The following is a 56,053-nucleotide window of genomic DNA, read 5'->3' on the forward strand; positions in this document are numbered from 1 at the left end:
ATCGCATCCCCTTGAATGCCCTGGCCGAGCCGGTGCAGATCACCACCGGGCGGCGCCTGCGCGAGCGCGGCTGGCCGGGCGACGCCGCCAGCCTGGCGGTGATGCTGGACGCCGGCGGCGCCTTCCAGACGCTGGCCCCGAAGGGCCTGCATATCTGGTGGGGCGCCTATCTCGGCATGGACAAGCAGTGCCTGATCGACGGCCCGCTGGCCGAGGTCGGCCCCGCCATCGTCGAGCGCCGTGCCGCGCTACGTGAGCGCCATGGCTGGATCATGGACGTCTATCTGCTGGCGCGTCAGCCGCTGCTCGAATGATGGATACCGGGGACAAGCCTGCGCGGAGACGCGATAAATACATCCTTGTAGCTCCCGACGCCATCCCTGGCGTAGGAGCTCCGCTGCGACTTGTCCCCGGTATGGCATGAGAACCACCACGCTATTCCCTCGATCGCTGGAGATCCCGATGAAGCACGTCGACCCCGAGCGCCATGCGGTGCGCATGGCCCACAAGCAGAAGATCATGAACGAGCGGATCGCCGCCGCCGACAAGGAGCAGGGCGTGCTGCTGGTGCTCACCGGCCCCGGCAAGGGCAAGAGCAGCTCCGGCTTTGGCATGGTCGCACGCGCTCTGGGCCACGGCATGAAGGTCGGCGTGGTGCAGTTCATCAAGGGCAAGTTCCAGACCGGCGAGGAGGCTTTCTACCGCTCTCTGCCCGGCGTGGACTACCACGTCATGGGCGAGGGCTATACCTGGGATACCCAGGATCGCGAGCGCGACGTGCGTGCCGCCGAGGCGGCCTGGGCCGAGGCCAGTCGCATGCTGGCCGACCCGGACTATGCCCTGGTGCTGTTCGACGAGCTCAATATCGCCCTGCGCCACGGCTACCTGGAGCTCGACCGGGTGCTCGACGACCTCCAGGGCCGCCCGGCCATGCAGCATGCGGTGGTCACCGGCCGCCACGCCCCCGAGGCGCTGATCGAGTTGGCCGACACCGTGACCGAGATGAAGGTGGTCAAGCACGCCTTCAAGGACCAGGGGATCAAGGCCCAGAAGGGGGTGGAACTCTAAGAAGGGCGTTCGAGGTGCTGGTGAAGACGATGAGCTTCTCCGGCGCCAAGCCGCCGCGAGGGCGCTGTGAACCCATCCCTGGGCGCTAACTTTTGCCATCCCTGGCAAAAACCCCTCGCTTCGGCTTGTCCCCGGCGCTCATCGGCCAGTTCCGATCCTTGTTGAAATGCCATCCCAGACCCAGTTTCCAGGAGACCGTCGCATGGCAGACCCCACCGGGCGACCCGATCACGCCTTCCCCGAGGCGCAGCGCGAGGGCCTCTACCGGGCCATCTTCGAGCGTCGCGACGTGCGCGCCCAGTTCCGCCCGGACCCGATTCCGCCCGCGGTGCTGGCGCGGCTGCTCGAGGCCGCCCACCACGCGCCCTCGGTGGGTTTCATGCAGCCCTGGGACTTCCTGCTGATCGACGACCGCGCGGTGCGCGAACGCGTGCACGCCATCTTCGAGCGCGAGAACGCCAAGGCGGCCGAGGCCCACACCGGCGAGCGCGGTGCGCTGTATCGCCGGCTCAAGCTGGAGGGCATCCTCGAGAGCCCGCTCAACCTGTGCATCACCTGCGACCGCAGCCGCGGCGGTGAGCATGTGCTGGGCCGCCAGAGCATCGTCGAGATGGACCTGTTCAGCACCTGCCTGGCGGTCCAGAACCTGTGGCTGGCGGCCCGGGCCGAGGGCATCGGCGTAGGCTGGGTCAGTATCCTCGATCAGGACGAGCTGGCCGAGGTGCTGGGCCTGCCGGAGAACGTCTACCCGCTCGCCTACCTGTGCCTGGGCTACGTCGACGAGTTCCTCGACCGCCCCGAGCTGGCCCGCGCCGGCTGGCGCCAGCGCCTGCCGCTGGCCGAGCGGGTGCACGGTAACGGCTGGGGTGAGGTGGCCGATGCGCCGGCGCTGTTCGAGGCACTCTCGGCGCGGGAGAGCGAGCGATGAAGGCGCTGATGATTCAGGGCACCACCTCGGACGCCGGCAAGAGCACGGTGGTGGCGGGGCTGTGCCGTCTGCTGGCGCGGCGCGGGGTGTCGGTGGCGCCCTTCAAGCCCCAGAACATGGCGCTGAACAGCGCCGTGACGCCGGAGGGCGGCGAGATCGGCCGTTCCACGGCGCTGCAGGCGGTGGCTTGCGGGCTGGCGCCCCATGCCGACATGAATCCGGTGCTGCTCAAGCCTGAGACCGACCGCGGCGCCCAGGTGATCCTCGACGGTCGGGTCCACGGCCATATGGATGCCCTCGACTATCACGCCTTCAAGCGCCAGGCCCGAAGGACCGTGCTGGCGGCCTGGGAGCGGCTGACTTCACGTCATGATCTCGTCATTGCGGAGGGGGCGGGGAGTCCTGCTGAAATCAATCTTCGTGCCAATGATATCGCCAATATGGGCTTCGCCGAGGCGGTGGACTGCCCGGTATGGCTGGTGGCCGACATCGACCGCGGCGGCGTCTTCGCCCAGCTGGTGGGCACCCTGGAGCTGCTGAGCGCGTCCGAGCGCGCGCGCACCACCGGGCTCGTGATCAATCGCTTCCGTGGTGACATCGCGCTGCTCGAGCCGGGCCTCGACTGGCTTACCGAGCGCACCGGCAAGCCGGTGACCGGCGTGCTGCCGCACCTGAACGGCCTGCTGCTGGACGCCGAGGACGGCTTGGGCCTGACCGCGAGCGCCGCCGAAGCGCCGGGACTGCGCGTGGCGGTGCCGGCGCTGCCGCGGATCAGCAACCACACCGATCTCGATGCGCTGCGCCTGCATCCGCGGGTCGAGCTGACGCTGGTGGGGCCGGGGCAGGCCATGCCGCCCGCCGACGTCATCCTGCTGCCCGGCAGCAAGAGCACCGCCAGCGACCTGGGCTGGCTGCGCCGCGAGGGCTGGGAGCCGGCGATCCGCCGCCATCTGCGCTACGGCGGCCGGGTGCTCGGCATCTGCGGCGGCTTCCAGATGCTCGGCGAGGCCATCGACGACCCGGACGGCCTGGAGGGCGAGGCCGGCAGCGTGCAGGGGCTGGGGCTCCTGGCCATGCGCACTCGCATGGTGGCCGGCAAGCAGCTGCGTAACGTGCGCGGGACGCTCACTGCTTTTCATGCGGGCTCCCCGGCCGGCGAAGGCGTGGCGGTGAGCGGCTACGAGATCCACAACGGCGTCAGCGAGGGCCCGGCGCTGGCGCGGCCGCTGCTCGACCTGGACGGCCGCCCGGACGGCGCGGTGAGCGAGGACGGCCAGGTGATGGGCACCTACCTGCACGGCCTGTTCGACGAGGCGCCGGCGGCCGCCGCACTGCTGGCCATGCTGGGACTTGCTGGCGAGGGTGCGGCCGTGGATCTGGCCGCCCACCGCGAGCGTCAGCTCGACCGGCTGGCCGATACCCTGGAGGAACATCTCGATCCGGCCGCCATCGAGGCGCTGATCGGCGGCTGAGCGTCGCCGATGGTCTCGTCGTCTGACTCAGCGAAAACGCGTGGGGTCGTCGCTGATCACCGTATCGACGCCCCAGTCCCAGCGTGGGGCGAAGGCGGCCGGGTCGTTGGCGGTGTAGCAGATCAGCGCATGGCCGGCGGCCTTGATGGCGCGGGCCCGCTCCGCCTTCAACGGTTTCCAGTTGGCGTGCACGCTGACGGCCTGCAGCGCCTCGGCGCGCGACTGCCAGTCCCGGGGCACGCGGTCGAACAACGCCCCCAGGGCCAACCGTTCGGGGCCGGCCAGCGCGCGACTGACCCTCAGCGCCCGCTCGTCGAAGGACGACACCAGCCGCCGCTCGTAGGGCAGTGCCTCCATCAGCGCGGGCACCGCGGCTTCGGCCAGCGCCACCGGGTCGTGGCCGCGGTTGACCTTGAGCTCCAGATTCACGCCCATGCCGAGTTCGGCGAGCAGCGCGAGCATTGCGTCGAGGGTGGCCATCCGCTCGCCGGCGAAGGCGGGGGCGAACCAGGCACCCGTGTCCAGCCGTCGGGCCGCGGCCAGGTCCATGGCCGCCAGCCGGCCGCGGCCGTCCGAGCAGCGCGACACGTCGCGGTCGTGCCAGATCACCGGCGTGCCGTCGCCGAGCAGCTGCACGTCGAGCTCGACCCAGATGATGCCGGCCGCATGGGCCGCGCGCACCGCCGCCAGGGTGTTCTCGGGGGCGCGGGCGGAGAGGCCGCGATGGGCGATCAGGCGGGGGAGGTCGAGTGCTGGCATTCGGGCTCCAGGGGGTCCAGGCGCTGCCCTGTGTCGGGGGCGAAGAGATGCAGGCGGCCGGCATCCGGCCGCAGGGCCAGCCTATCGCCTTCGGCCACCGCGCGGATACCGTCGACGCGCGCCACCACCAGATCGTCCTGCCCTTCGAGCCGGGCATGGACGAGGGTGTCGGCGCCCAGCGGCTCGACCAGCTCGACCCGGGCGGACAGATCGCCGTCGATGACGTCGACTTCGGGCACCACGGTCAGGTGTTCCGGGCGGATGCCCAGGCAGACCGGGGCTTCGCCGGCGGTTGCCGATGCGGGCAAGGGTGCGGCCAGCCGGGTACCGCAGGGCAGCGTCAGGGTGTCGCCCGCGCGGCGGGCATCGAGACGGGCGTCGAGAAAGTTCATCGCCGGCGAGCCGATGAAGCCGGCTACGAAGCGGCTGGCGGGGCGCTCGTAGAGATGCATCGGGGTGCCGACCTGCTCGATGCGCCCGCCGTTCATCACCACCAGCCGGTCGGCCAGGGTCATGGCCTCGACCTGATCGTGGGTGACGTAGACCGCGGTGACGCCGAGGCGCTTCTGCAGGCGGCGGATCTCGAGGCGCATTTGCACGCGCAGCTTGGCGTCGAGGTTCGACAGCGGCTCGTCGAACAGGAACACCCGGGGCTCGCGGACGATGGCGCGGCCCATGGCCACCCGCTGGCGCTGGCCGCCGGAAAGCTGCTTGGGGCGCCGGTCGAGCAGGTCCTCGAGACCGATCAGGCGCGCCGTTTCCTCCACCTTGCGGCGGCGCTCGGCCTTGGGTACGCCGCGGTTCTTCAGCGCGTAGGCCATGTTGTCGGCCACGCTCATGTGCGGGTAGAGGGCGTAGTTCTGGAACACCATGGCGATGTCGCGCTGGGCGGGCTCCAGGTCGTTGACGCGGCGGCCGTCGATGGCGAGCTCGCCGTCGCTGATCGACTCGAGCCCGGCGAGCATCCGCAGCAGGGTGGACTTGCCGCAGCCCGAGGGGCCGACCACCACGATCAGCTCGCCGTCGGCGATCTCGAGGTCGGCGCCGTGCAGGGCCGTGACGCCGTTGGGGTAGGTCTTGCGCAGGGCGTTCAGGCGAAGCGTGGCCATAGGCGTCTCTCGTGTCCGTTGGAGTGTGTCATTTCTCGGCGTCGACCAGGCCCTTCACGAAGTAGCGCTGCATCAGCACGATCACCGCCACCGGCGGCAGCATGGCCAGCAGGGCGGTGGCCATGACCGTCTGCCAGGGCACCAGGTTGTCGGCCGAGGAGAGCAGGCGCTTGAGGCTGACCACGATGGTCATGTGATCGGATTCGGTGGTGATCAGCAGCGGCCAGAGATACTGGTTCCAGCCATAGAGGAACATGATCACGAACAGGGCGGCGATGTTGGTCGTCGACAGTGGCAGCAGGATGTCCTTGAGGAAGCGCCAGGGGCCGGCGCCGTCGACCCGGGCGGCCTCGAGCAGCTCCGGCGGCACGGTGAGGTAGAACTGCCGGAACAGGAAGGTCGCCGTGGCGCTGGCGATCAGCGGCAGGATCAGCCCCACGTAGGAGTTCAGCAGTCCCAGATCGGCCGCCACCTTGTAGGTGGGCATGATGCGCACCTCCACCGGCAGCATCAGGGTGATGAAGATCAGCCAGAAGCACAGCCGACGCAGCGGAAAGCGGAAGAACACGATGGCGTAGGCGGCCAGGATGGCGATGGCGATCTTGCCGAGGGCGATGCCCAGCGCCATGACCGTGGAATTGAGCAGCAGCCGAGTGACGTCGGTACCCAGCCGGCCGACCGGCTCGGTGAGCACGGCGCGGAAGTTGTCGAGGCCCTCGGAGCCGAACCACAGCGGCGCGGTGCCGGTATACAGCGAGGCCTGGTCGTGGGTGGCGGCGGTGATGGCCAGCCACACCGGCAGGCAGAAGGCGATCAGGGCCAGGATCAGCAGCGCGTGGCTGGCGATGTCCAGGCCGCGGCGGCGGTAGCGCATGGGCGTCTCTCCGGTGTCAGTACTGAACCCTGCGCTCGAGGTAGCGGAACTGCAGCAGGGTGAGCAGGCCCACCAGCCCCATCAGCAGCACCGACTGGGCGGCACTGGAGCCCAGGTCGTAGCCGATGAAGCCGTCCTCGAAGACCTTGTAGACCAGGGTGCGCGTAGCACCGCCGGGGCCGCCGGCGGTGGTGGCGTCGATGGTGCCGAAGGTCTCGAAGAAGGCGTAGACGCTGTTCATCACCAGCAGGAAGAAGCTGGTCGGCGACAGCAGCGGGAAGGTGATGGTCCAGAAGCGCCGCCAGGGGCCGGCGCCGTCGATGGCGGCGGCCTCCAGCAGGCTCCTGGGAATCGCCTGCAGGCCGGCCAGGAAGAACACGAAGTTGTAGCTCATCTGCTTCCAGATCGAGGCCATCACCACCAGCGCCATGGCCTGGCCGCCGTTGAGCTGGTGGTTCCAGTCGATGTCGAGCGCGCCGAGCCCGGCGCTGATCAGGCCGAGCTCCGGGTCGAGCATGAAGCCCCACAGCACGCCGGCCACCGCGGGCGCCACCGCATAGGGCCAGATCAGCAGCGCCTTGTAGGCGCCGGCCCCCTTGATCACCCGGTCGGCGAGCACCGCCAGCAGCAGCGCCAGCGCCATGGCGCCCAGCGCCACGCCGGCACTGAAGGTCACGGTGATGCCCAGCGCCCGGTAGTACTCCGCCGAGGCCAGCACCCGCGCGAAGTTCTCGAAGGCGACGAAGGTGCGGCCGAGGCCGAAGGGATCCTCGACGTAGAAGGCCTGAAGCATGGCCTGGGCGGCGGGCCAGAAGAAGAAGATCGCCACGACGGCCAGCTGCGGGGCGAGCAGCAGCCAGGGCGTGACGCGGTGTCGCTGGAAGGTCGCCATGGTCGTTTATCGCTGGAGAGGAAAAGGGCCGGCACGCCAGGGCGGCGTGCCGGCACGGGGCGGAGGCGGAGGGCGGATCAGCCGTTGGCCTGCTGGAAGCGCTCCAGCAGCGCGTTGCCGCGGCGCACGGCCTCGCTCAGGCCGTCCTGGGCGCTCACGTCGCCGTTGAAGATGCGCTCCAGCTGCTCCTCGATGACGTCGCGGATCTGCGGCATGTTGCCCAGGCGCAGGCCCTTGGAGTTGGCCGTGGGCGTGACGCCGGTCATCTGCTCGATGGCCACGGCGCTGCCCGGGTTCTGCTCGTAGAAGCCCTTCTGCTGGCCGAGCTCGTAGGCCGCCTGGGTGATCGGCAGATAGCCGGAGAACTGGTGCCAGTCGGCCTGGACCTCGGCGGAAGAGAGATAGTCGAAGAAGCGCGCCACGCCCTGATAGACCTCGTCGCTCTTGCCGGCCAGCACCCAAAGCGAGGCGCCGCCGATGATGCTGTTCTGCGGCGTGTCGACCAGGTCGCTGTCGTAGGGCAGCGGGGCGACGGAGAAGTCGAAGTCCTCGGCGTTGGCGCGCACGCCTGCCAGCGAGGCGGAGGACGCCATCAGCATGGCGCAGCGGCCGGTGTAGAAGGCCGGGGCGGCATCGTCGAAGCGGCCGCCGTAGTCGAAGCGGCCGTCCTGCTGCCAGTCGGCCAGGCGCTGGATGTGATCGACGGCGGCGGTGTCGTCGATGCTCAGGCGGGCCTCGAGCCCGCCGAAGCCGTTCTGCTCGGTGGCGAAGGGCAGGTCGTTGCGCGCCGAGAAGTTCTCGAGCTGGATCCAGGACGGCCAGGTGGTGGTCATGCCGCACTCGGCGGCGCCGGAGTCGACGATTCGGCCCAGGGTCTCGCCGAGCCCCTGCCAGGTGGTCGGCACCGCGTCCACGCCGGCCTCGTCGAGGATGTCGCGGTTGACGTAGACCACCGGCGTCGAGGAATTGAAGGGCATGGACAGCATGCGGCCGTCGGCGTCGGTGTAGTAGCCGGTCACGGCGGGCAGAAAGGCGTCGGGGTCGACGTCCTGGCCCGACTCGCTCATCAGCTCGTGGACCGGCACGATGGCGCCCTCGGCGTTCATCATGGTGGCGGTGCCGACCTCGTAGATCTGCACGATGGCCGGCGCCTCGCCGGCGCGGAAGGCGGCGATGGCGCCGGTCATGGTCTCCGAGTAGTTGCCACGGAAGGACGGCTCGACCACATAGTCGTCCTGGGAGGTGTTGAAGTCGGCGGCGATCTCGTCGACCTTGTTGCCCAGTTCGCCGCCCATGGCGTGCCACCAGGCGATCTCGGTGGCCCCGTGGGCGGACAGCGACAGGCCGGCGGCGGCCATTCCCAGGGTCAGTGCTCCGGCGTACAGGCGTGGCATCGGAATCTCCTTGTCCATCGAGTCTTGGCTGAGAGAAGGCCCGGGCCGTGCATGCGCCGACGGCCTGCGAGCGACAAATACATTAGGAAAACTCGATGACAGCCCCGTGACCGTTTGCCTGCCCGGTGCCGAGCGGGGCGAGAGCGAAGGGCGCGTCTATGCTAGGCTGCGCGCTTTCAGGCTCGGTCGGGCCGGGCATCGAAGGCAGCCATGAAGGAGAGCCGGAAGCGATGAAAGTGGTGCATATCAAGAACGCGGCCCAGCGTGAGGCCTGTCTGGCGCGGCTGTGCGCCGAGGCCTATGGCCAGGAGGCGGGCATCGCGCCGCTGGTGACGTTCGCCGGGGTGACGGGCGTGCTGTTTCCGCAGGAGGCCGCGCGTCTGCTGGCGCTGGCCGACGACCAGGGCAAGCCGCTGGCGCTGGCGCTGCTGGCGCTGGACGAATCCGGTGAGGGCATGACCGTCATGCAGCTGGCGGATCTCGACACCGAGACGGTGAAGGCGCCGTCGATGCGGCTGGTGGGCGAGCTGGCGATGCGCGCGCCGCTGCGCGTGGACGCCACCGACGAGACGCAGGAAGCCCGCTTCCGCGAGGCCGGCATCGAGCGCTGGTTCAGCGGCAAGTCGGGCGTACGCATCGGGCTGTCGAAGCGTCATCCGGCCACCGGGCTCGATGACCTTCCGCGCACGCTGACGGTGGACGAGCAGGGCGTGGTGCAGTCGTTCAAGCGCGACCGGGCGCAGTTCGACGACTACAAACAGCGCTTCGTGAAGGGGCTCGAGAGCTTTCCCGCCACCCTGTCGGCGCGTCACTGAGGCGAGAAGCGCGCCGCCGGGCGGCGGCGCGCGGCAGGATCACCCTTCGACGGAGAAGGTGCCCTTCATCAGGCTGGAATGGCCGGGGAAGGAGCAGAAGAAGGTCAGGTCGCGACCGGCCAGGCCCTCGGTAGAGAAGGTGACGCTGGTGCTTTCGCCGCCGCCGATGACGTCGGTGGCGGCCAGCACGCGGTCGTCGTCCGCCGGCAGATAGTCGCTCTCGAGGCCGGTGCCCATGCCGGCCTGGGCCACGCCCTGAACGTCGGACGTCTCGGTGAGCACCCAGTTGTGGCCCATCACGTTGGCCTGCATCTGGCCGGTGTGCTCCAGCGTCACGGTGACCTCGTCGCAGCTGGCCGGCACGCTCATGGCGTCCTGGTTGAACTGCATCTGGTCGTTGCCCTCGATGGTCAGCTGGCACTGTTCGCCGTCCTGGGCCATGGCGGGGGCGGCGGTCAGGGTCGCGGCCAGGGCGGTGGCGGCGAGCAACCAGGTAGCGTTGGTAGCTTTCATAGCGGCATCCTTTCTGTCGTCACTTTGGTGATGTTTCTGTATACACTTTTGCATTCTTCGCCGAGCCTTCCAGGGCTGTCAAGCCCTGTCGGTCGCGGGGACGCTTGACCGCACGGTAAGGTAGCGTTTGACTGACGGTTCCTTCATTAGCGGTTTAAGGGTATCCAACATGGCCAAGCGCATCCAGTTCGCCCGCACCGGCGGGCCCGAGGTCCTCGAGCTCGTCGATGTCACGCCCGCCGAGCCGGGCCCCGGCGAGGTGCGGGTCCGCCATCAGGCGGTGGGCCTGAACTTCATCGACATCTATTTCCGCACCGGGCTGTATCCGGCGCCGGCGTTGCCGTCGGGGCTCGGTACCGAGGGCGCGGGCGTCGTCGAGGCGGTGGGCGAAGGCGTCGAGCACCTGGCGGTGGGCGACCGCGTGGCCTATGCCCAGGGCCCGCTGGGCGCCTACGCCGAGAGCCACGTGCTGCCGGCGGAGAAGGTAGTGACGCTGCCCGACGGCATCGATGCCGAGACCGCGGCGGCGGCCATGCTCAAGGGCCTGACCGTGCAGTACCTGCTGCGCCAGACCTGTCCGCTCCAGGGGGGCGAGACGATTCTCTTCCACGCCGCGGCCGGCGGCGTCGGCTCCATTGCCTGCCAGTGGGCGAAGGCGCTGGGCGTGAAGCTGATCGGTACGGTGAGCTCGCCGGAGAAGGCGGCGCTGGCCGAGAAGAACGGCGCCTGGGCGACCATCGACACCACCCGCGAGGACGTGGTGGAGCGGGTTCGCGAGCTGACCGGGGGCGCCATGTGCGACGTGGTCTATGATTCGGTGGGCAAGGACACCTGGGAGACCTCGCTGGACTGCCTGAAGAAGCGTGGCCTGATGGTCAGCTTCGGCAATGCCTCGGGCCCGGTGGAGGGCGTCAACATCGGCATTCTCAACCAGAAGGGGTCGCTGTTCGTGACCCGCCCGAGCCTCAACGGCTATGCCGATACCCGCGAGCGACTGGAAGCGATGGCCGCCGACCTGTTCGCTCGGATCGAAAGCGGCGAGATCGTGATCGACATCGGTCAACGCTATCCGCTCGCCGAGGCCGCCGAGGCCCAGGAGGCGCTGGCAGGCCGCAAGACCACCGGCTCGACCGTGCTTATCCCGTAGGCGTCTGCGCTTCTGACGACGGCCCCGCGTCCGGAGAGACGCGGGGCCGTCGTCGTTCTGGGGAGAGCGTGCGGGGAGAGCGTCCGGGGCGCTACAGCGCGTCGCCGAGCTCGTCGATCATCCGCTCGCGGCGCTCGAGCGAGGCCAGCCCGTCTTCACCCAGCAGGCGTGCCGCCTCGCTCAGCAGCCCCTCGGCCAGCAGCATGAAGGCGCACATGGCGTTGCTGAAGAACAGGCTTTGATTGGGCACCGCGAAGCGCTCACTGGCGGCGCGGGCCAGCGGCGAGCCGGCGGTATCGGTCAGCGCGATCACCGGCACGCCCTGGCGGGCCGCCACCCGGGCCGAGGTCAGCACGCTCGGCGTATAGGGGAAGGCGCTGATCACCACCAGCACGTCGTTGTCGTCGAGCCGGGCCAGGGCGTCCGCGATGCCGTGGCCGGCGGCGTCCAGCGCAGCGGCGTCGGGGCGCAGCATGCCGAGTCCGTAGGCCATGAACGAGGCCAACGAGGCGAACTGGCGACGGCCGTGAATCCGCACCCGCCGGGCCTCCGCCAGCCGCCGTGCGGCACGGGTGAAGGCCTCGCCGTCCATTCCCGCCACCAGGTCGCCGAGGTTGGCGCTCTCCTGGCGGCCCAGCCGGGTCAGCCGGCCGAGGGCGTCGTCGTCCTGTTCGCCCTCCAGCAGCCGCGAGACCTGATCGCTGTAGAAGTGCGTTCTTTCGGTGACGTGGCGGCGGAACACCGCCTGCAGGCCGGCGAAGCCCTCGAAGTCCAGCCGCTGGGCCAGCCGCGAGAGCGTCGAGGGGCTGACGCCGAGGCGCTCCGCCAGATCGCTGATCGACGACACCGCGGCCTGCTGGGGCATGCCGACCAGCGCCGAGAGCACCTGCCGCGATCGCTTGCCCAGGCGCAGCTCGGCGTCTCCCGCCTCGAGGTCGGCGAGCAGGCGCTCGAGGTCGGCGAGGGTATCGAGGCGTGCGTCCGGTCGAGAAGGCGAGGCGGCGGTCATGAAGGGCGTGGGCTCCGGTTCGCTGGCGAGTAAGGGCAGGGCATTGTAGCGGCCGCGGCAACTGGCGTCAGGGTGGTATGGCACTTATTGCAAATATCTTTGCGATTAAACAAAATGGCAAATGTGTTTGCAAAATGGCCCGAGGAGGGTCGCATGAGCCACGTCTTCCATCGTCACCTGTCTCACACTTACCCCACCGCCGTCGGCGGCGACGGCGCCTATCTGATCGACGCCGAGGGGCGGCGCTATCTGGATGCCTGCGGCGGCGCCGCGGTCTCCTGCCTGGGGCACAGCGACGCCGAGGTGATCGAGGCCGTGCGCGAGCAGGTCGGCAAGCTGGCCTACGCCCACAGCGCCTTCTTCACTACCGAGCCGATGGAGGCGCTGGCCGACTTCCTGATCGAGCGTGCGCCGGAGGGGCTCTCCTCGGTGTATTTCGTCTCGGGCGGCTCCGAGGCGGTGGAGGCGGCGCTGAAGCTGGCTCGTCAGTACTTCATCGAGCGCGGTGAGCCCGAGCGCCGGCACCTGATCGCGCGGCGCCAGAGCTACCACGGCAATACCCTCGGCGCGCTGGCCACCGGCGGCAATGCCTGGCGGCGGCGCCAGTTCGAGCCGCTGCTGGTGGAGGTCAGCCACGTCAGTCCCTGCTACGCCTACCGCGGCCAGGCCGAGGGCGAGACGCCGGAGGCCTACGGCGAGCGGCTGGCGCGGGAGCTGGAGGACGAGATCCAGCGCCTGGGGCCGGAGACGGTGATGGCCTTCGTCGCCGAGCCGGTGGTGGGCGCGACCCTGGGCGCGGTGCCCGCCGTGCCGGGCTATTTCAAGCGCGTGCGCGAGATCTGCGATCGCCACGGCATCCTGCTGATCCTCGACGAGGTGATGTGCGGCATGGGGCGCACCGGCAGCCTGTTCGCCGCCGAGCAGGAGGGCGTGGCGCCGGACCTGGTGACCATCGCCAAGGGCCTGGGCGCGGGCTACCAGCCGATCGGCGCGACCCTGGTCGGCGAGCGCATCCGTTCGGCCATCGCCGAGGGCTCGGGCTTCTTCCAGCACGGCCACACCTATATCGGCCATGCCACCGCCTGCGCCGCGGCGCTGGCGGTGCAGCGCGCCATCGAGTCCCGCGACCTGCTGCCCCGCGTGCGGCAATTGGGCGACGGTTTCCAGCGGCGGCTCGAGGACCGCTTCGGCGACCATCCCCACGTCGGCGACATCCGCGGCCGGGGGCTGTTCCGTGGGCTCGAGCTGGTCTCCGATCGGGCCGACAAGACCCCGTTCGATCCCGAGCGCAAGCTGCACGCCGCTATCAAGCGCACGGCCATGGATCACGGTCTGATGTGCTATCCGATGGGCGGCACCCTCGACGGCCGTCGGGGCGACCATATCCTGCTGGCGCCGCCCTTCATCCTCGAGGACGGCCAGCTCGACGAGATCGTCGACAAGCTCGACGCGACCCTCCGGTCCGTCCTTGGACCCTCTTGATCAGGACCTCATGAAACAGGAGCTCGACATGTCGATCACTTCGCGTCTGCCGGCGCTCGATGACGCCACCGCCTCGCCCGAGCAGCGCCGCGTGCTGGACGCCATCCTCCGCGGCCCCCGCGGCAACCTCGACGGCCCCTTCCTGGCCTGGATTCACAGCCCGGAACTGGCCGACCACGCCCAGCGCCTGGGCGCCTTCTGTCGCTACGGCACGCGGCTCGAGCTGCGGCTCACCGAGCTGGCGATCCTGTTCACCGCGTCCTGGTGGCAGTCCCAGGCGGAATGGCAGATCCATGAACCCATCGCCCGGGAGGCCGGCGTCTCGGCGTCGCTGATCGAGGCGTTGCAGGAAGGCCTGACAGAAGATCAGGAACCGGACTGCGAGCGCGACGACGAGGCGCTGGTGGTGCGCCTGGGGCGCTCGCTCTACACCACCCGGCGCGTCAGTGAGGCGCTCTACGCTGAGGCGGTGGAGGCCTTCGGCGAGCCGGCGGTGGTCGAGCTGATCGGCGTGTTCGGCTACTACGCCCTGGTGGCCATGACCCTCAACGTCTTCGAGGTGCGCCGCGGCGACGGGCCACTGCCGTTTACCGAGCCGCCGACGCCGGGCTGAAGCGGCGGCTCACCGCTCGCTGGTATCCGCACGCGTTAGCGACGATGCTGAAGACAGCGCGTTGCGAGCCTCGACGCGCCTGTTCCAGCACAGGGAGGTGAGCCGTCATGGCCGACAGCACCCAGGTCTTTCTTCTGCTCGGCGCGACCCTGGCGGCCTTCGTCTGGGGCCGCTTCCGCTACGACCTGGTGGCGCTGGCGGCGCTGCTGGCGGCGGTGGGGCTGGGCCTGGTGCCCGCCGAGGGCGCCTTCGCCGGCTTCGGCCATCCGGCGGTGATCACCGTGGCCGCGGTGCTGGTGCTCAGCCGCGGCTTCGAACGCTCGGGGCTGGTCGACCTGATCGCCGAGCAGGCGCTGCGCGTCGGCGACCGGATCATGCTGCAGACCCTGGTGCTCTCCGGCACCGTGCTGGTGCTCTCCGGCATCATGAACAACGTCGGCGCCCTGGCGCTGATGCTGCCGGTGGCGTTGCGTCTGGCCCGTGAGCACGATACCCCTCCATCGCTGCTGCTGATGCCGCTGGCCTTCGGCTCGCTGCTCGGCGGGCTGACCACCCTGATCGGCACGCCGCCCAACATCATCATTTCCGCCTACCGCCGCTCGCTGACCGGCGAGGGCTTCGGCATGTTCGACTTCTTCCCGGTGGGCGCCAGCGTGGCGCTGGCGGGTCTCGTCGTGATCGTGCTGGCCGGCCGCTATCTGGTGCCCCAGCGGGCCGGCCAGGCGTCGATGGACGCGATGTTCGACACCGCCCACTACCTGGTCGAGCTGCGCGTGCCGGAGGACGGCAAGGCGGTGGGCTGGTCGCTGCGCGACCTTCACCAGGCCGTCGAAGAGCCGATCCCGGTGCTGGCGGTGGTGCGAGACGAGCGGCGCCATCCCGGCCATACCTTTCTCGGCGCGCTTCGTGAACATGACATCCTGCTGGTGGAGGCCGGCCCCGAGGAGATGGCGCTGCTCGAGGACAAGGCCGGACTGGCGGTGGGCGCCGAAGCGGAGCGGGAGGCCGAAGACGCCGAGGAGACCGGTCGAGCCGACAGGGAAGGCGAGGAAGGAGGGAACGGCGAGGACGGAAAGGGTGGCAAGAGCAAGACGCATGACAAGGCCACGACCGACACCGAGGGCCTGCAGCTGGTGGAGGCGGTGGTACGCAACGACTCGCTGATGCAGGGCCGCACGGTCGGCCAGCTGCGCCTGCTCAACCAGTTCGGCCTGCATCTGGTGGCGGTGGCCCGTGACGGCGGCCGGCTCAGGCAGCGGCTGCGGGACATCCGCTTCCGCGCCGGCGACGTGCTGCTGCTGCAGGGTGGCGAGGAGGAAATCGGCGAGAGCCTGACGACCCTGGGCTGCCTGCCTCTTGCCAGCCGCGACCTGGCCCTGGGCCAGCCGCGTCGGCTGGCGCTGTCGGTGGCGATCTTCGCCGCGGCGATCGTGGCGATGCTGTTCGACTGGCTGCCCGCCGCGGTGGCGTTGAGCGGCGCCGCCCTGGCCTCGCTGCTGGCCGGTGTGCTGAGCCTGCGCGAGGCCTATCAGGCCATCGACGGGCCGGTGATCGTGCTGCTCGGCGCGATGATCCCGGTGGGCCAGGCGCTGGAGACCAGCGGCGGGGCGGCGCTCATCGCCGAGACGCTGCTGGCGCTGGGCGGCGACTGGCCGGTGGCACTCACGCTGGCGGGGCTGTTCGCGCTCGGCCTGCTGCTCTCCAACGTGATCAACAACGCCGCGGCGGCGCTGCTGATGGCGCCCATCGCGGCGAGCCTGGCCGAAGGCTTCGAGGCCTCGGTGGATCCCTTCCTGATGGCGGTGGCGGTCAGCGCCTCCTGTGCCTTCCTGACGCCGATCGGGCATCAGTCCAACACCCTGGTGATGGGCCCCGGCGGCTATCGCTTCGGCGACTACTGGCGGCTGGGCCTTCCGCTGTCGCTGGCGGTGATGGCGGTGGCGATCCCGTTGATCCTGGTCGTCTGGCCGCCGTAGCGGCTGCGCCGGTCCTTGCAGGGGGGCAAAAAGGACGCCCCGGCGGCGGGCCGGGGCGTGGTCGTGGGCGTGGGCGTGGGCGTGATAAGTGAGGCGTCAGGCCGGATGGTGTCGCAGCACCTTGCTCTTGTCGGTGACGAAGGCGTCGTAGTCGAAGTCGTCGACGGTGAGCATGTCCAGCACCTCGGCCTCGCGCTGGCGCATGAAGGTGGCATCGTCCTCGCTGATCAGGCCGGCGGCGAGGGCGGCGTCGACCTGCTGCTCGGGGTGCAGCGCCTCGGCCGGGATCTCGCCCTTGGCGTGGGCCTTGCCGACGGTGCGATACAGCGCCTCGGCGCGCTCCTGGGTGGCCAGCAGGGCGTTGTAGCGGGCCAGCGGGTTGTCCTGGGGACCGTCGTCGGCGTCCCAGGTGTTGGTCAGCAGTCGCTGGCGCAGGACGCTGTCGCGGGTCACGGCCTGGGCGATGGTGCGCGTCAGGTCGTCGGTCGGGCGTGCCCAGCGGCGGCCGCGGGGCATCACCACGATGCGCAGCATGCGGCCCAAGGCGCGGTTCGGCAGGTTGTCGAACAGCTCATCGAAGGCCTGCTCGGCGCGGCCCAGCAGGAAGCGGGCGGCGTAGTGGAGCAGGGCATCTTCCTGCTCGACCTTTTCGCCCTCGTGCCACTGCTTGAGCATCAGGCTGGCCAGATAGAGGTTGGATAGCACGTCGCCGAGGCGCGCGGAGAGCATCTCGCGCTGCTTGAGCTTCGAGCCGAGACTCGCCATGGCGGCATCGGCGGTCAGCGAGAAGCCGGCGGAGAGCCGTGCGATCTCCTTGGCGTAGGGGGCGGCGACGTCGTCGAAGGGGACGCTCTGCTGGCCGATGCCAAGGCCCTGGGTCAGGGCGCGGGCGGCGTTGCCGAGGATCAGGCCGGCATGGCCGAAGAAGGCCGTATCGAAGGCCTTGACGTCGTCGGCGTCCTTGGCGGCCAGCTCCTCCAGCACGTAGGGATGGCAGCGGATCGCCCCCTGGCCGAAGATCATCAGGTTGCGGGTCATGATGTTGGCGCCCTCGACGGTGATCGCCACCGGGTTGGCGCTGTAGCCGATGCCGAGGTAGTTGCGCGGCCCGAGGGTCACCGCCTTGCCGCCATGGATGTCCATGGCGTCGGCCAGGATCACGCGCTGGAACTCGGTGAGCTGGCTCTTGAGGATCGCCGAGGGCACCGCCGGCTTCTCGCCGTGGTCGATGGTGTTGGCGGTCTGGTAGACCGCGGCCTGGGCGATGTAGCCGAGCGCCGCCATGCGGGCCAGTGGCTCCTGGACGCCCTCCATCTCGGCCACCGGGACGTTGAACTGGCGGCGGATGCGGGCGAAGCCGCCGCTCCAGCCCAGGGCGTAGCGGGCGGTGCCGGTGGCGCCGGAGGGCAGGGTGATGCAGCGGCCCACCGACAGGCACTCGACCAGCATGCGCCAGCCCTGGCCGATCATGGCCTCGCCGCCGATGATGGTGGACAGCGGCACGAAGACGTTCTCGCCCTTGATCGGGCCGTTGAGGAAGGGACTGCCGATGGGATGGTGGCGGCGGCCGATCTGCATGCCTTCGGTATCGCGCGGCACCAGCGCCAGGGTGATGCCGCGGTCTTCCTCCTCGCCGAGCAGGTGGTCGGGATCGAACAGGCGGAAGGCCAGGCCGACCACGCTGGCGATCGGCGCCAGGGTGATCCAGCGCTTCTCGAAGGTCAGCTCCAGGCCCAGCACCGTCTCGCCGTCGATCTCGCGGCGCACCACGGTGCCGACGTCGGGCAGCGAGGTGGCATCACTGCCGGCGCGCGGGCCGGTCAGGCCGAAGCAGGGGATCTCGCGACCGTCGGCCAGCCGCGGCAGGTAGTGATTCTTCTGCTCCTCGGTGCCGTACTTGAGCAGCAGCTCGCCCGGGCCGAGGGAGTTGGGTACGCCGACGGTGACCATCAGCGTCTCGTTGACCGAGAGTTTCTGCAGCACCATCGACTGGGCCTTGGCGGAGAAGCCGAGGCCGCCGTATTCCTGCGGGATGATCATGCCGAAGAAGCGCTCGCGCTTGAGGTAGTCCCACAGCTCCTGGGGCAGGTCGGCGCGCTCGCGGGCGATGTCCCAGTCGTTGCACATGCCGGCGGCGACGCCGCACTGGTGATCGAGGAAGGCGCGTTCCGAGTCGGACAGGCCGTCGTCGCGATAGTCGAGCAGCCGCTGCCAGTCGGGGCGGCCGGTGAACAGCTCGCCGTCCCAGGCCACGCTGCCGGCCTCCAGGGCGGTGCGCTCGGTGGCCGAGACCTTCGGCGCGACGCGCTTGAACATGGCGAACAGCTTCGGCGTCAGCCAGCGGCGGCGAAGCGCCGGCAGGCCGCAGGCGGCGATCGCCGTGGTGGCGACCAGCAGCAGCACGCCGATCACCGTGGCGCCGGTGGCCAGGCCGACGAGGCCGAGCAGGCCGGTGACGCCGAGGGCGGGCAGGGCGCCGGCCTCCCGGCGCATCACGATGAGCAGGCCGGCAACGGCCAGCAGCAGCAGGATCAGGGTCAGCATGGTGGGCGGCTCCGTGACATTTAAACACTTGTTTGAATACCTTCAGCCTAGCCCATCAGATGCCTCGCAGCCAATACCCTATCGCTCAACGCAGGACTCGCTCGATCCAGGGCTACGGAGGCAAGCCGACGAGGCGTTCCTACGCCATGGGTGAGGAGCATGCCTCCGAACGGGCTGGCCAAGGATGGCCAGCACCGGACCTGCCAGCGGAGCGGGACGCGAGAGCGCCGCAGGGCGTCGGGAGCTACAGGGAAGTATTCATGCGTCTCCTCGCGGCTTGTCGCCGATGAGCCCGGCAGCAGAGGGCTGCCCTATTTTTTGTGATTGCCAACGCAAGACGCCCCGCTCGAAGGCGGGGCGTCTCGGTGCTGCCGGTGGCGTGATCAGGCCGTGCGGCGCTGCGGTTCCTGCTGGGCGGGGGCGCCGTTGGCGACGTAGTAGGGCGCGTCGCTCTTCGGCAGGGCCTCTCGGCCGCGGATCTTGTCGGCCATCTTCTCGGCCAGCATGATCGTCGGCGCGTTGAGGTTGCCGGTGGGGATGACCGGGAACAGCGAGGCGTCGACCACCCGCAGGGCCTCCACGCCGTGGACCCGACCGGCGCCATCGACCACCGCGTCGTCACCGTCGCCCATGCGGCAGCTGCCGCAGGGGTGGTAGGCGGTCTCGGCGTGCTCGCGGACGAAGGCGTCGAGCTCGGCGTCGGTCTTCACCTCCGGCCCCGGGGAGATCTCGCGGCCGCGGTATTCGTCCATGGCCGGCTGCTCGATGATCTCGCGGGTCAGGCGGATGGCGTCGCGGAACTCCTGCCAGTCCTTCTCGGTGGACATGTAGTTGAACAGGATCGAGGGCGCGGCCTTGGGATCCAGCGAGGTCAGGCGCACCCGGCCCTCGCTCTCGGAGCGCATGGAGCCGACGTGGGCCTGGAAGCCGTGGGCCTGCACCGCGCTCTTGCCGTTGTAGCTGATGGCGATCGGCAGGAAGTGGTACTGCAGGTTCGGCCACTCCTCCTCGTCGCGGGTGCGGATGAAGCCGGCGGCCTCGAACTGGTTGCTGGCGCCCACGCCGGTGCCGAACAGCATCCACTCGGCGCCGATCTTAGGCTGGTTGTACCACTTCAGCGCCGGATACAGCGAAATCGGCTTCTTGCACTCGTACTGAATGTACATCTCCAGGTGGTCCTGGAGGTGCTGGCCGACGTTCTCGTTGACCTGCACCGGGGTGATGCCGAGTTCATCGAGCAGGTCCTTGGGGCCGATGCCGGAGCGCTGCAGGATCTGCGGCGAGGCGATGGCGCCGGCGCACAGCAGCACCTCGCGACGCGCCTTGACCTCCCGGGACTGGCCGCCGCGCTCGTAGCGCACGCCGGTGGCGCGCTTGCCGTCGAAGGTGATGACGTCGGTGGTGGCGCGGGTCTCGATGGTCAGGTTGGGGCGCGGCTTGGCCAGATCGAGGTAGCCCCGGGCGGTGGAGGCGCGGCGCCCGTTCGGCGTGACGAAGCGGTCCATGGGGCCGAAGCCTTCCTGCTGGTAGCCGTTGACGTCCTCGGTGGCCGGATAGCCGGCCTGCTGGCCCGCCTCGATGAAGGCATGATACAGCGGGTTGTTGCCGTCCTTCGGCGTGGTCACGCTGACCGGGCCGTCGCCGCCGTGGTAGTCGTCGGGACCGATGTCGCGGGTCTCGGCCTTGCGGAAGTAGGGCAGGCAGTCGGCGTAGGTCCAGTCCTCCAGGCCGGCGCGCTTGGCCCAGTTGTCGTAGTCCAGGGCGTTGCCGCGGATGTAGCACATGCCGTTGATCAGCGAGGAGCCGCCCAGGCCCTTGCCGCGGCCGCACTCCATGCGTCGGCCGTCCATGTGCGGTTCGGGGTCGGTCTCGAAGGCCCAGTTGTAGCGCTTGCCCTGCAGCGGATAGGCCAGCGCCGCCGGCATCTGGGTGCGGAAGTCGAAGCGGTGGTCCTTGCCGCCGGCCTCGAGCAGCAGCACGCTGACGTTCGGGTCTTCGGTCAGGCGGGTGGCCAGGACGTTGCCGGCCGAGCCGGCGCCGATGATGACGTAATCGAACTCACGGGACTGCGACATGGAGCCTCCCTGAAACAGTCAAAAGGGTCTCGTGGCGAGGCGTCGGGTCTCGCCGATCAGGCCAGGCGCGTGTAGAGAGGGCGCGCCTGAGAAAGCGGTCGTGCAGCGGCACCGGCGAGAAGAGCGTCGGGGATGAGGCGTAGCGAGGGTCTTTTGACCATGGACGGCAAAAGTAGCGCCCATGGATGGGTTCACAGCGCCCTCGCGCAGGCTCGTCGCCGAATCAGCTCATCTCGCTCGGCGGTCCAGAGCAGGCCTTAGAACACCGATTCGAAGGCGCCCATCTCGACCTGCACCGACTTGGTCTGGGTGTAGTGGGCCAGGGTCTCGACGCCGTTCTCGCGGCCGACGCCGGACTGCTTGTAGCCACCCACCGGCATCTCGGCGGGGGAGTCGCCCCAGGTGTTCACCCAGCAGATGCCGGCTTCCAGTCGATGGATGACCCGATGGGCGCGGTTCAGCCCCTCGGTGAACACGCCGGCGGCCAGGCCGTAGTCGGTGTCGTTGGCGCGGCGGATCACCTCTTCCTCGTCGTCGAAGGCGAGGATCGACATCACCGGGCCGAAGATCTCCTCGCGGACGATGCGCATCTCGTCGTGGCAGTCGGTGAACACCGTGGGCGCGGCCCAGGCACCCTTCGCCCAGTCGCCCTGGCTCCAGGCCTCGCCGCCGGCCAGTACGCGGGCGCCTTCCTGCTTGCCCAGCGCGATGTAGGACAGCACCTTCTCCTGGTGCTCGAAGCTCACCAGCGGGCCGAAGTTCACCGTCGGGTCCTGCGGGTCGCCGGCCTTGATACGGGCCACGCGTTCGGCGATCTTGCCCTCGAAGGCCTCCTTGACGGCGCTGGCCACGAACACCCGGGTGCCGTTGGTGCAGACCTGCCCGCTGGAGTAGAAGTTGGCCATCATGGCGGCGTCGGCGGCGCGATCCAGGTCGGCGTCGTCGAACACGATCAGTGGCGACTTGCCGCCCAGCTCCATGGTCACGTCCTTGAGGCTGGACGCGGCGGAGGCGGACATCACCTTCTTGCCGGTGCCCACTTCGCCGGTGAAGGAGACCTTGTCGATGTCGCCGTGGCCGGTGATCAGCTGGCCGACCCGGGCGTCGCCGTGGACCACGTTGAACACGCCGTCGGGCAGGCCGGCCTCGGTGAAGATCTCGGCCAGCACCATGGCGGTCAGCGGGGTGACCTCGCTGGGCTTGAAGACCACGGCGTTGCCGGCGGCCAGCGCCGGGGCGGACTTCCAGCAGGCGATCTGGATCGGGTAGTTCCAGGCGCCGATGCTGCCGATCACGCCCAGCGGCTCGCGACGGGTATAGACGAAGGAGGTCTCGCGCAGCGGGATCTGGCTGCCCTCGATGGCCGGGGCCAGGCCGGCGTAGTACTCGAGCGCGTCGGCGCCGGTAACGATGTCGACCTCGCGGGTCTCGCTGACCGGCTTGCCGGTGTTGCGGCTCTCCAGCTCGGCGATCTCGTCGTTGCGCTCGCGAAGCAGCGCCACGGCGCGCTGCATCACCCGGCCGCGTTCCATGCCGCTCATGGCGGCCCAGTCGCGCTGTCCGCGGCGGGCGGCGGCGACGGCGGCGTCCACGTCGGCCTCGCTGGCCTGCTGGACCTCGGCCAGGACGCTGCCGTCATAGGGATTGATGACCGGGAAGGTCTCGCCGGAGGTGGCATCCACCCGGCGGCCGTCGATGTACAGGGATTCGATTGCGTGGGTCATGGAAGCCTCCAGTCAGGACTCGAGTGACAGGGATTCGGAAGAGCGAGCGCCGAGGCCGTAGGCCTTGAGCAGCTGCTCCAGGTAGTCGCGGGCCAGGCGCCGGGCGTGGTCGCTGTCCAGCCCCTCGGGGGCGAGGGCCCCGCGCAGCCACAGGCCGTCGATCATGGCGGCCAGGGCGCGGGCTGCGTCGCGGGCCTTGTGCTTGGGCAGCAGGCGCCGGAACTCGTGGCTGAGGTTGGCGTACAGGCGCCGGTCGTTGACCGTCTGCAGCCGTGCCAGGGCAGGGCGGTGCATGCTGCTGGCCCAGAAGGCCAGCCAGGTCTTGGCCACCGGGCCGGAGACCTGGGTGCGATCGAAGTTGCCGTCGATGATCGCCGCCAGGTGGGCCTCCGGGGCATCGGTGGTCAGCGCCTTGCGTCGGCGTGAGACCGCCTCGCCCAGATCGTTGAGGATCTGGCGCATGGTCGCTTCGAGCAGGCCGTCCTTGCCGCCGAAGTAGTGACTGATGATGCCGGCCGAGACGCCGGCGTGGCGGGCGATGCGCGCCACGGTGGCGTCGGCCAGGCCGACTTCGTCGATGGCCGCCATGGTGGCCGTGATCAGCTGCTGGCGACGAATGGGTTCCATTCCGACCTTGGGCACTGCGTTGACTCCTCTCCCGAGAGCATCTTGCTACCATGCCATCCGACATGGTTAAGATAGCGACAGCTTGCCATTTTTTTATTGAACGTTCAATCAATAAAAATCGGCAGGCACGATGTTTCCTCGAATCATACGCGTGATCCACGCAAGGGAGCGATGCAATGAACAAGATGACCATGGGCCTGGCCACCACCGCGCTGGCGCTTTCCGCCTCGCCGCTGATGGCCGCCGAAGAGGGCTGTCAGCCCGTCCGCTTCGCCGAAGTGGGCTGGACCGACATCACCGCGACCACCGCCCTGACCACCGAGGTGCTCGAAACGCTCGGCTACGACACCCGGATCGATACCGTCTCGGTGCCCATCGCCTATTCCGGCATGAAGAACGGCGACTTCGATGTCTTCCTCGGCAACTGGATGCCGTCCATGGCGTCGATCAGCGACCCCTACGTCGAGCGGGGGCAGGTGGACCGCCTGGGCGCCAACCTGGAGGGCGCCAAGTACACCCTGGCGGTGCCTCAGTACGTGTATGACGCCGGCGTCACCTCGGTGGCCGATCTGGACGCCCACGCCGACCGCTTCGAGTCCACGCTGCACGGCATCGAGGCCGGCAACGACGGCAACCTGCTGATCCAGGACATGATCGACGACGACGCCTTCGGCCTGGGCGACTGGCGGCTGGTGGACTCCAGCGAGGCGGGCATGCTGGCCGAGCTCAACGCCCGCGAGCCGAACGAGCAGTGGATGGTGTTCCTCGGCTGGGAGCCGCATCCCATGAACACCAACTTCGATATCGCCTATCTGGAGGGCGCCGACGACTACTTCGGCCCGAACCTGGGCGGTGCCACCGTCTACACCAATACCCGTGCCGGCTACGCCGAGGCCTGTCCCAACGTCGGATCGCTGCTGAACAACCTCTCCTTCACCCTGGAGATGGAGAATCAGCTGATGGGCGAGATCATGGACGAGGGCACCGATCCGCGCGATGCCGCCCGGAGCTATCTCCAGGCGCATCCCGACGTGCTCGAGGGCTGGCTCGACGGCGTGACCACCGCCGACGGCGAGCCGGGGCTGCCCGCGGTCAAGGAGGCGCTGTCCCTCTGATGCCGCCTGTCGCATGGCGGGCTTGCCTTGGGGCGGGCCGCCGTGCATAATCTGCATCCGTCGTCGGGGACATCTCTCCCAGGACGCAAAATGGCTACGTAGCTCAGCTGGTTAGAGCACATCACTCATAATGATGGGGTCCCCTGTTCGAATCAGGGCGTAGCCACCAGGACAGCATGAGACGCCCGCCCGGCACATCGCCCGGCGGGCGTCTTGCTTTCCGGAGGCGTGAGCGGCGAGTGACGGTTTTGGCCCTTGACGTTCACAAGCGGATCCGTATACTACGCACCGTGCTCGAGGCCATTCCCCGATAGCTCAGTTGGTAGAGCAAATGACTGTTAATCATTGGGTCACAGGTTCGAGTCCTGTTCGGGGAGCCAGCTTCGTCCCAGAGCAACGAGCACAGCGGCACTGAAAGGTGTCGAACGGTAAAAAAGGTCATTCCCCGATAGCTCAGTTGGTAGAGCAAATGACTGTTAATCATTGGGTCACAGGTTCGAGTCCTGTTCGGGGAGCCACCTTTTACCTCTTCCAGACCGTCAGGTTCCGGCCATCAGGCCTCTGAGGTCAGCCCGTCCGGGCATACAAGTCGTTCCCCGATAGCTCAGTTGGTAGAGCAAATGACTGTTAATCATTGGGTCACAGGTTCGAGTCCTGTTCGGGGAGCCAATGCTTGTTCTTCAGCCGTTTCTGCGCTGATTCCCTGAATTCTCCGCTCTCGCGTCTTTCCCGATTATATCGTGATGCTACCGGCTTTCCGCCGGCATTCGTCGTGTCCGTGCGTTTCGTCCGCGTTTTGCTCCGTGCAATACGGCGACGCCGGGCGCAGGGCCCGGCGTCGTGTATGGCGAGGGTGGGAAGGGCTCAGTCGTCGTAGTCGGCGAGTCGCAGGCCGTGGTCGAGACGGGCGTAGTCGAGCAGGATCTCGGCGCTCTCCATCACCTGGGCGCGATCGATCGGCTCGGCCTGTTCGGTATCCTCGTCGCGGGCGTCCGTCCACTCCTCCAGCGGCTCCAGGCCCAGGGCCTCGCGGCGCTGGTTCTCCAGGGCCAGCTGTTCGGCCTCCTGGGCCTCGGCCTCGCGCTGACGCTGTTCGCGATTGAGGCTGACGCTGGTGTGCTGCTCGCGTATCCGCTCGGCGAGCTCGGCCTCGCGCTCCAGGTAGTGGAAGTTGGGGTGCAGGTCGGCACGCTGTTGATGCCGTTGGCGAAGGGTCTCCAGATAGCGCTCCGGCTGGCCGTAGCGGCGGTACTGGACCTTGCGCACCTGATCCCAGGCCAGGGCGTTGTCGAGGCTGCTCTCGCCGATGAGCTCCGGGTCGATCAGGCTCGGGAAGCTGATGTCGGGCGTGACGCCGCGATGCTGGGTGCTCTCGCCGGAGATGCGGTAGAACTTGGCGCGGGTCAGCTTGAGCTGGCCGTGGTTGAGCTCGTCGAGGGTCTGCACGGTGCCCTTGCCGAAGGTGTCGCCGCCGACCACCAGGCCGCGCCCGTAATCCTGAATGGCGCCGGCGAAGATTTCCGAGGCCGAGGCCGAGAGCCGGTTGACCAGCACCGCCAGCGGACCGTCGTAGAGTGTGCCGCTGTCTGTATCGCCGTAGAGGCTGATGCGGCCCTGGGCGTCGCGCACCTGAACGGTGGGGCCGCGATCGATGAACAGGCCGATCAGCGAGTTGGCTTCCTGAAGGGCGCCTCCGCCGTTGTTGCGCAGGTCGAGCACGATGCCTTCCACGTTCTCGTCCTTGAGCCGTTCGACTTCCTTGGCCACGTCGCGGGTGGTGCTGCGGTAGTCCGGCTCGCCGGCCTGCCAGGCATCGAAGTCGACGTAGAAGGCCGGCACCTCGATGACGCCCAGGCGATGCATGCCGTCCTCGCGCTCGACCTCGATGACCTCGCTCTGGGCGGCCTGGTCCTCGAGCTTGACGGTGTCGCGGGTGATCTCGACGACCTTGGAGCGGGTGGTATCGACGGCCTGGGCGGGCACCACGTCGAGGCGCACCACCGAGCCCTTGGGGCCGCGGATCATGTCGACCACGTCGTCGAGGCGCATGCCGACCACGTTGACCACCTCCTCGTCTTCCTGGCCGACGCCGATGATGCGATCGGCGGGCTTGAGCACGCCGGCTTTCTCGGCGGGGCCGCCGGGCACCAGGCTCGCGACCTTGACGTACTCGCCATCGGCCTGGAGCAGGGCGCCGATGCCCTCCAGGGACAGGCGCATCTGGATGTCGAAGGACTCGCTCTGGCGCGGCGACAGGTACTCGCTGTGCGGGTCGATGCTGCCGGTCACGGCGGCCATCATCAGGCCGAAGACGTCCTCGGCGTTGGCCTGGCGGAGGCGGTTCAGCTGGTTCTCGTAGCGATCGTGGAGGGTTTCTTCGACCTCTTCCGGGGTCTGGTCGCTGAGCGACAGCGTCAGGGCGGCGTTCTGCAGGCGCTTCTGCCACAGCTCGTCCAGCGATGCGGTGCGGCGGGGCCAGGGGGCGTCCTTGCGATCCAGGACCATCCGCTGGTTGCCGTCGAAGTCGAAGTCGAGGCCTGCATCGACGCGCTCGAGCAGCCACTCCAGGCGTGCTTCGGCGCGCTCGTGGTAGCGCTGGTAGAGCGCGTAGGGGCGGTCGAGATCGCCGTCGAGGACAGCATCGTCCATGGCGGTCGACAGGTCCGCGAACTCGTCGACGTCATCGGCGAGCAGGTAGGCCCGCTGGCCGTCGAGCAGTTCCAGATAGCGCTCGAAGGCCTGCTTCGACCACTCGTCGTCGAAGCGGATATCCGCGTAGTGGCCGTAGCGCAGCGATTCGGCTACCTCCACGGCGGCCTCGCGCTGGGCGTCGGTGGCGGTGATCGCCGCCTGGGCCGGGACGCTGCCCAGCAGCAGGGCCAGGGCCGCGGCACGACCCAGGGTCACAAACAGGCTCATCGATGAAGCACTCCCGGATTCATGTACACTCTAGCGTCCAGACCGTGATTCGGCTCACGAGTTGCACGGACAGAACCGCCATTGTAGCAGCTCGGTCGAGTCCCATGCCCCCAAGATGCGACACCGAGAGGAGTCCCATGCCCCAGGATGCCCCGCTCGAGCGACTGCTCGACTTCCTGCGCCGTTCGCCCACGCCCTGGCACGCCACGGCCAACATGGCCGAGCGCCTCGAGGCCGAAGGCTTCCGGCGCCTCGACGAGACACAGCCCTGGCAGCTGACGCCCGGCGAGCGGGTCTACGTGACGCGCAACGATTCCTCGATCATTGCCCTGCAGCTGCCGAGCGAACCGCTCTCGGCGCTGCGCATGATCGGCGCCCACACCGACAGTCCCGGACTGCGCCTCAAGCCTCATGCGCCGCAGACCGCCGCCGGCTGGCTGCAGCTCGGCGTCGAGGTGTACGGCGGGGCGCTGCTGGCGCCCTGGTACGACCGCGATCTGGGGCTCGCCGGCCGGGTTCACGTGCGTCATCCCGACGGCCGCCTGGAAGGCATGCTGCTCAACGTCGACCGCGCCGTGGCGATCATTCCGAGCCTGGCGATCCATCTCGACCGCGAGGCCAACAGCGGCCGGGCGATCAATGCCCAGACCCAGATGGCGCCGGTCTTCCTTCAGGGCGGCGAGTCGGCCGATCTGGATCGTCTGCTGCGAACCTGGCTGGCGGCCGAACATGACCTCGGCGATGTGGAGATCGTCGACTTCGAGCTCGGCTTCCACGACATGCAGCCGCCGGCCCGGGTCGGCGTGGAGGGCGAGCTGATCGCCTCGGCGCGGCTCGACAACCTGCTGTCGTGCTTCATCGGCCTTGAGGCCCTCCTCGATTCAGACGGGACGCAAGGGGCGGTGCTGGTGGCCAACGATCACGAGGAGGTGGGCAGCGCCAGCGCCTGCGGCGCCCAGGGGCCCTTCCTGGGCGACGTGCTGCGGCGGGTCAGTGCCCAGCTGGGTGACGGCAGCGAGGAAGAATTCATCCGTCTGATTCAGGCCTCGCGGATGATCTCCTGCGACAATGCCCACGCCTTGCACCCGAACTTCCTCGACAAGCACGACGCCGCTCACGGTCCGGCGCTCAACGAGGGGCCGGTGATCAAGGTCAACGCCAATCAACGCTACGCCACCAACAGCGCTACCGCGGCGCTGTTCCGCACGCTGTGCCAGGAGGCCGAGGTACCGGTGCAGACCTTCGTGACCCGTGCCGACATGGGCTGCGGCAGCACCATCGGCCCGATCACCGCTACCGAGCTCGGCGTGCCGACCCTGGACGTGGGCGTGCCCCAGTGGGCGATGCACTCGATCCGCGAGACCGCGGGTGCCAAGGACGTGGCGCACCTGACCCGAGTGCTCACGGCCTTCGTCGATCGCCGCGAGCTGCCCTGAGGCCCCGTGACCGCCGGCGCCTTCGGGCGCCGGTGGGAGGGTGACCGGCCAAGCCGGCTCATCAACGAAAAAAGCCCGCCTGGCGAACCAGGCGGGCTTTTCGATATCTGGTGGCTACGCCCTGACTCGAACAGGGGACCCCATCATTATGAGTGATGTGCTCTAACCAACTGAGCTACGTAGCCGGACAACGAGGGCGCATACTACGGATAAGGCCTCGTTTCGTCAACTATTTTTTGCCTCAGACGTTGAAGCGGAAGTGCACCACGTCGCCGTCCTTGAGCACGTAGTCCTTGCCTTCCAGGCGCCACTTGCCGGCGTCCTTGGCGCCCTGTTCGCCGCCCAGCGAGACGAAGTCGTCGTAGGCGATCACTTCGGCGCGGATGAAGCCCTTCTGGAAGTCTGTGTGGATCACGCCGGCGCCCTCCGGGGCGGTGGCGCCGATCTTGACGGTCCAGGCGCGGACTTCCTTCACTCCGGCGGTGAAGTAGGTCTGCAGGCCCAGCAGTTCGTACCCGGCGCGGATCACGCGGTCCAGGCCGGGCTCTTGCATGCCCATCTCGTCGAGGAACATGGCGCGCTCCTCGTCGTCGAGCTCGGCGATCTCGGCCTCGATCTGGTTGCACACCGGGACCACGACGGCGCCTTCCTCGGCGGCGATCTGCTTGACCACCTCGAGGTAGGGGTTGTCGTCGAAGCCGTCCTCGTTGACGTTGGCGATGTACATGGTCGGCTTGAGGGTCAGGAAGCCGAAGCTCTTGAGCTGCTGCTTCTCGTCGTCGTCGAGGCCGAAGCTGCGCAGCGGCTGGCCCTCGGCCAGGTGCGGCTGGATGCGGTCGAGGATCGCCTTGGTGGCGATGGCTTCCTTGTCGCCGCCCTTGACCACGCGCACCAGGCGCTGGATGGCGCGGTCGACGGTGTCCAGGTCGGCCAGGGCCAGCTCGAGGTTGATGGTCTCGATGTCGGCGCGCGGATCGACCTCGTTGGCCACGTGGATGACGTTGTCGTTATCGAAGCAGCGCACCACGTGGGCGATGGCCTGGGTCTCGCGGATGTTGGCCAGGAACTGGTTGCCGAGGCCCTCGCCCTTGGAAGCGCCCGCCACCAGTCCGGCGATGTCGACGAACTCCATGGTGGTGGGGATGGTCTTCTCGGGCTTCACGATCTCCGCCAGCCGGTCGAGGCGCGGGTCCGGCATCGGCACGATGCCGACGTTGGGCTCGATGGTGCAGAAGGGGAAGTTCTCGGCGTCGATGCCCGACTTGGTCAGGGCATTGAAGAGGGTGGACTTGCCGACGTTGGGCAGGCCGACGATACCGCAGTTGAAACCCATGGGATCTTCCTGGAAAGAGAGTTCGAGGCGTGTGATTGGCCGGTATTCTACGAGATAACGGCGCGGCTGTAAGCCGGCACCCTTCGGGCAATGCCTAGGGCTTGAAGCTGTGCAGCCGCTGCATGGCCTTCGTCCAGTCGCCGCTCACGGCCTGGGGCAGGGTGGCCAGGCACTCGTCGATGGCGGCATCGATGGCGCCGCGCTCGGCCTTGCCGGGGCGCCCCAGCACGTAGTTGGTCACCTGGCGGGCGTCGCCGGGGTGGCCGATGCCGATGCGCAGGCGATGGAAGCCCTTGTCGTTGCCCAGGGCCTGGATGATGTCGCGCAGGCCGTTGTGGCCGCCGTGGCCGCCGCCGGTCTTGTAGCGGGCGGTGCCGGGATCCAGGTCGAGCTCGTCGTGGGCCACCAGCAGCTCGTCGGGGGCGAGCTTGAAGAACTTCGCCATCGCCGCCACGGCGCCGCCGCTGCGATTCATGAAGGTGGTGGGCTCGAGCAGGTGTAGCTCCTGCCCGTCGAGATGGATGCGGGCGTAGCGGCCGAGGAACTTCTTCTCCGCGCGCAGTTCGCCGCCGGCCCGTCGCAGCAGGGCCTCCAGCAGCCAGGCCCCGGCGTTGTGGCGGGTGGCCTCGTACTCGGCGCCGGGGTTGGCCAGTCCGATGATGGCTTTGACCTGACTCATCTTCACTGCCTCCAAACAGTCATCCGGAACGGTGTGGCGCGGCTCCGCGTGGGGCTTGCAGCGGCTGGCGGGCCACAAAAAAAATCAAGCGCCGGAGCGCTTGATCGGAAGGACGCGGGCCGCGCCGATGGCGCGGCCCTGAACAGTGCCGGACTTACTCGGCGCTGTCCTCGCCTTCGGCGGACTCGCCCTTGTCGGCTTGGCCTTCTTCGGCCTCTTCGCCTTCTTCGGCCTCGCTGCTGACCTTGGCGGCGGTGATGCTCAGGATGGCCTGGTCATGGTCTTCGCCGTGAGACAGCTCGACCGAGGTGACGCCGGCCGGCAGGTTCAGGTCGGAGAGGTGCAGGGTGGTACCCAGGGCGACGTCGGCGACGTCGATTTCCAGGTAGTCCGGCAGGTCCTTCGGCAGGCAGCTCACTTCGACCTCGTTGGCCAGGACGTGCAGTTCGCCGTCCTGGTCCTTGATGCTCGGCGCGGTCTCGGCGTTCACCACGTGCAGCGGTACGCGCATGGTGATGGCGTGAGTCGCGTCGACGCGCATGAAGTCAGCGTGGGTCACCAGCGGCTTGTACGGGTGACGCTGCAGGTCGCGGACCACGACCTGGTGCGGCTTGCCGTCCAGCTCGAGGTTGATCACGGACGCGAAGAACGCCTCGTCCTCGAGCGCCTTGTAGAAGGCGGTCTTGTCGACGGCGATCGGCTGCGGGGCCTGCTCACCACCGTAGATGATGGCCGGCACCTGCTCGTTCGCACGACGCAGGCGGCGGCTCGCACCTTTCCCCAGGTCGTTGCGGACGTTGGCTGTGAGAGTGTATTCGGACATGATGTTGCCTCTTGATAGAAAGTGAGGAAACCACCGGTGCCCGCGACCAGGCTGACGGTGGTTCCCATCGCCCCGGCGAACCGGGGAGCGTTATCCGCGCGATGCGCTGACGACGGTGTCGTCAGTGGAACATGGCGCTGACGGATTCCTCGTTGCTGACCCGGCGGATCGCCTCGGCGATGAGGCCGGCCACGCTCAGCTGGCGGATCTTGCCGCTGCGGCGGGCGGTTTCGGTCAGCGGGATGGTGTCGGTGACGACCAGTTCATCGAGCACCGAGCCGGTGATGTTGTCGACGGCCGGGCCGGACAGGATCGGGTGAGTGGCGTAGGCCACCACGCGGCGGGCGCCGTGTTCCTTGAGCGCCTCGCCGGCCTTGCACAGGGTGCCGGCGGTATCGATCATGTCGTCGACCACCACGCAGGTGCGGTCCTGGATATCGCCGATGATGTGCATCACCTGGGCCTGGTTGGCCTGGGGGCGACGCTTGTCGATGATCGCCAGGTCGGCGTTGAGCTGCTTGGCGATGGCACGGGCGCGAACCACGCCGCCCACGTCGGGCGAGACCACCACCAGGTCGTCGTAGTTCTGGCGCTCGATGTCGTCGAGCAGGATCGGCGAGCCGTAGACGTTGTCCACCGGCACGTCGAAGAAGCCCTGGATCTGGTCGGCATGGAGATCCATGGTCATGACGCGGTCGACGCCGGCCTTGACCATGATGTCGGCGACCAGCTTGGCCGAGATCGGCACGCGGGCGGAGCGGACGCGACGGTCCTGACGGGCATAGCCGAAGTAGGGCACCACGGCGGTGACACGCGTGGCGGAGGCCCGGCGCAGGGCGTCCACCATCAGCACCATTTCCATCAGGTTGTCATTGGTCGGGGCACAGGTGGGCTGCAGGACGAAAACGTCCTTGCCGCGCACGTTCTCGTTGATCTCGACCGCAACTTCGCCGTCACTGAACTGGCCGACCGTTGCGTTGCCGAGCCGGGTATCCAGGCTCTCGGCAACCTTCTGGGCGAGTTCGGGATTGGCGTTCCCGGCGAAAACCATCAATTTAGACACGCGCAGCCACCTTTGCAGTGTTGGGTCATCAGGGTTTGGGTCGGATGTTCGGGAAGGGATATGGCTGGGGTAGCAGGATTCGAACCTGCGCATGCCGATACCAAAAACCGGTGCCTTACCGCTTGGCTATACCCCAGCAACCTTTGCCGTACCGGATCGATGCATGATGCTGCCATGGCCTGGCGATCATCGATCCAGTGCATCATGGAGAGGAGAGCGATTCAGCCCTTGGGCCTTGAAGGATGTCCAGCGGCCGGAGATGTCGTCCAGCAGCGCCGTGGCATCGGCTTCATGGTCCAAACGGGCGAATACACAGGCGCCGGTGCCGGTCAGCATGGCCGGTGCCCTGTCGCTCAACCAGTCGAGCGCACCCGCGACCTCGGGATACAATTCCCGGACCGTGAGCTCGCAGTCGTTGCGCCAGCTCGCCGTTCCCCCCTGAAGTGCGCGCGCCATAGTAATGGGAGGCGTGTCTCGTGTCAATTCCGGCGCCTGGAACACCGCCGGCGTGGAGACGCTCACGCCGGGATGGACGACCACGAACCAGGGGGTGTCGAGCGCCACCGGCGTCAGGCGTTCGCCGATGCCCTCGGCCCAGGCGGCATGGCCGCGCACGAACACCGGGACATCGGCGCCCAGGCGCAGGCCCAGTTCGGCCAGTACCTCTATAGAGAGGTGGAGCCCCCAGAGACGGTTCAGACCGAGCAGGGCGGCGGCGGCATCGCTGCTGCCGCCTCCGAGGCCGCCGCCCATGGGCAGGCGCTTGTCGAGGTGGATGTCGGCGCCCTGGCGGCTGCCGGTGGCCTCGCGCAGCGCCGTGGCGGCGCGCAGGATCAGGTTGTCCGCCGGCGCGACGCCGGACAGCGTCGGCGTCAGGCGAAGTTCGCCGTCGTCGCGCGGAGCGAGAGTCAGGGTGTCGCCGTGGTCGAGGAACTGGAACAGGGTCTGCAGCTCGTGGTAGCCATCGGGGCGCCGGCCGGTGATATGCAGCAGCCGGTTGAGCTTGGCCGGCGCCGGCAGGATCAGGCGGCCGGCATCAGACATCGGTGGTCTCCGGCTGCCAGCGAGTCACCACCAGGGTGACGTTCAGGTCGCCGTACTGCATCTTCATGCGGCGCGGCAGCCACAGGTCCTCGACGCGCATCCAGTCCTGGTAATCGATTGTCCAGCCGTCCTGCTCCAGACGCTCCGGAAAGCCGCGCGCATCGCGGCTCATCCGATGGGGGCTGTCGTCGGCGGGCAGGCCACGCACCCAGTCGCCGAGCGCGGCCACCGGCAGCGACCAGCCGAGCTGCTGGTTCATCAGCGCCTCGGGGCTCTCGGCCTCGAAGCGGCCTTCGCCGGTGGTCAACGAGACGCGACCCTCGCGGCCTTCCAGCACGCTGCGGCCGCTGCCGAAGGGGCCGCTGAGCAGCATGCGGAAATGGTAGGGGGTCTGGTTCCAGTCGAGATTGGCGCTGGTGCTGTCCTCGGGGGTGCGCAGGCCGGCCTTGCCGGTCAGCTCCCAGGTCTGCATGGCCTCGAGGCGCACTTTCTGGGCCTGCCAGTCGTCGGCGGCGCGAGGCGCCTCGGGCGCCTGGCCTCGGGTGGCGCAGCCCCCGATCAGCAGCAGGGCGAGGGCCAGGCTTGGCAGCAGGGGGCGGATGGGGCGTCGCATGATCGGGATTCCTTCTCCGTCGCGGGGCGTCAGGGGGCGAGCGCGGGCAGGCGCTCGAGCAGCTCGTCGATTCGGGGGCGCGGCGAGAAGCGTTCCACGGCGGTGGCGGTCAGTGCCCGGGCCCGCTCGCGTTCGCCGGCCATCCACAGCACCTCGATCAGGTGGGCGGCGATCTCCTGGTCGGGCATGGCGGCCCAGGCGCGTTCCAGCCACGGCAGGGCGGCCTCGATGTTGCCGAGGCGATAGGCGACCCAGCCGCGGCTGTCGAGGATCGCCGGATTGTTCGGCTCGAGCTCCAGGGCGCGATCGATCAGCCGGCGGGCCTCCTCCAGTCGTCCTTCTATATTCTCGTCGGCCAGGGTGTAGCCCAGGGCGTTGAGGGCGTTGGCGTTGTCCGGGTCGCGCTCGAAGATGGTGCGCAGGTCGCGTTCCATGGCCGCCAGGTCGCCGTCGGCATAGGCCCGCATGGCACGCTGGTAGCGCAGCCGGGCGTCGTCGGGATGGCTCGCGAGGTAGCTGTCGAGCAGGGCGTCGGCCTGGGCGTGGGCACCGGCCTCGTCGAGCAGCTCGACCTCCAGGCCGGTGAGTGGTGAGGCCTCGCCGGGATGCGCCAGGCGTTCGTTGCGCAGGAAAGTGCGCGCGTCGACCAGCCGGTCGTCCTCGATCAGCATGCGGGCGGCGCTGAGCCGGGCGAGCAGGAAGCTGTCGCCCTCGGGGACCTGGCGGTAATAGAGGAGGGCGTTGTCCACCTCGCCCTGCTGTTCGGCAATGCTGCCGAGCAGCAGGAAGGCCAGCACGGGCGTGTCGTCGTCCTCGAGCATCGGCAGCAGCAGGCGGCGGGCCGGCTGCGGATGCGCCTCCTCGAGATAGAGGCGCGCCAGGGCCAGGCGCAGCGATGGCCGATCGCCGCGGCCCTCGAGCAGCGCATCGGTGCTGGCCTCGGCGGCGTCGAGCCGGCCGAGGTGGATCTGGGCCCGGGCCAGCAGCAGCTGCAGGCGTGCGTCGTCCGGTGATATCTCGAGGCCGCGCCGGGCGGCGGCCGCGGCGCGTTCGGGGGCGTCCATCTCCAGTGCCAGGGCGGCATCGATGCGATGGACGGCAGACTCCTGCGGATATTCGGCGCTCAGCCGATCGAGACGGTGCCGGGCCGAGACCGTCTGGCCCGCGCTGGCCTCCAGCAGCGCCAGGCTCAGTGCGCGGTCGACCGAGGCGCCCGTCGCTGCGCTGTCTTGTCGCAGGCGTTGCAGCAGCGGCTCGGCCGGTGTGCCGGCGTCCAGGGCGCCTTCCACGAAACTCAGCAGTTCGGCGTCCTCATTCCCGTCCAGCAGCGCCAGGCGTTGTTCCAGGGCGCTGGTCCAGTCGCCCCGCTGCACGGCCAAGCTGGACAGCAGCCGGGCCGGGGCGTCGCTCGCGGGATCCAGCGAGCGCCAGCGGCGGGCGGCTTCCTCGAGCAGCGCCGGATCTTCGTCGAAGCGAGCCGCCAGGGTGGCGCGCTCGGCGAGCTCGGGAGCCTGATAGCGTTCGGCGGTGGCCAGGTAGCCGCGGGTGGCGCGACGATAGTCGCCGCGCTGGCCGGCGATCTCCGCCACCAGCAGCGTCGACAGGCCTTCGGCGTCGAGACCCCGGGTGACCGGTGGGGCATCGGCCAATGGATCCTGCGGCGGCGGGGCCGACACGGCGGACAGGCTCTGGCAGCCGCCGAGCGCCAGGGCCAGGCCGAGTACGGCGAGGGGGCGTCGACGGAACGGCGTGGTGGGGAATCCTCGGGGCATGCCGGTCTCGTGATGTCGGGCGAGTCGCCAGCATAACGGCTCGACCGCGCGGGGCAAAGACGCAATGAGCGCCTGGACGATGGCCTGGGTCGATGCCCCCGATAGTCTCGGCGGGCGCCTCGTCGCCATGGGCTGTGATAGAATGTGGCGCCGTGGAGTGGCAGGCGCGCGCTCGCCGCGCCGCCCTCGATACCGCCGAAACTCGATCGCGAAGACGCCGACACGCATGACGCTTCTTGCCCTGGGAATCAACCATCGGACCGCCGCCGTCGAGGTGCGCGAGCAGGTCGCCTTCACGCCCGCGCAGCTCGAGACCGCGTTGGCCGAGCTGCGTGGCCTGCCGGAAGTGCAGGAAGCCGCCGTGCTGTCCACCTGCAATCGCACCGAGCTGTACTGCGTCACCGGCGAGTCGGGGGAGCGCGCGGTCCTCGACTGGCTGGGCCGCTTCCACGGCCTCGCCGTGGAAGAGCTGACCCGCTGCGCCTACCACTACAGGAACGACGAGGCCGCACGCCACCTGATGCGGGTGGCGGTGGGGCTGGATTCGATGGTGCTCGGCGAGCCGCAGATCCTGGGCCAGCTCAAGGACGCCTACCAGGCCGCGCGTCAGGCCCGCGGCATGGGCGGCGAGCTGGAGAGCCTCTTCCAGCAGACCTTCGCGGTGGCCAAGCGGGTCCGCACCGAGACCGGCATCGGCCGCAACCCGGTCTCCGTGGCCTATGCCGCGGTCAGCCTGGCCAGCCGCATCTTCGACGACTTCTCGCGCTCGCCGGCGCTGCTGATCGGCGCCGGCGAGACTATCGAGCTGGTGGCGCGCCATCTCCACGAGGCCGGCGTGCGCCATCTCACGGTGGCCAACCGCACCCGCGAACGGGCCGAGCAGCTGGCCGCGCCGCTGGGCGGTCAGGCCATCACCCTCGACGAGATTCCCGAGGCGCTGATCGAGGCGGACATCGTGATCTCCTCCACCGCCGCGCCGCTGCCGATCCTCGGCAAGGGCATGATGGAGCGGGCGCTCAAGAAGCGCCGCCACCGGCCGGTGTTCATGGTCGACATCGCCGTGCCCCGCGACATCGAGCCCGAGGTCGGCGAGCTCTCCGACGTCTTCCTCTATACCGTCGACGACCTGGAGGAGGTGATCGAGGAAAATCGTCGCCACCGCCAGGTGGCCGCCGACGAGGCCGAATCGCTGATCGAGCACGGCGTGGGCTGCTGGCAGCACGATCGCCGGCTGCGCAGCGGCGGGGAGCTGATCCGCGACGTGCGCGCCCGGGGCGAGGCTCTGCGCGACGAGGCCCGCGACCAGGCCATGGCGCGGCTGGCCCGCGGCGAGAACCCCGAGGAGGTGGTGGCGAGGCTGGCCCACCAGCTCACCAACCGCCTGCTGCATCGTCCCACCGTGGCCTTGCGCGAGGCGGCTGCCGACGAACAGCGCGAGCTGCTTGAAGCGGCTGCGTCACTGCTGCTCGACGACCCTTCCGACACTTCCCGATAGGACATCCTTGATGAAAGCTTCCCTGCGTCAGCGTCTCGACGCCTTTGCCGAGCGCTTCGAGGAGCTCGCCGCCCTGCTGGCGGACCCCGAGGTGATCACCGACCAGGCCCGCTTCCGCGACTACTCCCGCGAATACACCGAGCTCGAGCCCCTGGTGGAAGCCTGGCGCGAGCATCGCGGCGTGGAAGGCGACATCGCGGCCGCCGAGGCCATGGCCGACGACGCCGACGCCGAGATGCGCGAGCTGGCCGAGATGGAGCGCGAGGAAGGCCGGGAGCGGCTGGTCGAGCTCGAGGCGCGCCTCAAGCAGCTGCTGATCCCCCGCGACCCGGACGATGCCGGCAACGTCTTCCTCGAGGTTCGCGCCGGCACCGGCGGCGACGAGGCGGCGCTGTTCGCCGGCGACCTGTTCCGCATGTACTCGCGCTACGCCGAGCAGCACGGCTGGAAGGTCGAGGTGGTCAGCGCCAGCCACGGTGACATGGGCGGCTACAAGGAGATCATCTCGCGCATCAAGGGCGAGGGCGTCTACGGGCGGCTCAAGTTCGAGTCCGGCGCCCACCGTGTGCAGCGTGTGCCGGCCACCGAGTCCCAGGGCCGCATCCACACCTCGGCCTGCACCGTGGCGGTGATGCCCGAGGCCGATGAGGTCGGTGACGTCGACATCAACCAGAACGATCTGCGCGTCGACACCTTCCGCTCCAGCGGCGCCGGCGGCCAGCACGTCAACACCACCGACTCCGCGATCCGCATCACCCACCTGCCCACCGGGGTGGTGGTGGAATGTCAGGAGGAGCGCAGCCAGCACAAGAACCGCGCCAAGGCCATGTCGCTGCTGGCCGCCCGCCTCAAGCAGGCCGCCCAGGACAGCCAGCGCCAGCAGCAGGCCGACGAGCGCCGTTCGCTGGTGGGCTCGGGTGATCGCAGCGAGCGCATCCGCACCTACAACTTCCCCCAGGGCCGGGTGACCGACCACCGCATCAACCTGACCCTCTACAAGCTCGGCGAGGTGATCGGCGGCGAGCAGCTCGACGAGGTGATCGAGCCGCTGATCCAGGAGCACCAGGCCGACCAGCTCGCCGCCCTGCAGCAGGAGGCCTGATGCGCCTCGACCTGCTGCTGGCCCGGGCCGCCCAGCGGCTGCTGAATGCCGGTTCGCCGAGCGCAAGGCTCGACGCCGAGGTGCTGCTGTGCCACGTGCTCGAGGTCGATCGCACCTGGCTCTACACCTGGGGCGACCGCGAGGCCGACGCCGAGGCCGAGGCGCGTTTCGAGGCGCTGGTCGCCGAGCGCGAGGCCGGTCATCCGGTCGCGCATCTGACCGGCGAGCGCGAGTTCTGGGGCCTGCGGCTTGCCACCTCGCCAGCCACCCTGATTCCGCGCCCGGACACCGAGACCCTGGTGGAAGCGGCGCTGGCCGCGGCCGGCGAGACGGGGCGGCTGCTCGACCTGGGCACCGGCACCGGCGCGGTGGCGCTGGCGTTCGCCAGCGAGCGGCCGGGCTGGGCGGTGACCGGCGTCGACCTGCGTCAGGAGGCGGTGGCCCTGGCGCGGGACAACGCCGCCCGCCACGGCCTCGGCAACGCCCGCTTCCTGGTCAGCGACTGGTTTGCGGCGCTGGACGAGGAGGGCGGTGGCGCCCGCTTCGAGCTGATCGTCTCCAACCCGCCCTACATCGCCGACGACGATCCGCACCTCGCCCGCGGCGACGTGCGCTTCGAACCGCGCAGCGCCCTGGTGGCCGCCGATGACGGCCTGGCCGACCTGCGCCATCTGGTCGAGGCGGCGCGCGACCATCTGGCCCTCGGCGGCTGGCTGATGCTGGAACACGGTGCCGGCCAGGCCGCGGCGGTGTGCGAGGCCCTCGCCGCGGCCGGCTATCGCGAGGTGTCGAGCCGCCGCGATCTCGGCGGGCACGAGCGGATCAGTCTGGGGCGGCGCTGAGCGCCCTCCGGGCTGGCTTCCCGGGCTTGCGTGGCGGCGCCGGTCGGCCGCCCGTGAGCGACATCCCGGGGCATCTTTCCGCCGCCAGGACTGGAGCCGATACCGGGCCTTGTGGTACACGTTGAAGCAGAAAAAAACGCCACTCACCGCCGGTTATTCATGTGTGAATCCCGAAAGCGCGCCGTTTGACGGTGGTTTTCAGTAGAAGATTCGGCGGTGGCCCGTTCGACGTGCCAGGACCACAATGAAAACCAAGACCCGTTCGCTCGACCGCATCGACCTCAAGATCCTGCGCTGCCTGCAGGACAATGCCCGCATCTCCTACGTCGACCTGGCCGCCCAGGTCGGCTTGTCCACCACGCCCTGCCTGGAGCGCGTCAAGCGCCTCGAGCGCGCCGGGGTGATCCGCGGCTACAAGGCCCTGCTCGACCCGCGGGCGCTGAAGGCCAACCTGCTGGTGTTCGTCGAGATCAGTCTGGAGACCCAGTCGCCCTCGGTGTTCGACGAGTTTCGCCGGGCGGTGGCCAAGCTGCCGCAGATCCAGGAATGTCATCTGGTGTCGGGGCAGTTCGACTACATCCTCAAGTGCCGGATTCCCGAGATGTCGGCCTACCGCCAGCTGCTCGGCGAAGTGGTGCTGACCCTGCCCGGGGTCAAGGAGTCCAAGAGCTACGTGGTGATGGAAGAGGTCAAGGAGGAGTTCTCCCTCCACGTGCCCGACATCGAGGAATTCGAGGACAAGTGAGCGCCATGAACGACGACGCGCTGCTGCGCTACAGCCGCCAGATCATGCTCGAGCAGGTCGACATCGCCGGCCAGGAGCGCCTGCTCGCCGGCCATGCCCTGGTGATCGGCGCCGGCGGGCTGGGTTCGCCGGTGGCGCTGTATCTGGCCGCGGCCGGCATGGGGCGGCTGACGCTGGCCGACGACGACGCGGTGGAACTCTCCAACCTGCAGCGCCAGATCGCCCACGGCACCGCTGACCTGGGGCGTGCCAAGGCCGAGTCCGCGCGGGAGGCGGCGCTGGCGCTCAATCCCGAGGCCGAGATCCGCGCCATCACCGAGCGCCTCGAGGGCGAGGCGCTGGCCGCGGCGGTGGCCGAAGCCGACGTGGTGCTCGACTGCACCGACCGGTTCTCGAGCCGCTACGCCATCAACGCCGCCTGCCGCGTCGCCGGCGTGCCGCTGGTCTCCGGGGCGGCGATCCGCTTCTCCGGCCAGCTGGCGGTGTTCGATCCGCGCGATGCCGAGAGTCCCTGCTACGCCTGCCTCTATCCGCCGGACGACGGCGGCGACGAGGCGTTGAGCTGCGCCGAGAGCGGTGTGGTGGCGCCTCTTGTCGGGCTGATCGGCTGTTTCCAGGCGCTCGAGGCGATCAAGCTGGTCGCCCACGCCGGGCAGGTGCACCGGGGACTCTCCACCTTCGACGGCCTCAGCGGCCAGTGGCGTCATTTCCGCGTGCCCCGCGACTCCGCCTGCCCGGTCTGCGGCGGCTGATCTCGATCTCCCCGCGAGGCGCCGCATCGGGCGCCTCCTGCCTGTCGATGCTCCAGGTTACTCGTAGGTCACCACCAGAAAGGCCAGCAGCTCGTCGTCGCTCTCATTCTCGATGACGTGATCCTGATCGGCGTGATAGTGCGCCGAATCCCCCACCGCCAGCCGGCAGTCGCTGTCGCCTGCTACTACCCGGGCGCTGCCACTCGTGATGGTCAATAATTCCCGTGTGCCCTCGAAGTGCGGCGCGCTGCGCAGGCTCGCCCGCGGTGCGATGCGCAGCTCGTAGAACTCCACGTGCTTCTCGAGGTGCAGCGGCGAGAGGGTGCGGATGCGGCATTCCCGATCGTCGCGGAACAGGTGCGTGGCGTCGTCGCCGCGCACCACCTCGATGGTGGAGGCGGTCCAGGGCTGATCGACGAGATCGCCGATGCTGAGCCCGAAGGCCTGGGCGATGCGCAGCGTCACCGCCAGGGTTGGGTTGGCGCGGCCGCGCTCGATCTGGCTCAGCATCGAGCGGCTGACGCCGCAGGCCGAAGCGAGCTGGTCCAGCGTCAGGCCGCGTCGCTTGCGCAGCTCGATGACGCGGTCGCAGAGCAGCTGGCCGCCCTGGGAGGGCGTCTTCGCCGGCGCCTCCGAGGGCGATGGCGCGTCGGGGGGCGTGGTGGTCACCGGGCACTCCTGGTGTTCAGTATGCTGGAATTTATTCTTGCATAGAGGATTTTGTCCACTATGCTGGAATTAATTCCTTCATGGTAATCATCCCGTCAGGGATTGCCAGCATGGAGGTCATTCAGGGAAGCCATTCACAACCATCAGGAGACGCTCATGAAGGCGCTGGTCAAGCGAGAGGCGGCCCCCGGGCTCTGGCTCGAGGACGTGCCCGAGCCGGAAGTCGGCATCAACGACGTGCTGGTGCGGGTCAAGCGCACCGCCATCTGCGGCACCGATCTGCATATCTACAACTGGGACACCTGGGCGCAGCAGATCATCCCGGTGCCGATGGTGGTCGGCCACGAGTTCGTCGGCGAGATCGTCGCGGTGGGCGACAACGTCAACGACTTCCACCCCGGCCAGATCGTCTCCGGCGAGGGGCACGTGGTGTGCGGGCGCTGCCGCAACTGCCTGGCGGGGCGCCGCCACCTGTGCGCCCATACCCGCGGCATCGGGGTGAATCGACCCGGCGCCTTCGCCGAGTACGTGGCGCTGCCGATGTCCAACGTCTGGGAGCATCGCCCGGGCATCGACCTGGACGTGGCGGCACTGTTCGACCCGCTGGGCAACGCCGTGCACACCGCGCTGCAGTTCGACGTGCTGGGCGAGGACGTGCTGATCACCGGCGCCGGCCCGATCGGCGCCATGGCCGCGGCAGTGTGTCGCCATGCTGGGGCGCGCCACGTGGTGGTCACCGACCTCAATCCGAACCGGCTCGCGCTGGCGGAGACGCTGGGCGCGACGCGTACCGTCAACGCTGCGGAGGAAAGCCTGGCCGACGTGCAGGCCGAGCTCGGCATGGCCGAGGGCTTCGACGTGGGGCTGGAGATGTCCGGCAGTCCGGCGGCCTTCAAGGATCTGCTGGCCAGCATGTGCCACGGCGGCAAGGTGGCGATGCTCGGGATTCCCACCGAGGAGACGGCCATCGACTGGAACACGGTGATCTTCAACATGCTGACCATCAAGGGCGTCTACGGTCGGGAGATGTACGAGACCTGGTACAAGATGTCGGTGCTGGTGGAATCGGGGATGGATATCTCGCCGGTGATCACCCACCGTCTGCCCTATACCGACTTCGAGCAGGGCTTCCAGGCCATGCTGGCCGGCGAGGCCAGCAAGGTGATTCTGGACTGGGAGTGAGAATGCCCGGCAGCGATGCGCGCCCGAGTCCGGGCGCACATCGCGTGCCGACGCTTCGGGCACTGGTAACACTCAGCGTAAAATGAAGGGAAAGACACCATGTACGGCGACTTTCAGCGGCATCTGCGCGACGAGCTCGCGGCCATCGAGCAGGCCGGCCTGACCAAGCACGAACGCGAGCTGGCGACCCCCCAGGGCGCCCATGTGGGCGTGGCGAACGACGGCGAGGTGCTCAACCTCTGCGCCAACAACTACCTGGGGCTGGCCCAGCATCCCGAGGTCCAGGCGGCCGCCAGGCAGGGGTTGGACGAGTGGGGCTACGGCCTGGCCTCGGTGCGCTTCATCTGCGGCACCCAGACCCTGCACAAGACCCTGGAGGCGAGGCTCAGCGAGTTCCTGGGCACCGAGGACACCATCCTCTATCCGTCCTGCTTCGACGCCAATGGCGGGCTGTTCGAGACCCTGCTGGGCCCCGAGGACGCGGTGATCTCCGACGAGCTCAACCATGCCAGCATCATCGACGGCGTGCGGCTGTGCAAGGCGAGCCGCTATCGCTACCGCAACAGCGACATGGCCGATCTGGAGGCCCAGCTCCAGGCCGCCGACGCCGCCGGCACGCGTTTCAAGCTGATCACCACCGACGGCGTCTTCTCCATGGATGGCTACATCGCCAAGCTCGACGAGATCTGCGATCTGGCCGAGCGCTACGGGGCCCTGGTCCACGTCGACGACTGCCACGCCACCGGCTTCCTGGGGGAGGGCGGTCGCGGCAGCCACGAGTACCGCGGCTGCCTGGGGCGGATCGATATTCTCACCGGCACCCTGGGCAAGGCCTTGGGCGGGGCCAGCGGCGGCTACACCAGCGCCCGGCGCGAGATCGTCGAACTGCTGCGTCAGCGCTCGCGGCCCTACCTGTTCTCCAATACCGTGGCGCCGCCGGTGGTGGCCGGCGCGCTCAAGGCGCTGGAGCTGGCCGGTGAGTCCCGCGAGCTGCGCGACCGGCTGAGCGACAACACCGCCTACTTCCGTCGCGGGCTCGAGGACCTGGGCTTCGAGCTGCTCCCGGGCGAGCATCCCATCGTGCCGGTGATGCTGCACGATGCGGCCCTGGCGGCGCGCTTCGCCGACGAGATGCTGAAGGAAGGCATCTACGTGATCGCCTTTTCCTACCCGGTGGTGCCCAAGGGCCGCGCCCGCATCCGCACCCAGGTTTCGGCGGCGCTGACCCGCGAGGACCTGGACGCCGCCCTGGCCGCCTTCGGGCGGGTCAAGGCCCGCCTGGAAGATGCCGCTCCGATGGCCTGATCCGCCTCGCCTCCAGGCGCCTCCCCGGAAGCGGAGGCGCTCGGCTTGCCCGGCCTCCGGGTCGTCGGAGGCCTTTTTTCGTGGCGCTTGCCGCCACGCCCTTCACCGCGGAAAATCTTTCCGCCACCCGTTTTTTCGAAGTGCAACAAGGCTTTGGGTATCATGCCGGATGGCGTCACAGGGGAATGGTAGCGTTGGTCGACTTATTTTAACGCTGTGGAGGCGCCGGAAATAAAGTGTGCATGCGCGGGCGGGGGGATTTTGGCGGCGTTATTTTCTTGACGAAATTCCATCCTGTTTTTTTTAAAATATTGATTTTATTAATATTATTTTCAGCGTTTAATATATCGTTGTTGAATACTTGACATTCATGTGGCCGATGACGTCAGAATGGATGCCATGGGTCATGCGACGTCTCCTGAAGCGTGAGCGACCTTTAGGTATGAAGTATTCAACAACAATAACAGGATGCAATGTATGAGCAGTTCCGTCTCCGACGGCCCGGCCTCGTGGTATCGCGCCTCGGTCGCCGTCGAGCTCGAGCCCTGTCGACCGCTGGAAGGGGAGGCACGGGCGGACGTGTGCGTGATCGGTGGCGGTGTCACCGGCTGTTCGACCGCTCTGCACCTGGCCGAACAGGGCTATTCGGTGGTGCTGCTGGAGGCCGGCGACGTCGGTCATGGCGCTTCTGGCCGTAGCGGCGGGCAGATCCTGCCGGGATTGGGCACCGATATCACCACCGTCCAGCAAGCCATGGGCCTGACCCGCGCGCGGGAGGTGTGGGAAATGAGCCGCGAGGCGGTGCGTCTCACCGCCGAGCTGGTCGAGCGCCACGCCATTCCCTGCGAGCTGGCCTGGGGGTATCTGCATGCCGCGGTGAAGCCGCGACATGTTAGTGAGCTCGAGGCCTTCCGTGAACAGCTGTCTCGGGACTACGGCTACGAGGCCCTCGAATGGCTCGAGGGCGATGCCCTGCGCGAGCACGTGGTCACCGATGCCTACCCAGCCGCCCTTCATGACCGCGAGGGCGGCCACCTTCACCCTCTCAACTACACCCTGGGACTGGCCCGGGCCGCGCAGCGCGCGGGAGTGCGTCTCCATCCCCGCAGTGCCGCCGTCGAGATCCGGCGTGGCCGGCCGGCCACCGTCCTCACCGAGCATGGTCGCGTGAGCGCGGACTTCGTGGTGCTGGCGGCCAATGCCTACCACCGCGACCTGGTGCCGGAGCTTTCCGGGCGCATCATGCGCGCCGCGAACTACATGATCGCCACCGCTCCGCTGAGCGAGGCGCAGGCGGCGCAGGTGCTGCCCAGAAACGATGCCCTGTCCGACGCCAACTTCGTGCTCGACTACTATCGGCTCAGCGCGGACCGTCGCTTGATTTACGGCGGTGAGGTCAGCTACGACGGTCGCGAACCTCCGCGGCTCCAATCGCGCATGGACGCCAAGATCGCCCGGCTGTTCCCGGTGCTCGAGGGCGTGCCGATCGAATATCGCTGGGGCGGCGACGTGGCGATCACCCTGAACCGGGCCCCGGATTTCGGTCGCCTGGGCGACAATCTCTACTATGCCCAGGGCTATTCCGGCCATGGCATGGCCCTGGCGGGACTGGCCGGCAAGCTGATGGCCGAGGCGATCCGCGGCCAGAGCGAGCGTTTCGATGTCTTCGCCGCCATGCCGCACCGCCAGTTCCCGGGCGGGCGAGCCCTGCGAAAGCCGCTGCTGGTGCTGGCCACCAATTTCTACAAACTGCGCGACCGGCTCTGAGGGGCCGCCGACAAGTGAAGAGGGTATCCCCATGAGCGAGACCATCACGGCGGAGATCGCCGACGAGCCGGGGCTGCGCCCGGCCGTCGAGGAACGGGATCGGGGGAGCCGCAAGGCGTCCTCGATCGAGATGCAGGGCCTGCACAAGCGCTTCGGGCGCGATACCGTGGCCCTCGACGGCGTCGACCTGGACATCCAGGCCGGCGAGTTCTTCACCCTGCTGGGGCCGTCCGGCTGCGGCAAGACGACCCTGCTGCGGATCCTCGCCGGCCTCGAGGAGCCGGATGACGGCTCACTGGTCGTGGGCGGCAAGAACGTCACCGAGGTGCCGCCCCACCGGCGCAGCGTCAACACCGTCTTTCAGTCCTACGCGTTGTTTCCGCATCTTTCGGTGCGCGAGAACCTGGCCTTCGGGCTGAAGATGCGCGGCCTGTCGGCCCATGAGCGCAACGCCAAGGTCGACGAGATCGCCCGCTTCATCAAGCTCGGCGACCTGGTCGAGCGGCGTGTCGATCAGCTCTCCGGGGGCCAGCGCCAGCGCATCGCCCTGGCCCGGGCGCTGGTCTGCGAGCCCGATGTGCTGCTGCTCGACGAGCCGCTTTCGGCGCTGGACGCCGGCCTGCGCAGCCAGCTGCAGGTGGAGTTGCTGCGGGTGCAGAAGCGTCTCGGCATGACCTTCGTGTTCGTCACCCACGACCAGGACGAAGCGATGGTCATGTCCGACCGCATCGCCGTGCTCAACGGTGGCAACATCCAGCAGGTCGGGGCGCCGCGTGACGTCTACGAACGACCGGTGAACGCCTTCGTGGCCCGGTTCATGGGACATGACAATCTCTACCCGATCAGCGCCCGCGAGGGGGAACGCCTGACCACGGCGCTGGGGACGCTCACCGTCGAGGACGCCGGTGACGGCGATCTGCTGTTGATCCGCCCCGAGACGCTCGATCTGTTGCCCGGCGAAGCCGCGGGCGACAACCACCTGACGGCGACGGTGGCCGAGCGGCTCTATCGCGGCAGCCACGCCGAGTTCCGTCTGGAGATCGGCGACACCTCCCTGCAGGCCACGGTCAGCAACCGCGGCCGTCACCTGCCCGAAGTGGGCGATACGGTGACGGTAACGGTGGCGCCGGAAGACCTGGTCACCCTGAGCGAGTGAGGAGGTGGATATGTCCTATTCCGGCGTAATGCCCTCGGCGCGCAGCCGGGCCATGGTCCGCGAGACCCGCCACCTGCTGTTCACGGTGACCCCGGGGGCGTTCTGGATCCTGCTGTTCCTGGTACTGCCGAGTGCCTATCTGATGGGCGTGGCCTTCATGACCAACGGGCCGTATGGCCTGCCGCAGATGCCGCTGTCGCTGGCGTCCTTCGAGCGCCTGGCGGGGTTCGGCTTCCTGGGCTGGAGCCCGGGCAACCTCTATACCCTGCTGCGCTCGCTGTGGCAGACCCTGGTGTCCACCGCCCTGGTGGTGGTGGTGGCCTATCCCATCGCTTACTACATCACCACCTGCCGCGAGAAGTGGCGGCCGATCCTGCTGCTCGCCGTGGTGGTGCCGTCCTGGACCAACCAGGTGATCCGCACCTTCGGCTGGATGAACCTGCTGGCGCCGGGGACTCCCCTGTCTGAGCTGGCCGAGGGGCTGGGGCTGGTCGCTCCCAACATGGGCCTGTATCCCTCCAACTTCGCGGTCACCCTGGGGCTGGTCTACAACTTCCTGCCCTTCATGGTGCTGCCGCTCTACGGCGCCTTCGAGAAGCTGGATACCGCCCAGGTGGAGGCCGCCCAGGACCTCTACGCCAGCCCGGTGCGCGCCTTCTGGCACGCCGTCTTCCCGCAGACCCTGCCGGGGCTGCTCGCGGGCATCGTGCTGGTGGCCATTCCGGCCTTCGGCATGTACGTGATCCCCGAGCTGCTGGGCGGTGGCAAGGGCATGATGCTCGGCAACCTGGTGGCCAACCAGTTCTCGGGCGGGGCCAACTGGCCGCTGGGTGCGGCCGGCGCGATCCTGATGCTGCTGGCGACCTTCATCGGACTCTACGTCATGCGTCGTCTCGGCAAGCGTCTGGGCGGCGGCGAGGAGGTGGTGATATGAGAAAGCGGACCCTGCATCGTGGCCTGACCGGTTTCTGGTGGCTGACCCTGGCCTTTCTCTATCTGCCGCTGGCGGTCGTGGTACTGTTCTCCTTCAACTCCGCCAACAGCTCGGCCAACTTCGCCGACTTCTCGCTGCGCTGGTATTTCCAGCTGCTGGGCAACGAGGAGATCCTGTCGGCCTTCGGTAACAGCCTGGTGCTGGCCATCTGCTCCTCGGTGATCGCCCTGGGGATCGGCTGCGTGTTCGGCTACGGCATGTACCGTCACCGTCATCGCAAGCTCGGCTGGCTGATCGTGCTGATCTACCTGCCCATCGTGCTGCCCGACATCGTCTTCGGCATCTCCGAGATGGCCTTCTTCGTGCAGATCCACGAATGGACCGGGCTGCTGTCGCCGGGGCTCGGCACCATGATCATCGCCCACGTGACCTTCCAGATTCCCTTCGTGGCACTGATCGTGTATTCGCGCTTCGTGGGGCTGGATCCGACGCTGTTCGAGGCCGCCAAGGACCTCTATGCGACGCCGGTCAAGCGGGTGGTGCACTTCATGCTGCCGACCCTCAAGCCGGCGTTGATATCCGCCTTCTTCCTGTCGTTTACGCTGTCGGTGGATGACTTCGTCATCAGTTTCTTTACCGCCGGACCGGAGAGCGCGACCCTGCCGATCTATATCTGGGGCGCGATCAAGAAGGGGGTCTCGCCGGAGATCAACGCCATCGCCGCGTTGATGATCTTTGCCGTGGCCGCGGCCGCCATCCTGAGTCTGGCATTCAGCCGTCGTCGGCCGTCCTGAGCCGGCATCATCACCTAGGGAACGAAGGAGAGCCACCCATGAAGTTCAACAAGATCGCCATGGCCCTGTCGCTGGGCGGGCTCGCGCTCGCCGGCCAAGCCCAGGCCGAGGAGGGCAAGCTCTACCTCTTCAACTGGACCGAGTACATGGACCCGGCCATCATCGAGGCGTTCGAGGACGAGTACGACGTCGAAGTGGTGCAGAACTACTTCAACTCGTTGCCGGAAATGTTCGCCAAGCTCAACGCTGGCGGGGCCTCGCAGTACGACATCATCGTGCCGTCCAACTACTACATTCCGCGCCTGATCAAGACCGGTCTGGTCCAGGAGCTCGACACGTCGAAACTGTCCCACCTCGACAACGTCATGTCGCAGTTCCAGGACCCGTCCTACGATCCCGGTAGCCGGTACTCGGCCCCCTACCAGTGGGGCACCACCGGTATCATCTACAACGCCGAGACCTTCCCGGACGCGCCCAAGAGCTGGTCGCTGCTGTTCGACCCCGAGGTCAACGGTGACTATCCCTTCGCCCTGATCGGCGACGGCCAGGTCGGCATGGGCGGCGCCTGCGCCTTCCTGGGTCACGGCTACGACTGCACCGGCCTGGACGCCTGGCGCGAGGCGGCGCAGCTGATGATCGAGACCAAGGGTCGCAACACCTTCAGCGGCTTCTCCGATGGCACCCCGGCGCTGCAGCAGCTGTCCCGTGGCGTGATCCATGCCGGCATGTCCTACAACGGGGACTACTTCTTCTACAAGAGCGAGAACCCCGAGGCCTTCGAACACCTCGAGTTCATGATTCCCGACGAGGGCGCCGAGATGTGGGTCGACGCCATGATGATCCCGTCCGGAGCCCCCAACCCGGATCTGGCCCACAAGTTCATCGACTTCATCCTCGATGCCGAGATCGGTGCCCAGCTCTCCAACTACAACTACTACGCGAGCCCCAATGCCGCGGCCGAGCCCTATCTCGACAGCGTGTTGACCCAGCCGCCGATCATGCCGTCCGACGAGGACATGGATCGACTGCTGTTCACGCCGAGTCTCGAGGGCGAGCAGCTGCAGACCTTCCAGCAGCTGTGGTCCGAGGTCAAGGCGCGGTGAGACGACGGACCCCGGCCGGGTGGCCGGGGTCCCAGCTCCAGAGCAAGGAAACCCCATGAGTAACCGTCAGGAACACCCCAATTTCAACGACTGGTTCCAGACCCGCGGCATTACCGAGGTCGAATGCCTGGTCTCCGACCTCACCGGTATCCTCAAGGGCAAGATCATGCCCGCTGGCAAGTACCTGGGCGGCGGTCGCCCGCGATTGCCGGACTCGATCTTCATCCAGACCGTCACCGGTGGCTATCCCGATGACGAGGACAGCCACTTCTGGAATCCCGCCGAACGGGACATGGAGCTGGTGCCCGACCCCGGCGCCATCTACATGGTCCCCTGGGCAGACGATGCGACGGCCCAGATCATCCATGACTGCTACTATCTGACCGGCGAGCCGGTGGAACTGTCGCCGCGTCATGTGCTCAAGCGGGTGCTGTCGCTCTACGAGGACCGGGGCTGGAAACCGGTGGTGGCGCCGGAGGTCGAGTTCTTCCTGGTCAAGACCAATACCGACTCCGACTATCCGCTGGAGCCGCCGGTGGGTCGCAACGGTCGCCAGGAGAGCAGCCGCCAGTCGTTCTCCATCGATGCGGTCAACGAGTTCGACCCGCTGTTCGAGGAGATGTACGACTACTGTGATGCCATGGACCTCGACCTGGACACCCTGATCCACGAGGAGGGGGCCGGCCAGATGGAGGTCAACTTCCAGCACGGCGACCCGCTGAAGCTGGCCGACCAGGTGGTGATGTTCAAGCGCACCCTGCGCGAGACCGCCCTGCGCCACGGCATGTACGCGACCTTCATGGCCAAGCCGATGGCCAATGAGCCGGGCAGCTCGATGCACCTGCACCAGAGTCTGGTGGGCATCGAGGGCGACAACCTGTTCGCCGGGGAAGACGGCAGGCCCAGCCGTCTGTTCCAGCAGTTCATCGGCGGCCTGCAGCGTTACCTGCCGGCGGCGATGCCGCTGATGGCGCCCAACGTCAACTCCTACCGCCGGCTGATGCGCACCGAGACCAGCGGCTCGGCGCCGATCAACGTCGAGTGGGGCACCGACAACCGCACCGTGGGCCTGCGGGTGCCGGTCTCGCCGCCCGAGGCGACTCGCGTCGAGAACCGCCTGGCCGGGGCCGACGCCAATCCCTACCTGGTGATGGCGGCGTCGCTGGCCTGCGGCTATCTCGGCATGCTCAACCAGCTCGAGCCTCGCCCGGCCGTGGTGGGTTCGGCCTGGGCCGGCGGGCACAAGCTGCCCGACGACATCGGGCCGGCGCTGGACCTGCTGCATGACTGCCCCGAGCTGGCCGAGATGCTCGGCGAGCGTTTCACCCACAGCTATCTGGCCGTCAAGCGGGCCGAGCATCGGGAATACTTCCAGGTGATCAGTTCCTGGGAGCGTGAGCATCTGCTGTTGCGCGTCTAGGGGTTACCACAAGAAGGGCGGGTGACAGGCCCGCCCGATCCTATGGCAAGGAGGCGATTCATGAGGCACTTCATTCTGGCCGGCGTGACCGGCCTCGGTCTGCTGGCTGCCGGCCCTCTGGCCGTCGCCGAGGAGGGCAAGCTTCGCCTCTTCAACTGGACGGACTACATGGCGCCCTCGATCATCGAGGGGTTCGAAGCCGAAACGGGCATCGAGGTCGTCCAGAACTACTACAACTCGAATGCCGAGCTGTTATCGAAGCTGACCGCCGGGGGAGATGCCCAGTATGACCTGGTCGTGCCCTCGGACTATTTCGTGCCCCGGCTCATCGATGCCGGCCTCATCCAGCCACTGGTGCCGGAAGGGGAGGCCCTGGAGGGCCGCGACAACATCCTGGAGGAGTTCCTTACCCCGTCTTTCGACCCCGAAGGGCGCTTCACCGTGCCTTATCAGTGGGGGGTGACGGGGGTGGTCTACAACGCCGAGACCTTCCCCGACCCCGCGCCCAGCTGGTCGCTGCTCTATGATCCGGAGGTCAACGACGCCTATCCCTTCGCCCTGCTCAAGGGCGACGCCCAGTTTACCTTCGGCACCCTCTGCGCTTTCCAGGGGGCGGGCTTCGACTGCGTGGGCGAGGCGCCCTGGGTGGCGGCGGCACATGGCCTGATCGAGACCCGCCGACGGGACAACTTCGTCGGCTTCGTCGATGCGACGGCGGCCATCGAGCAGGTGGCCTCCGGCGTGATCCATGCCGGCGTTGCCTATAACGGCGATGTCGCGGCCAAGCGTGCGGCGGATCCCGAGCTCTATGGCCATCTCGGCTTCTTCGTGCCCGAAGAGGGCTCCCAGCGATGGGTGGACGTGATGGCCGTGCCGGCGCATGCCCCCAACCCTCATGCGGCCAGGGCCTTCATCGAGTATCTGCTGCGCCCCGAGGTGGCGGCTCGCCTGTCCAACCACAACTTCTACACCACACCCAACGAGGCGGCGCTGCCTCTGGTGGATCCGGCCTTGCGCGAGCCACCGGTCATGCCCGCGGCCGAGACGCGACAGCACCTGTCCTTCACTCCCTCGGTGAGCGGCGAGCAGCTGCAACTGCTTCAGCAGCTGTGGAGCGATGCCCGCAGCCGCTGACGTCGTGGCGTCCCTCGTGTGCGTCCAGGCGCCGGTCATGCCGGCGCCTTCTTGCATTCTAGAGGGTCAGGTGGAAAGAAAAGCATGGCTTGTGATTGGAATTTTACGCGATTGCGCCGTAATATTGGCTCCAGTGTGTTAAATAAAATAACCATCTGGAGGCTCTATGCGCGTCTCGAACGAAACCGAACACGTCGGCTCCTGGTACGCCGCCACCGCCAATTCGGCCCCTGAGCGACCCGCCCTGGAGGGGGAAACGAGCTGTGACGTCTGCGTGGTGGGCGCGGGCTTCTCCGGCATCTCCGCGGCCCTTCACCTGGCCGAGAAGGGCCTCAAGGTGGTGGTACTGGAAGCCGCTCGGGTCGGCTTTGGCGCCTCCGGGCGCAACGGCGGCCAGATCGTCAACAGCTACAGCCGCGACATGGACGTCATCGAGGAGAAGTACGGCGACGGGACGGCACGGGCGCTGGGCGACATGGCCTTCGAGGGCAATCGCATCATCCGCGAGCGGATCGCGCGCTACGGCATCGACTGCGACCTGCGCGACGGTAACCTCTTCGCCGCCTGCAATGCCAAGCAGATGAAGGGGCTGGTGGAGCACAAGGCGCTGTGGGAGCGCTACGGCCATCGCGAGCTGGAACTGCTCGACGGTCAAGACGTGAAGCGCGAGGTGGGCACCGAGCGCTATGTGGGCGCGCTGGTCGATCACTCCGGCGGGCACCTCCATCCGCTCAACCTGGTGCTTGGCCAGGCCGCCGCCATCGAGTCCCTGGGCGGCGTGATCCACGAGCAGACGCCGGTGACGGCCATCGAGCATGGCCAGCCGGTGCGCCTGGCCACACCCAGCGGCACGGTCATCGCCGAGCGCGTGGTGATGGCCGGCAATGCCTATCACCAGGGCATCATGCCGGCGCTGGAGGGCAAGTCGATGCCCTGCGGTACCCAGATCATCACCACCGAGCCGCTGGACGAGGCGCGCGCCCGGGCGCTGCTGCCCAATAACCTGGCGGTCGAGGACTGCAACTACCTGCTCGACTATTTCCGCCTGACCGCCGATAACCGGCTGATCTACGGTGGCGGCGTCAATTACGGTGGCCAGGACCCGGCCGACATCGAGGCGGTGATCCGGCCCAAGATGCTCAAGACCTTCCCGGGCCTGGCGGACGTGAGCGTCGACTATGCCTGGAGCGGCACCTTCCTGATGACGCTCAACCGGCTGCCGCAGTTCGGCGTGATCAACGACAACGTCTATTACGCCCAGGGCTATTCGGGCCACGGCGTGACCTGCACCCACCTGGCCGGTCGTCTGATCGCCGAGGCCATGACCGGACGCGAGGAGCGCTTCGATGCCTTCGCCGGACTGCCGCACCTGCCGTTCCCGGGCGGGCGGATGCTGCGCGTGCCGCTTTCGGCCATGGGCGCCTGGTACTACGAGACGCGCGATCGCCTGGGCATCTGAGGGGGCACCTGCGTCGCGATGACGCCATGGCAGGCATGCTACCCAGCCCGCTGTCGCCGCTCGCCGACGGTGGCGCAGCAAGTGTGAAACCTCTTCGACCGGTCTGGAGCCGCAGACGCGGACGGTCGATACTGTCGGGCACCGGTGCGGGGCGGGAAGCCCCGCCCGCCATCGCAACCGCTGGAGCAGTGTTCCAGGATTCCAGCGAGCGGCGTGACGAGCGCCCGACGAGAGGTAACGAACATGAGCAAGTCGATCGTGGTGGGCAGCGTCCTGGCGGTACTGGGCCTCGGCGGCATGGCCTTCGGCGCCTGGCAGGTCCAGGAAAGCCGTCAGCCCCAGTTCGCCGATATCACCGGCGTGGAACCCCTGACCCGCACCGTGGAGACCCCGCGCGAGGTGTGCGAGAACGTGGTGGTGCAGCGCCAGGCGCCGACCCGCGATCCGCACAGCGTGGTCGGCACGGCGGCCGGCGCCATCGTCGGCGGGCTGCTGGGCAATCAGGTCGGCGGCGGCAGCGGCAAGAAGATCGCCACCGTGGCCGGTGCCATCGGCGGTGGCCTCGCCGGCCGCGAGGTTCAGCAGCGGGTCGAGGCCGGCCAGACCGTCTCCACCACCGAGCAGCGCTGCCACACCGTCACCGATTCCCACCAGGAGACCACCGGTTACGAGGTCAGCTGGCGCTATGACGGCCAGTCGCACACCAGCCGGCTGGACCAGCGCCCCCAGGGCGAGACGGTGCGCGTCGTGAACGGCGAGCCGCAGTGGGGCGAGCCCCGCAGCCAGAGCTGATGGGTCTCCGACGTGCGGCAGGTGCCGGCACTAAGTCAGGAACGGCAGGAAACAACAGACAGAAGGGCCGCCCCATTGGGGCGGCCCTTCTGCGTTGTGCCTGCTCCGCGGAGCGGGGCGACCCGTGTCAGCCCGCCTTGCGGGCCTGTTGCTCGGCCAGCCGCTCCACGGCCTGGCGGGCCACCGGTTCCAGGCCGCCGGCGTCGGGCTCGTCGAGGCAGGCGACGATGCGCTGCTTCATGGCTCGGGCCCAGAACTTCTCCAGGTGGCTGCAGACGCCTTCCACGGCCTCGGCTTCCTCGCGGCCGCCGCTCAGGTTGGTGGCAATCTGATTGACCATATGCACCAGGGTCTCGCCTTGATCGTGCGACATGCTCTGCTCCTCAACAACCTTGGGCCCGCGCCGACGAGGCGTCGACGGGGCGATGATAGATCAGATGGCGGCCGGGACGGGCGAAGCCGACCAGCAGCAGCCCGGCCTGCTCGGCCTGTTCCACCGCCAGCGAGGTGGCCGCCGAGACGGCCACCAGAGCGCCGATGCCGGCGCTGGCGCTCTTGTGCACCATCTCGTAGCTGGCGCGACTCGAGACCAGGGCGAAGCCGCCGTCGCTGGGGCCGCCCTCCCGGGCCAGGGCGCCGATCAGCTTGTCGAGGGCGTTGTGGCGTCCCACGTCCTCGCGCGCCAGCCGCACGCGGCCGTCGGCCTCGCACCAGGCGGCGGCATGGGTGGCCCCGGTGGCCGCCTGCAGCACCTGGTGATCGGCGAGGGCCCCGAGGGCCTGCTGGATGGCGTCGTCGTCGAGCGCCGGGGCCCGGACCCGCGGAATCGGGCGGATCGCCTGATCCAGCGCCTCGGTGCCGCACAGACCGCAGCCGGTGCGGCCGGCCAGGCTGCGACGGCGCTCCTTGAGCTCCGCCAGCCGCTGGCTGGCGATGCTCAGCTGTACCGTCAGCCCGCCGGGCTCCTCGTGTACCTCCAGGTCGTAGCACTCGTGGGGGTGTGAGAGGATGCCCTCGGTGAGGCTGAAGCCCAGCGCGAACTCCTCGAGGTCGGCGGGGCTGGCCATCATTACCGCGTGGGAGATGCCGTTGTAGACCAGCGCCACCGGCACCTCCAGTGCCAGGGCGTCGTCGACCGCGTCGGCGTCCCGGCCCGACGCACCGCGGTGGACCTCCACGCGCCTGTGCGTCAGGGGAGGGGCGCCGTCGCCGGGCGATGGCGTCCCTCGACGGCTCATGAGGCGGCGTCCCTGGCCGTGGCCAGGTATTCGCGCTGCTGACGGTCGACCTCATCGAAGCGGCGCTGCCACTGCGACGGCTGGCTGACCTTCTCGACCTGCACCGCGGTCACCTTGTACTCGGGGCAGTTGGTGGCCCAGTCGGAGCTGCTGGTGGTGATCACGTTGGCGCCGCTGCCCGGGTGGTGGAAGGTGGTGTAGACCACGCCCGGCTGCATGCGCTCGCTGAGCCGCGCCCGCAGCACCGTCTGGCCGGAGCGGCTGGTGATGCCCAGCCAGTCGCCGTCCTGGATGCCGCGCACCTCGGCGTCGGAGGGGTGCAGCTCCAGCACGTCCTCGTCATGCC

At 68.4% G+C, this 56,053-nt stretch carries 50 protein-coding genes and 6 tRNA genes (2 of these 56 cut by a window edge); 31 read left to right on the forward strand and 25 right to left on the reverse strand.

Annotated features, from left to right (window positions below):
* The 4 genes from cobF to UN84_RS04960 all read left to right on the forward strand — a co-directional run.
* On the forward strand, window positions 1-314 hold the end of the coding sequence (gene cobF, locus UN84_RS04945) for a precorrin-6A synthase (deacetylating) (RefSeq protein WP_046079843.1). The gene continues 472 nt to the left of window position 1, outside the view; only the last 314 of its 786 coding nucleotides appear in the window; its start codon lies off the left edge, out of view; the stop codon is at window positions 312-314.
* A 148-nt stretch (window positions 315-462) separates the two neighbouring features.
* Complete coding sequence (gene cobO, locus UN84_RS04950; RefSeq protein WP_046079842.1) at window positions 463-1,068, forward strand: cob(I)yrinic acid a,c-diamide adenosyltransferase; 606 nt, start codon at window positions 463-465, stop codon at window positions 1,066-1,068.
* Between the two features lie 202 nt (window positions 1,069-1,270).
* A complete protein-coding gene (gene bluB, locus UN84_RS04955) occupies window positions 1,271-1,996 on the forward strand; it encodes a 5,6-dimethylbenzimidazole synthase (RefSeq protein WP_046079841.1) in 726 nt (241 codons plus the stop codon).
* Window positions 1,993-3,468, forward strand: coding sequence for a cobyric acid synthase (locus UN84_RS04960; RefSeq protein WP_046079840.1), 1,476 nt, complete (start codon window positions 1,993-1,995; stop codon window positions 3,466-3,468). The genes bluB and UN84_RS04960 overlap by 4 nt, the downstream gene beginning before the upstream one ends.
* Window positions 3,469-3,495: 27 nt before the next feature.
* Here UN84_RS04960 and UN84_RS04965 read toward each other — a convergent pair whose 3' ends face one another.
* The 5 genes from UN84_RS04965 to ugpB form a co-directional block, all read right to left on the reverse strand.
* Complete coding sequence (locus tag UN84_RS04965) at window positions 3,496-4,227, reverse strand: glycerophosphodiester phosphodiesterase family protein (protein ID WP_046079839.1); 732 nt, start codon at window positions 4,225-4,227, stop codon at window positions 3,496-3,498.
* A complete protein-coding gene (locus UN84_RS04970; protein ID WP_046079838.1) occupies window positions 4,200-5,336 on the reverse strand; it encodes a sn-glycerol-3-phosphate import ATP-binding protein UgpC in 1,137 nt (378 codons plus the stop codon). The genes UN84_RS04965 and UN84_RS04970 overlap by 28 nt, the downstream gene beginning before the upstream one ends.
* 28 nt (window positions 5,337-5,364) lie before the next feature.
* Entirely contained in the window at window positions 5,365-6,210 is an 846-nt protein-coding gene (gene ugpE / locus UN84_RS04975; RefSeq protein ID WP_046079837.1) for a sn-glycerol-3-phosphate ABC transporter permease UgpE, read from the reverse strand.
* Window positions 6,211-6,226: 16 nt separating this feature from the next.
* The gene (gene ugpA / locus UN84_RS04980) at window positions 6,227-7,102 is read right to left on the reverse strand and encodes a sn-glycerol-3-phosphate ABC transporter permease UgpA (protein WP_046079836.1); all 876 of its coding nucleotides are present in this window, start codon (window positions 7,100-7,102) and stop codon (window positions 6,227-6,229) included.
* A gap of 77 nt (window positions 7,103-7,179) precedes the next feature.
* A complete protein-coding gene (ugpB, locus tag UN84_RS04985) occupies window positions 7,180-8,496 on the reverse strand; it encodes a sn-glycerol-3-phosphate ABC transporter substrate-binding protein UgpB (protein ID WP_046079835.1) in 1,317 nt (438 codons plus the stop codon).
* Window positions 8,497-8,726: 230 nt separating this feature from the next.
* Here ugpB and UN84_RS04990 point away from each other — a divergent pair, with 230 nt between their 5' ends.
* Window positions 8,727-9,311 (forward strand): hypothetical protein, encoded by a 585-nt coding sequence (locus tag UN84_RS04990; RefSeq protein ID WP_046079834.1) that lies wholly within the window; start codon window positions 8,727-8,729, stop codon window positions 9,309-9,311.
* Between the two features lie 39 nt (window positions 9,312-9,350).
* On the opposite strand, the gene azu is transcribed toward UN84_RS04990, so the two are convergent.
* On the reverse strand, window positions 9,351-9,824 hold the full coding sequence (azu, locus tag UN84_RS04995) for an azurin (RefSeq protein WP_046079833.1): 474 nt from the start codon (window positions 9,822-9,824) through the stop codon (window positions 9,351-9,353).
* Between the two features lie 169 nt (window positions 9,825-9,993).
* Between azu and UN84_RS05000 the strand changes: the two genes are divergently transcribed.
* The gene (locus UN84_RS05000; RefSeq protein ID WP_046079832.1) at window positions 9,994-10,971 is read left to right on the forward strand and encodes an NADPH:quinone reductase; all 978 of its coding nucleotides are present in this window, start codon (window positions 9,994-9,996) and stop codon (window positions 10,969-10,971) included.
* A gap of 91 nt (window positions 10,972-11,062) precedes the next feature.
* Here the strand turns inward: UN84_RS05000 and UN84_RS05005 are convergent, their stop codons facing one another.
* Entirely contained in the window at window positions 11,063-11,980 is a 918-nt protein-coding gene (locus UN84_RS05005; protein WP_046079831.1) for a MurR/RpiR family transcriptional regulator, read from the reverse strand.
* A 153-nt stretch (window positions 11,981-12,133) separates the two neighbouring features.
* On the opposite strand from UN84_RS05005, the gene UN84_RS05010 reads away from it, so the two are divergent.
* The 3 genes from UN84_RS05010 (at window position 12,134) to UN84_RS05020 (ending at window position 16,051) form a co-directional block, all read left to right on the forward strand.
* The gene (locus tag UN84_RS05010; RefSeq protein WP_046079830.1) at window positions 12,134-13,462 is read left to right on the forward strand and encodes an aspartate aminotransferase family protein; all 1,329 of its coding nucleotides are present in this window, start codon (window positions 12,134-12,136) and stop codon (window positions 13,460-13,462) included.
* A gap of 28 nt (window positions 13,463-13,490) precedes the next feature.
* Window positions 13,491-14,075: a carboxymuconolactone decarboxylase family protein gene (locus tag UN84_RS05015; protein WP_046079829.1), complete on the forward strand. Its 585-nt coding sequence runs from the start codon at window positions 13,491-13,493 to the stop codon at window positions 14,073-14,075.
* A gap of 107 nt (window positions 14,076-14,182) precedes the next feature.
* Window positions 14,183-16,051, forward strand: coding sequence for an SLC13 family permease (locus UN84_RS05020; RefSeq protein ID WP_046079828.1), 1,869 nt, complete (start codon window positions 14,183-14,185; stop codon window positions 16,049-16,051).
* Window positions 16,052-16,147: 96 nt separating this feature from the next.
* Here UN84_RS05020 and UN84_RS05025 read toward each other — a convergent pair whose 3' ends face one another.
* From UN84_RS05025 to betI, 4 genes are all read right to left on the reverse strand, one after another.
* Window positions 16,148-18,595 carry an acyl-CoA dehydrogenase gene (locus UN84_RS05025; protein WP_046079827.1) on the reverse strand — a complete coding sequence of 816 codons (2,448 nt, stop codon included), beginning with the start codon at window positions 18,593-18,595 and terminating at the stop codon, window positions 16,148-16,150.
* Between the two features lie 383 nt (window positions 18,596-18,978).
* Window positions 18,979-20,670, reverse strand: a complete 1,692-nt coding sequence (gene betA / locus UN84_RS05030; RefSeq protein WP_046079826.1) for a choline dehydrogenase — start codon at window positions 20,668-20,670, stop codon at window positions 18,979-18,981.
* Between the two features lie 257 nt (window positions 20,671-20,927).
* A complete protein-coding gene (gene betB / locus UN84_RS05035) occupies window positions 20,928-22,394 on the reverse strand; it encodes a betaine-aldehyde dehydrogenase (protein WP_046079825.1) in 1,467 nt (488 codons plus the stop codon).
* A 12-nt stretch (window positions 22,395-22,406) separates the two neighbouring features.
* Window positions 22,407-23,036: a transcriptional regulator BetI gene (betI, locus tag UN84_RS05040; protein WP_173834964.1), complete on the reverse strand. Its 630-nt coding sequence runs from the start codon at window positions 23,034-23,036 to the stop codon at window positions 22,407-22,409.
* A 161-nt stretch (window positions 23,037-23,197) separates the two neighbouring features.
* On the opposite strand from betI, the gene UN84_RS05045 reads away from it, so the two are divergent.
* The 5 genes from UN84_RS05045 to UN84_RS05065 all read left to right on the forward strand — a co-directional run bounded on the left by UN84_RS05045 (window position 23,198) and on the right by UN84_RS05065 (window position 24,805).
* Complete coding sequence (locus tag UN84_RS05045) at window positions 23,198-24,136, forward strand: choline ABC transporter substrate-binding protein (protein ID WP_046079823.1); 939 nt, start codon at window positions 23,198-23,200, stop codon at window positions 24,134-24,136.
* A 92-nt stretch (window positions 24,137-24,228) separates the two neighbouring features.
* A tRNA-Met gene (locus UN84_RS05050) sits at window positions 24,229-24,305 on the forward strand.
* Between the two features lie 135 nt (window positions 24,306-24,440).
* A tRNA-Asn gene (locus UN84_RS05055) sits at window positions 24,441-24,516 on the forward strand.
* Window positions 24,517-24,578: 62 nt separating this feature from the next.
* A tRNA-Asn gene (locus UN84_RS05060) sits at window positions 24,579-24,654 on the forward strand.
* A gap of 75 nt (window positions 24,655-24,729) precedes the next feature.
* Window positions 24,730-24,805 (forward strand) — tRNA-Asn (locus UN84_RS05065).
* A 195-nt stretch (window positions 24,806-25,000) separates the two neighbouring features.
* Here the strand turns inward: UN84_RS05065 and UN84_RS05070 are convergent.
* Window positions 25,001-27,055 carry a carboxy terminal-processing peptidase gene (locus tag UN84_RS05070; protein WP_046079822.1) on the reverse strand — a complete coding sequence of 685 codons (2,055 nt, stop codon included), beginning with the start codon at window positions 27,053-27,055 and terminating at the stop codon, window positions 25,001-25,003.
* Window positions 27,056-27,192: 137 nt separating this feature from the next.
* On the opposite strand from UN84_RS05070, the gene UN84_RS05075 reads away from it, so the two are divergent.
* Window positions 27,193-28,491 (forward strand): M18 family aminopeptidase, encoded by a 1,299-nt coding sequence (locus UN84_RS05075; protein WP_046079821.1) that lies wholly within the window; start codon window positions 27,193-27,195, stop codon window positions 28,489-28,491.
* A 108-nt stretch (window positions 28,492-28,599) separates the two neighbouring features.
* Here the strand turns inward: UN84_RS05075 and UN84_RS05080 are convergent.
* From UN84_RS05080 to UN84_RS05120, 9 genes are all read right to left on the reverse strand, one after another.
* Window positions 28,600-28,676, reverse strand: a tRNA-Met gene (locus tag UN84_RS05080).
* Window positions 28,677-28,732: 56 nt separating this feature from the next.
* On the reverse strand, window positions 28,733-29,824 hold the full coding sequence (ychF, locus tag UN84_RS05085) for a redox-regulated ATPase YchF (RefSeq protein ID WP_046079820.1): 1,092 nt from the start codon (window positions 29,822-29,824) through the stop codon (window positions 28,733-28,735).
* 94 nt (window positions 29,825-29,918) lie between these two features.
* Window positions 29,919-30,503 (reverse strand): aminoacyl-tRNA hydrolase, encoded by a 585-nt coding sequence (pth, locus tag UN84_RS05090; RefSeq protein WP_035597805.1) that lies wholly within the window; start codon window positions 30,501-30,503, stop codon window positions 29,919-29,921.
* 154 nt (window positions 30,504-30,657) lie between these two features.
* On the reverse strand, window positions 30,658-31,326 hold the full coding sequence (locus UN84_RS05095; RefSeq protein ID WP_046079819.1) for a 50S ribosomal protein L25/general stress protein Ctc: 669 nt from the start codon (window positions 31,324-31,326) through the stop codon (window positions 30,658-30,660).
* A 121-nt stretch (window positions 31,327-31,447) separates the two neighbouring features.
* Window positions 31,448-32,389: a ribose-phosphate pyrophosphokinase gene (locus tag UN84_RS05100; RefSeq protein WP_173834965.1), complete on the reverse strand. Its 942-nt coding sequence runs from the start codon at window positions 32,387-32,389 to the stop codon at window positions 31,448-31,450.
* A 61-nt stretch (window positions 32,390-32,450) separates the two neighbouring features.
* Window positions 32,451-32,525: transfer RNA gene (locus tag UN84_RS05105), tRNA-Gln, on the reverse strand.
* 50 nt (window positions 32,526-32,575) lie between these two features.
* The gene (ispE, locus tag UN84_RS05110) at window positions 32,576-33,433 is read right to left on the reverse strand and encodes a 4-(cytidine 5'-diphospho)-2-C-methyl-D-erythritol kinase (RefSeq protein ID WP_046079818.1); all 858 of its coding nucleotides are present in this window, start codon (window positions 33,431-33,433) and stop codon (window positions 32,576-32,578) included.
* On the reverse strand, window positions 33,426-34,046 hold the full coding sequence (lolB, locus tag UN84_RS05115) for a lipoprotein insertase outer membrane protein LolB (protein ID WP_046079817.1): 621 nt from the start codon (window positions 34,044-34,046) through the stop codon (window positions 33,426-33,428). The genes ispE and lolB overlap by 8 nt, the downstream gene beginning before the upstream one ends.
* 29 nt (window positions 34,047-34,075) lie before the next feature.
* Entirely contained in the window at window positions 34,076-35,818 is a 1,743-nt protein-coding gene (locus UN84_RS05120) for a tetratricopeptide repeat protein (RefSeq protein WP_046079816.1), read from the reverse strand.
* 226 nt (window positions 35,819-36,044) lie between these two features.
* Between UN84_RS05120 and hemA the strand changes: the two genes are divergently transcribed.
* The 5 genes from hemA (at window position 36,045) to UN84_RS05145 (ending at window position 40,754) form a co-directional block, all read left to right on the forward strand.
* Window positions 36,045-37,313, forward strand: coding sequence for a glutamyl-tRNA reductase (gene hemA, locus UN84_RS05125; RefSeq protein WP_046079815.1), 1,269 nt, complete (start codon window positions 36,045-36,047; stop codon window positions 37,311-37,313).
* A gap of 10 nt (window positions 37,314-37,323) precedes the next feature.
* The gene (gene prfA, locus UN84_RS05130) at window positions 37,324-38,415 is read left to right on the forward strand and encodes a peptide chain release factor 1 (RefSeq protein ID WP_035597824.1); all 1,092 of its coding nucleotides are present in this window, start codon (window positions 37,324-37,326) and stop codon (window positions 38,413-38,415) included.
* Window positions 38,415-39,257, forward strand: coding sequence for a peptide chain release factor N(5)-glutamine methyltransferase (prmC, locus tag UN84_RS05135; RefSeq protein WP_046079814.1), 843 nt, complete (start codon window positions 38,415-38,417; stop codon window positions 39,255-39,257). The genes prfA and prmC overlap by 1 nt, the downstream gene beginning before the upstream one ends.
* 244 nt (window positions 39,258-39,501) lie before the next feature.
* Window positions 39,502-40,002, forward strand: a complete 501-nt coding sequence (locus UN84_RS05140) for an Lrp/AsnC ligand binding domain-containing protein (RefSeq protein WP_046079813.1) — start codon at window positions 39,502-39,504, stop codon at window positions 40,000-40,002.
* A gap of 5 nt (window positions 40,003-40,007) precedes the next feature.
* A complete protein-coding gene (locus UN84_RS05145; protein ID WP_046079812.1) occupies window positions 40,008-40,754 on the forward strand; it encodes a HesA/MoeB/ThiF family protein in 747 nt (248 codons plus the stop codon).
* A gap of 57 nt (window positions 40,755-40,811) precedes the next feature.
* Here the strand turns inward: UN84_RS05145 and UN84_RS05150 are convergent, their stop codons facing one another.
* Window positions 40,812-41,423 (reverse strand): helix-turn-helix domain-containing protein, encoded by a 612-nt coding sequence (locus UN84_RS05150; RefSeq protein WP_237022362.1) that lies wholly within the window; start codon window positions 41,421-41,423, stop codon window positions 40,812-40,814.
* 156 nt (window positions 41,424-41,579) lie between these two features.
* On the opposite strand from UN84_RS05150, the gene tdh reads away from it, so the two are divergent.
* From tdh to UN84_RS05205, 11 genes are all read left to right on the forward strand, one after another.
* A complete protein-coding gene (gene tdh, locus UN84_RS05155) occupies window positions 41,580-42,605 on the forward strand; it encodes an L-threonine 3-dehydrogenase (protein WP_046079811.1) in 1,026 nt (341 codons plus the stop codon).
* Between the two features lie 99 nt (window positions 42,606-42,704).
* Window positions 42,705-43,910 carry a glycine C-acetyltransferase gene (gene kbl, locus UN84_RS05160; protein WP_046079810.1) on the forward strand — a complete coding sequence of 402 codons (1,206 nt, stop codon included), beginning with the start codon at window positions 42,705-42,707 and terminating at the stop codon, window positions 43,908-43,910.
* 477 nt (window positions 43,911-44,387) lie between these two features.
* On the forward strand, window positions 44,388-45,677 hold the full coding sequence (locus UN84_RS05165) for an NAD(P)/FAD-dependent oxidoreductase (protein ID WP_046079809.1): 1,290 nt from the start codon (window positions 44,388-44,390) through the stop codon (window positions 45,675-45,677).
* 31 nt (window positions 45,678-45,708) lie between these two features.
* Window positions 45,709-46,833 (forward strand): ABC transporter ATP-binding protein, encoded by a 1,125-nt coding sequence (locus UN84_RS05170; RefSeq protein ID WP_046079808.1) that lies wholly within the window; start codon window positions 45,709-45,711, stop codon window positions 46,831-46,833.
* Between the two features lie 10 nt (window positions 46,834-46,843).
* Complete coding sequence (locus UN84_RS05175; RefSeq protein WP_035597840.1) at window positions 46,844-47,767, forward strand: ABC transporter permease; 924 nt, start codon at window positions 46,844-46,846, stop codon at window positions 47,765-47,767.
* On the forward strand, window positions 47,764-48,561 hold the full coding sequence (locus UN84_RS05180) for an ABC transporter permease (RefSeq protein WP_035597845.1): 798 nt from the start codon (window positions 47,764-47,766) through the stop codon (window positions 48,559-48,561). The genes UN84_RS05175 and UN84_RS05180 overlap by 4 nt, the downstream gene beginning before the upstream one ends.
* Window positions 48,562-48,599: 38 nt before the next feature.
* On the forward strand, window positions 48,600-49,664 hold the full coding sequence (locus tag UN84_RS05185) for an ABC transporter substrate-binding protein (RefSeq protein ID WP_035597848.1): 1,065 nt from the start codon (window positions 48,600-48,602) through the stop codon (window positions 49,662-49,664).
* A gap of 55 nt (window positions 49,665-49,719) precedes the next feature.
* Complete coding sequence (locus UN84_RS05190) at window positions 49,720-51,084, forward strand: glutamine synthetase family protein (RefSeq protein WP_035597851.1); 1,365 nt, start codon at window positions 49,720-49,722, stop codon at window positions 51,082-51,084.
* Window positions 51,085-51,144: 60 nt separating this feature from the next.
* Entirely contained in the window at window positions 51,145-52,218 is a 1,074-nt protein-coding gene (locus tag UN84_RS05195; RefSeq protein WP_046079807.1) for an ABC transporter substrate-binding protein, read from the forward strand.
* A gap of 166 nt (window positions 52,219-52,384) precedes the next feature.
* Window positions 52,385-53,677, forward strand: coding sequence for an NAD(P)/FAD-dependent oxidoreductase (locus UN84_RS05200; RefSeq protein ID WP_046079806.1), 1,293 nt, complete (start codon window positions 52,385-52,387; stop codon window positions 53,675-53,677).
* A gap of 243 nt (window positions 53,678-53,920) precedes the next feature.
* The gene (locus UN84_RS05205) at window positions 53,921-54,469 is read left to right on the forward strand and encodes a glycine zipper 2TM domain-containing protein (RefSeq protein ID WP_035597858.1); all 549 of its coding nucleotides are present in this window, start codon (window positions 53,921-53,923) and stop codon (window positions 54,467-54,469) included.
* Between the two features lie 127 nt (window positions 54,470-54,596).
* Here the strand turns inward: UN84_RS05205 and UN84_RS05210 are convergent, their stop codons facing one another.
* The 3 genes in view from UN84_RS05210 to fdhF are tightly spaced (at most 10 nt apart) and all read right to left on the reverse strand, a layout consistent with a single transcriptional unit that may run on beyond the window.
* On the reverse strand, window positions 54,597-54,842 hold the full coding sequence (locus tag UN84_RS05210; RefSeq protein WP_035597861.1) for a formate dehydrogenase subunit delta: 246 nt from the start codon (window positions 54,840-54,842) through the stop codon (window positions 54,597-54,599).
* A gap of 10 nt (window positions 54,843-54,852) precedes the next feature.
* Window positions 54,853-55,707, reverse strand: a complete 855-nt coding sequence (gene fdhD, locus UN84_RS05215) for a formate dehydrogenase accessory sulfurtransferase FdhD (RefSeq protein ID WP_046079805.1) — start codon at window positions 55,705-55,707, stop codon at window positions 54,853-54,855.
* Window positions 55,704-56,053 carry the 3' portion of a formate dehydrogenase subunit alpha gene (gene fdhF, locus UN84_RS05220; protein ID WP_046079804.1) on the reverse strand. Its footprint extends 2,518 nt past the window's final position, so the window shows 350 of its 2,868 coding nt (coding positions 2,519-2,868); its start codon lies beyond the right edge, outside the window — the gene reads right to left on this strand; it ends in the stop codon at window positions 55,704-55,706. Before fdhF ends, fdhD begins: the two co-directional genes overlap by 4 nt.

Origin of the sequence: Halomonas sp. HG01 (assembly GCF_000968715.2) — a bacterium.
Lineage (GTDB): Bacteria > Pseudomonadota > Gammaproteobacteria > Pseudomonadales > Halomonadaceae > Halomonas > Halomonas halophila.

Coding starts and splice junctions, on each gene's coding strand:
- UN84_RS05120 (WP_046079816.1), bottom strand. CDS start 35,818: ATGCCCCGAGGATTCCCCACCACGCCGTTCCGTCGACGCCCCCTCGCC.
- ychF (WP_046079820.1), bottom strand. CDS start 29,824: ATGGGTTTCAACTGCGGTATCGTCGGCCTGCCCAACGTCGGCAAGTCC.
- UN84_RS04965 (WP_046079839.1), bottom strand. CDS start 4,227: ATGCCAGCACTCGACCTCCCCCGCCTGATCGCCCATCGCGGCCTCTCC.
- UN84_RS05210 (WP_035597861.1), bottom strand. CDS start 54,842: ATGTCGCACGATCAAGGCGAGACCCTGGTGCATATGGTCAATCAGATT.
- UN84_RS05070 (WP_046079822.1), bottom strand. CDS start 27,055: ATGAGCCTGTTTGTGACCCTGGGTCGTGCCGCGGCCCTGGCCCTGCTG.
- UN84_RS05190 (WP_035597851.1), top strand. CDS start 49,720: ATGAGTAACCGTCAGGAACACCCCAATTTCAACGACTGGTTCCAGACC.
- UN84_RS05205 (WP_035597858.1), top strand. CDS start 53,921: ATGAGCAAGTCGATCGTGGTGGGCAGCGTCCTGGCGGTACTGGGCCTC.
- UN84_RS05195 (WP_046079807.1), top strand. CDS start 51,145: ATGAGGCACTTCATTCTGGCCGGCGTGACCGGCCTCGGTCTGCTGGCT.
- ugpB (WP_046079835.1), bottom strand. CDS start 8,496: ATGCCACGCCTGTACGCCGGAGCACTGACCCTGGGAATGGCCGCCGCC.
- ugpE (WP_046079837.1), bottom strand. CDS start 6,210: ATGCGCTACCGCCGCCGCGGCCTGGACATCGCCAGCCACGCGCTGCTG.
- UN84_RS05145 (WP_046079812.1), top strand. CDS start 40,008: ATGAACGACGACGCGCTGCTGCGCTACAGCCGCCAGATCATGCTCGAG.
- ugpA (WP_046079836.1), bottom strand. CDS start 7,102: ATGGCGACCTTCCAGCGACACCGCGTCACGCCCTGGCTGCTGCTCGCC.
- UN84_RS04970 (WP_046079838.1), bottom strand. CDS start 5,336: ATGGCCACGCTTCGCCTGAACGCCCTGCGCAAGACCTACCCCAACGGC.
- betA (WP_046079826.1), bottom strand. CDS start 20,670: ATGTCGCAGTCCCGTGAGTTCGATTACGTCATCATCGGCGCCGGCTCG.
- UN84_RS05170 (WP_046079808.1), top strand. CDS start 45,709: ATGAGCGAGACCATCACGGCGGAGATCGCCGACGAGCCGGGGCTGCGC.
- pth (WP_035597805.1), bottom strand. CDS start 30,503: ATGAGTCAGGTCAAAGCCATCATCGGACTGGCCAACCCCGGCGCCGAG.
- UN84_RS05140 (WP_046079813.1), top strand. CDS start 39,502: ATGAAAACCAAGACCCGTTCGCTCGACCGCATCGACCTCAAGATCCTG.
- UN84_RS05175 (WP_035597840.1), top strand. CDS start 46,844: ATGTCCTATTCCGGCGTAATGCCCTCGGCGCGCAGCCGGGCCATGGTC.
- tdh (WP_046079811.1), top strand. CDS start 41,580: ATGAAGGCGCTGGTCAAGCGAGAGGCGGCCCCCGGGCTCTGGCTCGAG.
- UN84_RS05185 (WP_035597848.1), top strand. CDS start 48,600: ATGAAGTTCAACAAGATCGCCATGGCCCTGTCGCTGGGCGGGCTCGCG.
- prfA (WP_035597824.1), top strand. CDS start 37,324: ATGAAAGCTTCCCTGCGTCAGCGTCTCGACGCCTTTGCCGAGCGCTTC.
- lolB (WP_046079817.1), bottom strand. CDS start 34,046: ATGCGACGCCCCATCCGCCCCCTGCTGCCAAGCCTGGCCCTCGCCCTG.
- UN84_RS05010 (WP_046079830.1), top strand. CDS start 12,134: ATGAGCCACGTCTTCCATCGTCACCTGTCTCACACTTACCCCACCGCC.
- UN84_RS05005 (WP_046079831.1), bottom strand. CDS start 11,980: ATGACCGCCGCCTCGCCTTCTCGACCGGACGCACGCCTCGATACCCTC.
- prmC (WP_046079814.1), top strand. CDS start 38,415: ATGCGCCTCGACCTGCTGCTGGCCCGGGCCGCCCAGCGGCTGCTGAAT.
- azu (WP_046079833.1), bottom strand. CDS start 9,824: ATGAAAGCTACCAACGCTACCTGGTTGCTCGCCGCCACCGCCCTGGCC.
- UN84_RS04960 (WP_046079840.1), top strand. CDS start 1,993: ATGAAGGCGCTGATGATTCAGGGCACCACCTCGGACGCCGGCAAGAGC.
- UN84_RS05045 (WP_046079823.1), top strand. CDS start 23,198: ATGAACAAGATGACCATGGGCCTGGCCACCACCGCGCTGGCGCTTTCC.
- fdhD (WP_046079805.1), bottom strand. CDS start 55,707: ATGAGCCGTCGAGGGACGCCATCGCCCGGCGACGGCGCCCCTCCCCTG.
- betB (WP_046079825.1), bottom strand. CDS start 22,394: ATGACCCACGCAATCGAATCCCTGTACATCGACGGCCGCCGGGTGGAT.
- ispE (WP_046079818.1), bottom strand. CDS start 33,433: ATGTCTGATGCCGGCCGCCTGATCCTGCCGGCGCCGGCCAAGCTCAAC.
- UN84_RS05020 (WP_046079828.1), top strand. CDS start 14,183: ATGGCCGACAGCACCCAGGTCTTTCTTCTGCTCGGCGCGACCCTGGCG.
- UN84_RS05000 (WP_046079832.1), top strand. CDS start 9,994: ATGGCCAAGCGCATCCAGTTCGCCCGCACCGGCGGGCCCGAGGTCCTC.
- kbl (WP_046079810.1), top strand. CDS start 42,705: ATGTACGGCGACTTTCAGCGGCATCTGCGCGACGAGCTCGCGGCCATC.
- cobO (WP_046079842.1), top strand. CDS start 463: ATGAAGCACGTCGACCCCGAGCGCCATGCGGTGCGCATGGCCCACAAG.
- UN84_RS05180 (WP_035597845.1), top strand. CDS start 47,764: ATGAGAAAGCGGACCCTGCATCGTGGCCTGACCGGTTTCTGGTGGCTG.
- UN84_RS05165 (WP_046079809.1), top strand. CDS start 44,388: ATGAGCAGTTCCGTCTCCGACGGCCCGGCCTCGTGGTATCGCGCCTCG.
- UN84_RS05200 (WP_046079806.1), top strand. CDS start 52,385: ATGCGCGTCTCGAACGAAACCGAACACGTCGGCTCCTGGTACGCCGCC.
- UN84_RS04990 (WP_046079834.1), top strand. CDS start 8,727: ATGAAAGTGGTGCATATCAAGAACGCGGCCCAGCGTGAGGCCTGTCTG.
- UN84_RS05095 (WP_046079819.1), bottom strand. CDS start 31,326: ATGTCCGAATACACTCTCACAGCCAACGTCCGCAACGACCTGGGGAAA.
- UN84_RS05025 (WP_046079827.1), bottom strand. CDS start 18,595: ATGCTGACCCTGATCCTGCTGCTGCTGGCCGTTGCCGGCCTGCTCATC.
- bluB (WP_046079841.1), top strand. CDS start 1,271: ATGGCAGACCCCACCGGGCGACCCGATCACGCCTTCCCCGAGGCGCAG.
- UN84_RS05075 (WP_046079821.1), top strand. CDS start 27,193: ATGCCCCAGGATGCCCCGCTCGAGCGACTGCTCGACTTCCTGCGCCGT.
- UN84_RS05015 (WP_046079829.1), top strand. CDS start 13,491: ATGTCGATCACTTCGCGTCTGCCGGCGCTCGATGACGCCACCGCCTCG.
- hemA (WP_046079815.1), top strand. CDS start 36,045: ATGACGCTTCTTGCCCTGGGAATCAACCATCGGACCGCCGCCGTCGAG.